Consider the following 55,203-nt stretch of genomic DNA (forward strand, 5'->3'; position numbering starts at 1 on the left):
GTCGTAGTGGCGCTGCACGTTGCGGCGCGAGCGCGCGGCGGTGTTGATCTGCTGCAGCCGGCGGAAGGCATGGCGCAGACCCTCGATCGCCTTCGACCAGGACACGTCAATGCCGCTCGAGCCCATGTTCTGGAACGCGATGCGCATCAGCCCGAGAACGCCGCCCTCCAGCACGTCCAATTCGCCGTCCATATAGGCCTCGGGCACCGCCAGCATCGGATCGAAGGTGATGGCACGCTCGGCATGCGACGTCTTGATGTGGATATGCACCGGCTCGCCGCTGCCGTCGCCGAATCTGTGCGTCGTGCCCTTCGGTCCGGTCACCTTGAGGTCGCCGGCGCGCACCAGGCGTTCGAGAACGTGCTTCAAAAGGATATTCATGACCAAATGTCCCCTCAGTCGGATCACCCGGTAATCGGACTGGAATGCCAGAACGAAAGTGCCACAGCGCGTCGTCCGCGTCCAATCGACGCGCCACGCTGTAATGTGCACAAGATATGGGGTGTCGAAAAGTTCCTTTTGGCACAAAAAAGCCCGGGTCGGAGACCCGGGCGTTGGTCCAGAAATCCCGGACGTCTGCGGGCCGAAGCGACGCTTCGGAAATGCAGTGATTAGGCGTTCTCTTCGCCGCCTTCGAATTCGGCGTTCGGGTCGAAGAAATTCTCCGGCCGGGCGTTGTCGTTGATGTCCTCGCCATAGATTGCCTCGGCGGTGGTCAGCGTCTCGCCCTTGGCCTGGCGCTCCGCCTCGTCGGCCGAACGCGCGATGTTGAGCGTCACGGTGACCTGGACCTCCGGATGCAGCGCGATCGCCACGTTGGAGAGGCCGATGGTCTTGATCGGCTGGTTGAGCTCGATCTGGTTGCGGCTGACGGTGAAGCCCTCGGCGGTGAGCAGCTCGGCGATGTCGCGGGTCGACACGGAGCCGTAGAGCTGGCCGGTCTCACCGGCCGAGCGCACGACGATGAAGCTCTTGCCGTCGAGCGTCTCGGCGATCTTGGAGGCTTCAGACTTGCGCTCCAGGTTGCGGGCTTCGAGCTGGGCGCGCTGGCCCTCGAACTTCTTCTTGTTGGCTTCGTTGGCGCGCAGCGCCTTGCCCTGCGGCAGCAGGAAATTGCGGGCGAACCCGTCCTTGACCTTCACGGTCTCGCCCATCTGGCCGAGGCGGGAAATGCGCTCGAGGAGAATGACTTCCATGGTTTCGTTCCTTCGTCTTGGGTCGATCGAGGATCGACGCTGAATGAATAGGAACAGGTCAGGAAGCTTGGCGCGGCGTCGCCGCTCTTGTCGCTGTCCTGCCTGTCTGGGCAGTTAGAGGCATAGGCCCCAACTCGGGATTTGGTATGAAACCGTCGCGGCGACGGGCGCGCTTGATCGCCTTGGCGAGCTCGCGCTGCTTCTTCTGGCTGACGGCGGTGATGCGCGACGGGACGATCTTGCCGCGCTCGGAAATGTAGCGCTGCAGGAGACGCACGTCCTTGTAGTCGATCTTGGGCGCATTGGCGCCGGAGAACGGGCAGGTCTTGCGGCGGCGATGGAACGGACGCCGGGTCGGGATCTGGTTGATGTCGACCATTATTCTGCACCCCCTTCAGAGCCTTCGCGCGGGCGGCGCGGACCACGGTCGCCGCCGTCACGGTCGCCGAACGAACGCGGACCACGGTCGCCGCGGTCGCGGTCGCCGAAGGAACGCGGGCCACGATCGCCACGGTCGCGGTCGCCGAAGCCGCCGCGCTCGGAGCGCTCTTCGCGCTTCTGCATCATCGCCGAAACGCCTTCCTCATGCGCCTCGACCTTGATGGTCAGGAAGCGCAGGACGTCTTCCGACAGGCCCATCTGGCGCTCCATTTCGTTGAGCGCGGCTGGCGGGCAGGTGATGTCCATCAGCGTGTAGTAAGCCTTCCGGTTCTTCTTGACCCGGTAGGTGAGGGACTTCAGTCCCCAGTTCTCGATCCGGCCGACCGAGCCGCCATTCGCGGTGATGACGCCCTTGTACTGTTCGACAAGCGCGTCAACCTGCTGCTGCGACAGGTCCTGCCGGGCAAGAAACACATGTTCGTAAAGAGCCATTATGTCTTTCTGCCTTTCTTCGTTTCTCTGTCCGGCCCTCGCGGCTAAGCCTCTGCAACTTGTCTGACCCGACGGAGCGGGGAAGAAAGGAGCATCGCGAGACGGTCGAGAGCGGAGACACGGGAGGCTGGAAGCCCTTCTGGCTTCGTGTCGTGGCCTTGAAAGACCACGGCCCTCCGTTCAGCCCCCAGCAAGGACCGGCAGATTGGAGGCGTCTATACAGCAATTTCCCGGGAAGGCAAGGGCGGCAGCCAGGATTGTCGTAAGCACATGAGTCGTCCGGATTAGGTAGCACATGAGTTGTCCGGTTTTATCGCCAGCGAATGGAGGCTGGGGATGGGACGGACAGCATGGCTACAGGACCGGAGAATGCATAGTTTCGGGACGTTTTGAGCCGCTGGAATGGCGGCGATCTTTCGCTGATGGAGGCAGGTGAGCCCGGCACGCTGCAGCGACTATTACGCCGTCGAGGACCCGGCCAAGCTGCCCAACGTCTTCCAGACCGTCGCCAACAAATTCTCCAGGCTGCAGTTCACCAACTGACGAGGGTTGGCAAGGGAACGTATGCGCGATGCGCCCCTGCCAGCCGGTTCACGGACGGACGCGGATGACCGTTTTTCCGGCGCGTCGCTCGGTCGAGTTGAAGGCGGAGACCGCCTCGTCGAGGCGTGCGACTTTGCCGATGTTCGTCCGCAGTCGTCCATCCCGCACCCGCTGCACGATCTCACTCAGTTGGGCGCGATCGGACTCGACCACGAAATCAATCACCAGGCCATCCACGGGCCGTGTCTCGGCCGGGCCGACGGCGGTCACCAGCGTGCCCCCGGCTCGAATCAGCGCTGCGGAGCGCTTCTGAATGTCGCCGCCGATGACATCGAACACCAGGTCGACTCGACCGACGTCTTCCAGGGTGTCGTTATCGAGATCGACAAACGCATTTGCGCCGAAGCCGATCGCCTTCTGACGGTCGGTGGCGCGTCCTGTGCCAATGACATAGGCGCCGGCCTCGCGTGCGAGTTGCGTCACCATCGACCCGACTGCGCCGGCCGCGCCGTGGGCGATGACGCTCTGGCCCGCCTGAAGGCGACCATGTTGAAACAGTCCCTGCCATGCGGTCAGGCCCGAGATCGGCAGGCTCGCGCCCACCGTGAAGTCGACATCGCCTGGCAGCGGCGCGAGGTTGCGTGCCTCCATGGCCACATATTCCGCCAGCGTCCCGTCGCGGTGCCAGTCGGCAAGGCCGAACACGCGTTGTCCCAACGAGAGCCCCGTCGTGCCGTAGCCGAGAGCGGTGACCACCCCCGCCAGTTCGTGCCCAGGGATCGATGGGGTCCGGTCACGATCGCGGCGGTCGGCCCAGGTCGATGGCCACTCGAGTTCGGTTGGGACGAATCCCGATGCATGAACCTGGACAACGACGTCGTTGATCGCTGCCTGCGGCTCGGGCCGGTCCACCAGGGTCATCCCGGCAGTCCCTGCGGCCCGGTCCTCCACGACAATTGCTTTCATGAAACTGTCTCCTCGATCCTTGGTTACGTGACGATGGCCGGTAGATGTGTCCGGCTCTGGTTATGAAACAGGACCAAGATTGGCGGGAATGATGGTACCATTGCCCAATGACCGTCCTGCCCATCGATGTCGACCGTGCCGCAAGGACGCCGCTGGCGACGCAGATCTACCGGGCGTTCCGGGACGCCATAGAGACGGAGCGGCTGGACCCGGGGGCAAAGCTTCCTTCTTGGCGTGACATGGCCGCACAACTCGGCGTCTCGCGCGGCACCGTACGCGTCGCGTATCAGCGCCTTATAGACGAGCAGTTCGCCGTTGGCGCCGGCGCGGCGGGCACTCGCGTCGCCAAGCGCCGCTCGCTTTCGCCGCCGCCCTTGTCGTCGCCCGACTTGGCGCCACTGCCGGAGTTGTTCCAAACCTACGGAACGCCACCCTTGCCGTTCCAGATGGGCGTGCCCTCACAGGACGCCTTTCCGTTCAAGCTGTGGTCGCGCGTCGTCGCGCGGGCGGCGCGGAGGGCGGCGGCCGCGCCGGTCAGCTATCCCGATCCCCGGGGTGACCCGCAACTGCGAAAGGAGATCGCGGCCTACCTCGGAATTGCCCGGGGTCTTCGGTGCAGTCCCGCCCAGGTGTTCGTCACGGGAGGTTATTCCGGGGCGCTTGGTCTGGCGGTGCGGGCGCTGCAAGTGGAGGGGTCTCGAGCTTTGATCGAGGATCCGAGCTTCCCGATCACACGCAAAGCGCTCGATCTGGCTGGAATCACCGCGACGACCGTTCCGGTCGACGCCGAAGGCCTGGATGTCGCTTGTGCCATCCGGAGCGCCCAGGACGCGGCACTGGCAATCATCACGCCAGGGCAACATGCCCCGCTCGGGATGACGATGTCGCTGAGCCGCAGACTTGCGTTGCTCGCCTGGGCCCGGCGGAGCGACGCCTGGATCATAGAGGACGATTATCTGAGCGAGCTGCAACTGACCGGCCGGGCGGCTCCGGCGTTCGCATCGCTCGATCATGACGGACGGGTTCTCCATGTTGGCAGCTTCAGCAAGACGATCACCCCGGCTCTGCGCCTCGGCTTCGTCGTTGCGCCTACTGGAATGACTGGCCGGTTCGGTGACGTGTGCGCCTGCCTGGCTCCGGCTCCAGCCCTGGCACTTCAAGGCGCGGTGGCCGAGTTCCTGCGCGAGGGGCACTATATTCGGCATCTGCGGCGCATGAAGCGCCTCTACGCCTCTCGCCGGCAGGCCGTGCTCGACGGTCTCGCACAGATCGGGTCGAAGTCGCTGAAAGTCGAAGCCACTGCTGGCCTCGCGGTCATTGTCTCGACAACCGCCTCAATGTCCGATGCGGAGATCGCCGGCCGCGCCCGCTCGTTCGGCTTGGCTCCGTCGCCTCTTTCTCAATGGTGTGTCCGATCACCCCTCTCTCAGGGACTCCTGCTCGGCGTGACCAATTTGGATACGCGTCGGCTCGCACAGTATTGCCGACAACTCGCGCAAGCGGCGCAATAGCGCCAGGCGCGTTCAGTGACCACGGTTGCGGCGATCCCGCCTCCAAATAGCCGACCGGCTCAACTCGTATGCGCGACGAGCTTTTCCACCGTCTCAGGGAAGAAGTCGGGCGCCGAGTGGCGCTTGCCGAACATCATGTCGTACTGGATGAGGCGGAAATCGTTGATCTTCGGGTCGATCTGCTTCTGCCTCGCCCAGTCCGGCGTCGCTTCGCCCGCGGCTGACAGGAGCAGGTTGCGGTCGACCACCCGGTAATGCTCGCGCAGCGCGCCGAGAAAGCCGGTATAGTACGGGTGGGTGATGCCGGCTGCGGTGAGAATGTGATAGGGCAGGAAGGCCGGGCTCACCGAGCCCAGGTTTTGCACCGGACCGGAGCGGTTCGACCAGATCACCAACGGCGTGTCGTGATGCTCGAGCGCTGCCTCCGGGCTCGGCTCCTTGCGCGGCGCGACATTGTCCTTGAGGAAGCCGGTTTCGACATAGACGGGCCCTAGCGGCGGCAGGTGGTCGCCGAAGAAGGCGATGATGGTCGGCCGCTCACGCTTCTTCGCCCAGTCGATCAGCCGCTGCAGGCCGTGGTCGGCGTCGGCCGAGCCCTCGGCATAGGAAAGCAGCGATTCCCGCGCCCAGGAACTGATCGGCGCTTCGACCGAATGTGTCGGATTATAGTAGCGGTAGGGCTCGTAGGGGCCGTGGTTCTGCAGGCTGACGGCGAACAGGAACACTGGGTCGTCATCATCGTTGTCGTCGGCCTCGCGGATGATCTCGTCGGTCATCGCCGCGTCGGAAGCCAGCGGCCCGCGCTTTTCCATAGGCGGCAGCGTCTCCTCGGAGCGGAAGTCGCTGAAGCCGAAATCGGCGTAGACGGCGCCGCGGTTCCAGAACCAGTTGGTGCCGGGATGGATGGCGCGCGCCCGGTAGCCCTCGCTCTTCAGGAAGGTGGCCAGCGAGGGCGTTGGGCTGCGCACATATTGCTGGTAGGGAATCGAGCCGGCCGGCAGGAAGGCGTTGGAAAAGCCGGTCAGCGCCTCGAATTCGATATTGGCGGTCATGCCGCCGAATTCGGGCGAGAACATCGAGCCGGAGCGCAAGGCGCGCACGGTCGGGATCGGGTCCGGCTTGATCCCGACGCCTGGCAGTTGCGTCGGATCCCAGAAGGATTCGCTCATCACCACCACGATATCCGGCTTCTCGTCCGGCACCGAAGCGGCGATGTCAGGCCGCTGGATCGCGTCCATCGCCTTTTCGGAATAGCCCGGTGGCGCCGAGACATGCGCCATCGGCACGTTCATCGCGAAGGCTAGCGCAAAACCGTTCGAGGCGTAGTTTTCCTTCTGGTCCCACATGATCGGGATGATCTGCAGCCGGTCGCGCGTCCAGGAGAAGGTGGCGTAGTCCATGATCGAGACGAAGAAGGCGAGCAGCGGCACGGCAAGCGCCAGCCGCGCCAGGCGGCCCTTGCGGCTGAGGATCGGCACCCGCCGGCGCCAGGTCCGCCAGCCATAGACCAGCAGCGCCAGCCCGCCGACGATTGCCGCGGCCAGCATGATGGCCGTCCATGGCCGTTCGCGCACCAGAAGCGGCATCAGCGCCATGATCTGGCGGGCATAGAGGAAATCCGTCGGATAGAGCGGATCGCCGAGATAATGCGATTTCTGGTGTCCGACGAAGGCGAGCGCCAGCGTCAGCGGCGCCACGATCATCAGGCTCTGGTGGCTGCGGCCAATCACGGCGTCCAGTCCGACCAGCATCAGCGCGAAGACGATGATGGTGGTCCAGCCTGGCTTGAAGGGCTGCAGGAAGAAATCGACCGTGCCGAAGAAGTCACCGCGCACGATCCACTCGATCGCGAAGACGAGCAGGGCGGAGACAAGAAGTGTCGCCAGGCCGTAGCGTACGGTCGGCCAGGGTCGCCCCGGCAGGTAGCCGGTGGACGGATCGTCTTCCAAAAATCGCGGCACGGGCTTGGCCGCGCCTTTCCTGATCCTTGCCACTGAACTCCCCCGGGCCCTTGCAACACACCTTCCACGCGCGTCACGGCTCTGTCATCAAAGTGTCACGCAAAGCTAGCGCCTGTGGCGGAAATAAGAAGAGCCAGCAAACCAAACGTGAGCGGTTTTCATCAGGTGTGATCGCCAAAAAGCCCTTTGGGAACAGGGAGTCAGCCGGATTTTCCGGCTGAAATACGGCTTAAAGGGACGCCCTCGGGCTTGACTTGGCCGTCCGCCTTGCGCCAGAGGCAGGGAAAAACCAGCCTCTGGAGAGAGCAAAAATGGCCGTCGCATTCACCTTTCCGGGACAGGGCAGCCAGGCCGTGGGCATGGGCAAGGACCTCGCGGATCAATTCCCGGAAGCGCGCCGCGTCTTCGAGGAAGTGGACGCCGCGCTCGGCGAAAGCCTGTCGAAACTGATCTGGGAAGGGCCCGAAGAGACGCTGACGCTGACCGCCAACGCCCAGCCGGCGCTGATGGCGGTGTCGCTGGCGGCGATGCGGGCGCTCGAAGCGCGCGGCTTCTCGCTGAAGGATAAGGTTGCTTATGTCGCCGGTCATTCGCTGGGCGAATATTCAGCACTTGCCGCCGCCGGCTTCGTTTCGGTCGGCGACGCGGCGAAGCTCCTGCGCACCCGCGGCAACGCCATGCAGGCTGCGGTGCCCGCTGGCGAGGGCGCCATGGCGGCCATCATCGGCCTCGAGCAGGCCGATGTCGAAGCGGCGTGCGCGGAAGCGGCCAAAGGCTCCGTCTGCCAGGTCGCCAACGACAATGGCGGCGGCCAGCTGGTGATTTCAGGCGCCAAGGCGGCGGTCGAGCTGGCGGCGAAGCTGTGCACCGAAAAGGGCGCCAAGCGGGCGCTGATGCTGCAGGTTTCCGCCCCGTTCCACTCGGCGCTGATGGCGCCGGCGGCCGAGATCATGCGCGAGGCGCTGGCCGGCGTGGCGAAGCGGGCGCCGGTGGTCCCGGTCGTCTCCAACGTCACCGTGACACCGACCAGCGACCCGGGCGAGATCGCCCGCCGGCTGGTCCAGCAGGTGACGGGTCGCGTGCGCTGGCGCGAGACGGTGGAATGGTTCGGCGCCAATGGTGTCACCACGCTTTACGAGGTCGGCGCCGGCAAGGTGCTGTCGGGCCTCGCGCGCCGCATCAACCGCGACATCGCCACGGGCGCCGTCGGCACGGCGCCGGACGTCGAGACCGCGCTGGCGGCGCTTGCCTGACAGGCTGGCGATTTGACGGCACCTGTGCCAAGGGTGCCTCTCTGAGATCAGGAGAGAAAAATGTTCGAACTGACCGGCCGCAAGGCGCTCGTCACCGGCGCATCGGGAGGCATCGGCGAGGCGATCGCCAGGGTGCTGCATAGCCAGGGCGCCATCGTCGGCCTGCATGGCACGCGCGTGGAGAAGCTGGAAGCGTTGGCGGGTGAGCTCGGCGACCGCGTTAAACTGTTTCCGGCCGATTTGACCGACCGCGACGCGGTGAAGGCGCTCGGACAGAAAGCGGAAGCGGATCTCGAAGGCGTCGATATCCTGGTCAACAATGCCGGCATCACCAAGGACGGCCTCTTCGTGCGCATGTCGGACGCCGACTGGGACAGCGTGATCGAGGTCAATCTCACCGCCGTGTTCCGGCTGACCCGCGAGTTGACCCATCCGATGATGCGCCGCCGCCATGGCCGCATCATCAACATCACCTCGGTGGTCGGCGTCACTGGCAATCCCGGCCAGACCAATTACTGCGCCTCCAAGGCCGGCATGATCGGCTTTTCCAAGTCCCTGGCGCAGGAGATCGCCACCCGCAACATCACCGTCAACTGCGTCGCCCCGGGCTTCATCGAATCGGCCATGACCGACAAGCTCAACGACAAGCAGAAGGAGACGATCATGGCGGCCATCCCGACAAGGCGCATGGGCACCAGCGCCGAGGTCGCGTCCGCCGTTGCCTACCTTGCTTCCAACGAGGCGGCTTACGTCACTGGCCAGACCATTCATGTGAATGGTGGTATGGCGATGATCTGACCGGCCAAGCCCCAGACGCCTGTGAAAACAGCCATTTCGGCTTGGACGCCCGTCATTTTTCGTGTAATGCGGCCCGCAACCCGGCGGTTCGGGCAAAAACCGGTCCTGTGGCGTTGCGTTGCCCGCAAGACCATCTTTCAGCTTGATTAGCGGCATTCCGCCCGCTAACGAAGATCGACAACATGAGACGAGGATTGCCCAAATGAGTGACACCGCAGAGCGCGTCAAGAAGATCGTCATCGAGCATCTCGGCGTCGATGCCGACAAGGTGACGGAGCAGGCGAGCTTCATCGACGACCTGGGCGCGGACAGCCTCGACACGGTCGAACTCGTGATGGCGTTCGAAGAAGAGTTCGGCGTCGAGATTCCGGACGATGCCGCCGAGACGATCCTCACTGTTGGCGACGCCGTGAAGTATATCGACAAGGCCTCGGCCTGAGTTCTTTCGCAGGCATAACCGGGGAGGACCTGCGATGAGGCGTGTCGTCGTCACGGGCCTTGGCCTGCTTTCGCCGTTTGGCATGGGCGTCGAGCATAGCTGGCGGGAATTGCTTTCCGGCCGCAGCGCCTGCCGCCGCGTCACCGAGTTCGAAGTGGACGATCTTGCCTGCAAGATCGCCCACATCATCCCGCGCGGCGACGGCTCGAACGGCACCTTCAATCCGGAGGCCGTGCTCGAGCCGAAGGAACTGCGCAAGATCGGCGACTTCATCCTTTACGGCATCGCGGCGGCCGACGAGGCGCTGGCCGATTCCGGCTGGAAGCCTCAGACGCATGAGGACCAGTGCGCCACCGGCGTGCTGATCGGCTCCGGCATCGGCGGCATCGACGGCATCGCCGAAAACGCGATGATCCTCAAGGATCGCGGCCCGCGCCGCATCAGCCCCTTCTTCATCCCCGGGCAGATCATCAACCTGGTCTCGGGCCAGGTCTCCATCCGCCACGGCTTGAAAGGCCCGAACCACGCGGTCGTCACCGCCTGCTCGACCGGCGCCCACGCCATCGGCGACGCGGCCCGGCTGATCATGTGGGGCGATGCCGACGTCATGGTGGCGGGCGGCACCGAGGCGCCGATCACCCGGCTGTCGATCGCGGGCTTCGCCGCCTGTCGCGCGCTCTCCACCGAGCGTAACGACGCGCCGGAGACCGCGTCGCGACCCTATGACCGAGACCGCGACGGCTTCGTCATGGGCGAGGGCGCCGGCGTCGTCGTGCTGGAGGAGCTCGAGCACGCCAAGGCGCGCGGCGCCAAGATCTACGCCGAAGTCACCGGCTACGGACTGACCGGCGACGCCTACCATATCACCGCCCCAGCCGAGGACGGCGACGGTGCCTTCCGCTGCATGACAGCGGCGCTGAACCGGGCGAAGCTTTCTCCGGCCGATGTCGATTACATCAATGCCCATGGCACCTCGACTATGGCCGACACGATCGAGCTTGGCGCGGTCGAGCGGCTTGTCGGCAACGCCGCCTCGAAGATCTCGATGTCGTCGACAAAGTCGTCGGTCGGCCATCTGCTGGGCGCCGCGGGCGCCGCGGAAGCGATCTTCTCGATCCTCGCCATCCGCGACAACGTCGCCCCCGCCACCATCAATCTCGACAATCCGGAACGCGAGACGGCGATCGATCTCGTGCCGAACAAGCCGCGCCAGCGCCAGATAGACGTCGCGCTGTCGAATTCCTTCGGTTTCGGCGGCACCAACGCCTCGCTCGTGTTCCAGCGCTACAATGGCTGAAAGGCCAACCGGGGCAATCCCGGGAAGAGGCCGCGGCGCTCTTCCCGGGATTGCTCGGAAAACCAGTCGGCAGTCCCGCCACCTGCCGTCATTTTTGCCAAATTCTCCCCCAGCTTGTAGTTGGGGGATTCGTTGCAAGATCAGACGGTAGGGCGCCCATGAGCACAAATCCGGGGAGCACAAATCCGGGCGGCGGAGATTTCGGACGGCAAGACACGAAGGGTCCGATCGTGCCCAAGACGGCGGCCGAGGCATTGCGCCCGGAAGCTGGCACGCCGCCGCCGTCGAAGCGCTCGCGCGCCTCGCGCAGCCAGGTCGTGGTGTTCCTGAATTTCTTCCTGTCCGTGGCGATCCTTATCGTTCTCGCCTCGGGGGCCGCGCTCTATTTCGGCATGCAGGCATTTGTCGAGCCCGGTCCGTCCGCCAATGGCGACACCTTCATGATCAAGCCCAACACGGGCGTGCAGGAGATCGCCGATCAACTGGAACGCCGCAGCCTGATCAGCGATGCCCGCATCTTCCGGCTCGGCGTGCGCGCCACCGGCAATGAATCGGCGCTGAAGGCCGGTGAATACGCCATCAAGCCGCGCGCCTCGATGCGCGACATCATGGAGCTCTTCAAGAGTGGCAAGTCGGTGATGTACTCGCTCACCATTCCCGAAGGGTTGACGGTCGAGCAGGCGTTGCAGCGCGTCGCCGATCAGGAGGCGCTCACCGGCGACATGCCGGCGACCTTGCCGCCGGAGGGCAGCATTGCCACCGACACGCTGCGCTTCACCCGCGGCGCCACCCGCCAGCAGATGATAGACAAGCTTGTCGCCGATCAGAAGAAGCTGGTCGAGGATGTCTGGTCGCATCGCGCACCCGATCTGCCGATCGCCAACATCGACGATTTCGTCACGCTGGCCTCGATCGTGGAGAAGGAAACGGGCCGGAGCGACGAACGCTCGCGCGTTGCCGCTGTCTTCCTCAACCGGCTGGCCAAGGGCATGCGGCTGCAATCCGACCCGACCATCATCTACGGTCTGTTCGGCGGCAAGGGCAAACCCGCCGACCGGCCGATCTATCAGTCCGACCTCGACAAGCAGACGCCCTACAACACCTATCTGATCAAGGGCCTGCCGCCGACGCCGATCGCCAATCCGGGCCGCGCGGCGCTCGAAGCGGTTGCCAATCCGTCGAAGACCGGCGATCTCTATTTCGTCGCCGACGGCAATGGTGGCCACGTCTTTGCCGCGACGCTGGAAGAGCACAACCAGAATGTCGCCCGCTATCGGACGCTGCAGAAGAAGCAGGCGGATGCCGCCGCGAAGGCTTCCGGCCAGACGACGGCCCCGGCCGCTCCCGATGGCAACGCCGGCGACAATGTCGACAGCGGCGAAAACGGCGATGCGGGCGGCGACACGGCTCAATAGGCGTGCCGCACGCGTCCTTTGACGCGACGCCATATTCATGTTTTGAGGGGGCGCCGGCCGATCGTCCGGCGATTTTCTGGGGCGTGTAGCGCCGGGCCGCGTGCGACGGCCTGCGACAGGGGATGACAGGCACAATGAACCTGCAAAGCATGACCGGTTTCGCGCGGTCCGCTGCCGAAAGCGAAGGCACCTCGATCGCCTGGGAGGTGAAATCGGTGAACGGCAAGAGCGCCGAGGTTCGGCTGAGGTTGCCGCAGGGTTTCGACCGGCTGGAGATCGCCGTTCGGCAGTCCGTTCAGAAGCGTTTCGCGCGCGGCAATTTCCAGGCGACATTGACCGTCGGCCGCGCCGCGGCCAGGCAAGCCCAGCCGGTGGTCAACGAGGCGTTCCTCAAGGATCTGGCGGGGCTGGCGAAGCGTTTGCAGGAGCAGTTCGGCACCGAGCCCGCTACCGCCGACGGCCTGCTCTCCCTGCGCGGCGTGCTCGACATTCCCGAGGCGATAGAGACCGAGGAGGAACGCGCCGCTCTTGATGCCGCGATCCTGTCGGCGCTCGAGGCAGCGCTCGCCGGGCTGCAGCAGGCGCGCCAGGGCGAGGGCGCAGCACTTGGCGCGCTGCTTTCCGGCCATATCGACGCCATCGAGGCGTTGACGCTGAAGGCCGAAGCCGATCCCTCGCGGGAGCCGGCGGCAATCCGCGAGCGCATGACGGAGCAGCTACGCCTGTTGATGGATGCCTCGGCCAATCTCGATGCCGTCCGGCTGCATCAGGAGGCGGCCTTCCTCGCCACCAAGGCCGACATCCGCGAGGAGATCGACCGGCTGAAGACGCATGTCGCTTCGGCGCGGACGCTGCTCAAAGGCGGCGGCGCCATTGGCCGCAAGCTCGATTTTCTGGCGCAGGAATTCAATCGCGAATCGAATACCTTGTGCTCCAAGTCGAACGCGGCCGCGGTCACCGCGATCGGGCTGGAGCTCAAGGCGGTGGTCGACCAGTTTCGCGAACAGGTCCAGAATCTGGAGTGACGGGAATGGTTGCCAAGGAACCAACGGCTGCCAGGGATCTCGGGTCCCGCATTCGCCGCCGCGGATTGATGCTGGTGCTGTCATCGCCGTCGGGCGCCGGCAAGTCGACGATCGCGCGCAATCTTCTGGAGAGCGATCCAAGCCTTGAGCTTTCGGTCTCCGTCACGACAAGGCCGCGCCGCGGTTCGGAGATCGAAGGCGTCCACTATCATTTCCGCTCCATGCGCGAGTTCGAGCGGCTGCGCGATTCCGACGCGCTGCTCGAATGGGCCGAGGTGCACGGCAATTGCTATGCGACACCGCGCGAGCCGGCGGAAATCGCGCTGGCCGAAGGCCGCGACATGCTGTTCGACATCGACTGGCAGGGCGCCCAGCAGCTCAAGGAGAAGATGCGCGCCGACATCGTCTCGATCTTCATCCTGCCGCCGTCGATGAAGGAATTGAAGGCGCGCCTGAAGCGTCGCGCCGAGGACCAGGAATCCGTCATCGAGACCCGGCTGAAGAACGCTCGCCTGGAGATCGAGCATTGGAAGGAATATGACTTCGTCATCGTCAACGACGATCTCGACCGCGCCTTCGCCGAGGTCCGCGCCATCGTCGCTGCCGAGCGTCTGCGCCGCGACAGGCGGCCGGGGCTGTTCGATTTCATCTCGGGGTTGCTGGACGAGAAGACGGGGTAGAGTGTCCCTCAGCGACCACCTATGATCTTATTTCTTGCGGGATGCCTGTTCCTTGATCAGCGGCCTGCGTTCATGGCCGCTCAGACCGCGTGCACGGCTTTCTCTCAGAATGGCGGCCATACGATGTGACAACCTCAGGCCCTCAATGGCACTGATTTTTTCGCCCCTGTCACTGGTCAGGATAATTGGCCATTTTGGACCGAGCGGGCAGAGTTCTTTTTCATGCAATCACATCATCATGCCCGATGATTGGCGGGGAATCGTGAGTGCATCACGAGCCAATCCCCTCGACCAGAATGAGGTTGCGGCTCAACGCTGCATCGCGAACCTCGAGTGCGGCCGCGTATTCGTCGGAGCGGTACCAGCGCCGCGCGGTCTCGATGTCAGGAAATTCAACGACGATCAGCGGTCCGGGCTGCCAATCGCCTTCCAGCGTCTCCACGTCGCCGCCCCGGACCAGATAGCGGCCGCCATGCGCGGCGATCGAGGCTGCGGCGCGGGTTCGATAGGCCTCGAACGCTTCTCGGTCGCGGATCGCAACGTCGGAAATGATATAGGCAGGCATTGCAGGCTCCAGGCGGTGTTGCCCCGCCTATCTATGGCGCCGTTTTGTGGGTTCCAGTGATGCGGCGGCGATCAGACGGCGTTCGTCAGCCGGACAAACTCTTCCACGCTGAGCGTCTCGGCACGCCGCGTCGGGTCTATGCCGGCGCGGGTGAGGAGCGCCTCGCCGCCTAGGCTCTTCACGCTTTGCCTGAGCATCTTGCGGCGCTGGCCGAAGGCGGCCTCGGTGACACGGCCGAGCTTCTTGCCGTCGACCGGCAGGGGAGACGAGCGCGGCACCAGATGCACGACGGACGAGGTGACCTTGGGCGGCGGGGTGAAAGCCTGCGGCGGCACGTCGAAGGCGATTTTTGCTTCCGTGCGCCAGCCGGCCAGGACGCCGAGCCGGCCATAGGCGTCGCTGCCGGGACCCGCGGTGATGCGCTCCGCCACCTCGCGCTGGAACATCAGCGTCATCGACTGGTAGAAGGGCGGCCAGTCGGCCACTGTCAGCCAGCGGATCAGAAGCTCGGTGCCGATATTGTAGGGCAGGTTGGCGGCGATCTTCACCGGCCCGCCATTCGCCGAGTTCGCAAGCGCGGCAAAATCCGTCTTCAGCGCATCGCCGGGAATGACCTCCAGGCGACCGGGATAGTGGCTGGAGATCTCGGCCAGCGCTTCGAGGCAGCGCTCGTCGCGCTCGATGGCGATCACGCGTCGCGCGCCGTTGAACAGCAGCGCCCGCGTCAGCCCGCCTGGGCCGGGCCCAACCTCGATCACGGTCGCTCCGCCGAGATCGCCGGCCGCGCGCGCGATCTTGCTTGTCAGGTTGAGGTCGAGCAGGAAATTCTGCCCGAGCGCCTTCTTGGCCTGCAGGCCGTGGCGCTCGATCACCGCGCGCAACGGCGGCAACCCGTCGATCGTGGCGCGCTCGTTCAACGGGTCCTCACGCGGCCCCGGCCTGCCGGCCGCTGTCGGCCAGCCGGCGCGCCAGCCTGAGCGCCGCGATCAGGCTGTCGGCGCGCGCAATGCCCTTTCCGGCGATACCGAAGGCGGTGCCGTGGTCGGGCGAGGTGCGGATGAAGGGCAGGCCCAGCGTCACGTTGACCGCCTCGTCGAAGGCCAAGGTCTTGGCCGGGATCAGCGCCTGGTCGTGATACATGCACAGCGCCGCGTCATAGGAGGCGCGCGCGCGAGGATGAAACATCGTGTCGGCCGGCAGCGGTCCGACCGCGTCGATGCCTTCCGCTTTCAGCGTCTCGACGGCCGGGGCCACGATTGCAGCATCCTCCTGGCCCATGGCGCCGCCTTCGCCGGCATGCGGGTTGAGCCCGGCGATCGCAAGCCTAGGCCACGCGATGCCGAAGCGGCTCTTGAGATCGGCAGCGGTGATGCGCGCGGTCGTGACGATCAGTTCCGTGGTGAGCACTTTCGGGACTTCGGCCAGCGGGATGTGGATCGTCACCGGAACGGTGCGCAGATCAGGTCCGGCCAGCAGCATCACCGGCGTCACCTCCCGGCCGGTATGGCGCGAAGCCAGATGCGCCAGATATTCGGTGTGGCCGGGAAAGCCGAATCCCGCATCGTAAAGCGGCTTCTTGGCGATCGGACAGGTGACCACCGCGGCGGCGCTGCCGGCGAGACAGTCGGCGACGGCGCGATCGATTGCCTCGATGGTGCCGGCGGCATTGGCCGGATCCGGCTCTCCCGGGCTGTCGACATGGCGCGCATGGAGCGGCACGACGGGGAGCACGCGGGCAAAATGATGCGCGGCCTGTCCGGGCAAGATCTCGGCTATTGTCACATTTGCGCCGACAAGGCTGGCGCGGGCATAGATCAGGGCCGGGTCCGCCAGTAGATAGAAGGGCGGCACCCCCGCGCTGTCGCCCGCCTGCCAGGCGGCGATGGCGATCTCGGGTCCAATGCCCGAAGGGTCGCCGACACTGAGCGCCAGCGGCGCAGCGGTCTTGCGCGCGCTCATTGGGTGGGCTGACTGCGGTATCGCATGCTTGTCGCTCAGAGCATGACGCCGAAAAATATGCTGCGGTTTTCGGACGACATGATGCTCCATTTCTCGGACTTGGGAGACGGATTCAGGCCGATTCGATCTGATGTCTCCGGGTCTAAAAGTATTCCAGGAAAAGTGTGAGCGGTTTCCGCCTCGGAATTGCGTTAAAACAATCTAGCGTTCGACGATCTTGGCCTTCTGGCGCAGCTCGGCGACGTATTTCTTGCTGAGCTCCTCGGCGTCCTTGTCATTGCCGCCTTCGGCCTGGAACACCATCTGCGCGGCCTTGTCGTCGGAAACCTCGCGCGAGGAGCAGATACCGATGAATTCGATGCCGCGTTCAGTCTCGCGCGTCGGCGTCGCGCCGCCGACCTTGGTGGCCTTGATCTGCTCGGCCCAGTCGGTCGGCAATTGCGGCGCCAGCACCCGGCCGAGATCGCGCACGGTGACGTCCAGCAGACCCTTGGCGAATTCGCGCGTGGTGTTGCAGCCGCTGAAGCGGGCACGCATGGCGTCGGCCTCGCGCTTGCGCTTGGCGAGCGTGGCGGCGCGCTCCTTTGCCGGCACCACGAAGATCACCTGCTGCAGCATGTACTCCGTCGCCGTCGGCTTGGCGCCGCCCTTGTCGAGCATGCGCCGCACGGCGTCCTGCTCGGTCACCGAGCCGCCTTCGCCGGAGCGGTAGCGTGCGCTGAGCGCCTGGTTCCAGGCCATCTGGGCGCGGATGAACTCCTTGAAGTGTTCCTTGGTGACGCCCGACTGGTTCATGATCGCGTCGAGCTTGGCCAGCGGCATCTTGTTGCCCGAGGCGAAGCGCTGGTAGGCGGCGTCGACCTGCTGATCGGTGATGCGGATGCCGAGCCGCTTGGCTTCGGCCAGCCGCAGCGTCTGGTCGATCATCTCCTGCGCGGCATCGCCTTTCTTGTGCTGGAGCTTGAAGAAGGCGGCGCGGTGCGCGATGTCGCCGGTGGTGATCGGTATGTTGTTGACGACATATTTGATCTCCGCGGCGAAAGCCGGCTGCACAACTGCCGTGACCGAAACCGAGGTCGCCGCCACCAGAAACGCCAATCCTGCCGAAAACAGGTATTTCCTCATCTTACCTTCCAATTTCCCGCCCCAATTTGCCGGCATGACAGCGCCTCGCGTCCTCCGAACGCCTGCGCGATGCAGCCGACCCATGCCTGTCCTATGCGGCGAAACGATGTCGCCGGCGCATGGTCCCCTAACCAAAGCATCTTCGGCGGTTCACGCTCCAAATCAAGACCAAAGCAATATCGGCGCGCGGATCGCAGACCACGCGCCAGCCTTCCACTATCGGATAGTATCGACCGCGCTCGTCGACGACCCGAAATCGCCCAGCGTGCGGAACGAAAGGTTGAAGCCGATATTCTGCGACACTTCCTTGGTTATGGTATCGCGTGTCTGCGAATAGGTCATGATGTAGGTGAAACAGGAGTCGTTATAGGCGAAACCGACGCCATCCTTGACCAGCACGTTGCTCCGGATGTCGTAGGTGCCGGTGCCGAACAGTCGCCAGTTCTCCGCCAGATGCGTGGAGGCGCCGAGCGTGACTTCATGGCGGTCGGTGGTGAAGCCATAGAGCGGCTGCGCCTCGATGAAGGCATATTTGGCGCTAAGCGATATCGGCAGGCTGGAATAGGCGGCCTTCACTTCGGCGCGCCGGACCTCGAATGTCTGCTCGTCGAAACGCCCGCTCAGCGAACCGGAGAAACCGCTCGGGCTGTTGAAGCCGACGAGGCCGACATAATCCGAGGTCCGCTTGTCCAGGCCGGACTCGGCTCCGACATTGACGAGATCGGGCGCGGCGAAGGAGTTCAGGCCCGCGAGCTGATAGGATTGGCCGAAGATGGCGTTCGTGGCCCAGCCATTGTCGTAGGCGCCAGAATAGCGGAAGCCGACATTGGCGCGCGTGCCGCCTTCTATGCGGTCATAGCCCGAGAATTTATCGCGCTCGAACAGCGTGGTGGCGTCGAAGACGAAGCTCTGCGCGTCTTCGTTGGGAACGGCCAGCCCCCCGACATATTGTTCGTTCGGACGCACGAACACTTGCGCGGTCGGCTCCAATATATGGCTGGAGCTCGGCATCGAGAACAGCAGCGGCCAGCGCGCCTCGAGGCCGAGAGTGGCCATGTAGCGGGCAAGCGACGAGCGCATATCGACGTCCTGGCCGAGATTTGTGCCCATCTGGTTGACGGCATCGAGCGAAGCCTGATTGGCGTTGACATAGCCTGCGTCGCCGCGGAAGGCGAGCAACGGGGTCAACTGCAGACCGCCATCGGTGGTGAAGGTGCGCTTCCATTCGGCCTCGGCGGTGAGCCGGCTCGATTCGCCTTCGATGCCGCGCACGTTGTTGATGGAAGTGCTGACGAGCGGATCAGCCAGCACGGCGTCCAGCCGGTTGCGGCTGATCACACGCGCGTTGACGTTGAACGACAGCTGGCCGCCGGCCACTGACGTGTCGGGAATATACGCATAGTCGAAGGACGGCAGCACCCAGGGCTGCTTGGCCGCGCGCGCCGTCGGATCGCTGGAGAGCGTGTCTTCCTGCACCTCGAAGCGCATGGCGCGAACGTCGAAGTAATTGCGGTCGCTCAAGCCGGTCACATAGATCGACGACTGGTGAGCAAGATCACTGAAGCCGTCGATGTTGTAGGTGCGCGAGAAATTCTTGTCGGTCTGCAGCAGAACGTCCCAGCCGAAGTTCCAGCGCTCGTTGATGGCGAACTGGCCCGTGGTCCCCATCATGCCGCGGAACTTGTTCGGATCGCCGGGCTCGCCCGAATCGACGACGTAACGATTGCCCGTGCCGATGAACGCGTTCGGATCCTGCTGGTTGATGCCGGCGATCTTCAGCGTGTACTGGCCGTTGTTGAAGCGCTGGCGCCACTCGGCCTCGCCGAGGAAGCCCTGCTTGGTATAGCCGCTGCCGGTTACGGTCAGGTCATAGGTCGGGGACAGCGCGAAATAATAGGGGACTTTGACGCCGACGCCGAGATGGTTGTTGTAGACGATGCCGGGGATCAGGAAGCCGCTCTTGTGCTTCACGGTCGGATCGGCGATCTCGAAAGCCGGCAGATAGGCGAGCGGGAAGCCGAAGAATTCGAAGTTCGAATTTTCGAAGCGTACCGTCTTCTTCTCACCGTTCCAGATGATCTTTCGCGCCTTGATGCGCCAGGTCGGCGCTTTGTCCGGCTTGTCTTCGCAAGGTTCGCAGGCGGTGTAGACGCCATTGTGGAAGGTGGTCAGCACGCCGCCCATGCGCTCTGCGCTCTCGGCGGCGAAATAGGCCTTGTCGATCGTCTCCACGCGCAGCGCGTTGGTGAACCCGTCGGCGAAGTCGTCGGTAATATCGATATGCTCGGCATTTACCTTGGTGCCGTCGCTGTTGATGAGCTCGACGGCGCCGCTCGCGACGAGGCGCTTGGTGTCGCGGTTGTACACCACGCGCTGGGCGACCAGCTTGTTGCCGCCATAGTCGATCTGCACGCCGCCGACGGCCGTCACCGTGTGCTTGTCGTTGTCATAGACAAGCGTATCGGCGGCCAGCAGCATCTGCGTTCCGGAAGGGACGGACTTGGCAGCAATGGTCTGCGCCTGTGCGGGTGCCGTCGGGACCGCATAAGCGAACAGACATGCCAAGGCGGTCGCCCCATAGAGGCGTGCCAAACCGGCCTGCCTATGGCTGCGCAAAACCGCCTCCCTCACTAGCCGTCTTCCTTGTATAGCAGAAACGTCACCCCGAAGAACATAGCCACGACGACCGGAACCCATGCAGCCACCACCGTAGGAACGAATCCGGCCACACCGAATGCCTTGACCAGTACCGAAACGACATAAAGCAGAAAGCCGGCCACGACGCCACCCAGAATCATCGTTGCCGACTGCCCCATTCGCGCAAATCGCATTGAAACCGTTGCAGCAATTAGCGTCATGGCGACGAGAAGGAACGGCAACGCCACCAGCGAATCAAACTGCATGGCGAAGGCATTTGCCTTGAGCCCGAAGGACCGGGCAACCTCGATCTTGCGCGGCAGCTCGTAGAAAGGGATGGTTTCCGGACGCGCCAGTCGCTCCTGAACAAATTCCGGCTTGAGGTTGGTCGGCACCTTGTCGGTCGCCAGCGCCTGGATGTTGCCCCCCTTGAAAACCTTGACGTCCTGCAATTCCCAGTAACCATCGCGCAGGAAGGCCTTGGCCGCGTCCTTGCGCTCGGCGATGTTGCCCTGCGGGTCGAGGATGAAGAACACCGCGTCCGCCATCTCAAGGCCCTGGTTGAGGACGGCGCGGGCGCCGATGATGGTGTCGCCGGATTCGGTTTTCTGCCTGAGCCACGGCGTGACGTTGGTGGTGACGGCATTCGATTTGCCGGCCCTGAGGTCGTTCTCCATCTGCTCGGACCAGGAAAAGCCATGCGCCGCGATGGGGTTCATCACGGCCACCGAAAGCACGCCGAACATCAGCGCGCCGACGCAGCACGGAAACAGGAACTGCCAGGCCGAAACGCCGGCCGAGCGCGCGATCACCAGCTCGTAGCGGCGGTTGAGCGACACAAGCGTCGCCATTGCCGAGAACAGCCCGACGAACGGCACCGTCTGCAGCATGATCATCGGCATCCTGAGCGCCGAAATGGCGAAGGCCGTGCCATAGGTGAAGCCCGGCAGCCCGGTCGTTCGGCCGGAAAGCTCGGTGAAATCGATCAGGAACACCAGCGCCAGCAGGCCCAGGAAGAACCAAAAGGTGATCGAGACGTAGCGGAAGAAGAAATAGCGGCCCAGCGTCCAGCCCATGGTCAGGCTCCCTGACCGGAAGTGCGCCGGACGAGCCACAGCTTGAATGCCGTCCAGTTGTCGCTGGTGCGCTTGGCGAGGTTGGTCAGCCAGTCCGCCCAGCTGACCGGCAATTCCATGGTGCGCGACGAGACGATGAACCAGATCGAAACCGCGGACGCAATCAGTGGTATGCCGTAGAGCAGGTAGATATAGTACGAGATCCTGTCGGCCTTGCCGGCGGCGAAGAAGCCGAGCCATCGCACGAAAAGCGCTATCGCGATAGCCGTGATCAGCGGGTTGATGCGTGCTTCGCGATGCGAACGCGCATCGCCCGCGACGGCCAGCGCGATCAGCGCGAAAACCAGCGAATAGGACCACTCGGCAAAGCGCTGGTTGAGTTCCGCCCGGTAGCTGCCCGGTTCGCGCTGGAACATCTTGTCATTGGGATCCGGGTTGAGCAGATACGCCGTCGTGCGGTCCTTGGGCAAAAGCGTGATGTCGTTCGCCGCGGACATGAAGGCGGACATGTCGAAGGCATAAGAGGTGAAGCGGATGACCGAGAGGTCGCCGGTTACCGATTTGCGGTTGATGACGCCGTCATTCATCATCAGCACCTTCTCGTCGCCTTTTTCGACGATGCTGCCGGTCTTGGCATAATAGGTGAGGCTGGCGCCTTCCTCGCGGGAATCGGCGACGAAGATGCCGCCGAGCCGGTTGCCGGGGAGCCGCTCGCCGACCTGCAGGTAAAGGCCCTCGTCGATCTTGCGGAACGTGCCTTCCTGGATGATCAGCGATACGAGGTCGGCGCGCGAAGCCGCCACCAGTTGGCGGTTCTTCTGCCTGGCATAGGGATCGATGGCGTTGTCGACGATGAAGGAAAAGGCGCAAGCCGCGATTGCGAGCAGCAGGATCGGCCGCGCGATGGTCCAGCGCGAGGCGCCCGCGGCGCTAAGCACGGCGAGCTCCGAATCGGCATTCATGGCGCTCAGCGTCTGCGCCACCGCCACCACCAGGGCGAACGGCACCACGATCGGGATGATCGAGGGAATGATCAGCGCTGCGACCTCGAAGAAGGTCAGCGCCGACTGGCCGTTGTCGGTAACGAGGTCGATCTTGGCCAGCACCTGCGTCGTCCACACGATCGCCAGCGTCCAGACCAGCGCGGCGAGGAACATCGTCAGCGCGCGGCGCATGATGTAGCGTTCAACGACCTTCATGAAGGCTTTTCTCGATTTTGCCGAACGGCATCATGCCCGCCGACAAGGTAGTCATCCGGCGTCGCCCGCACAACTGGGTCATAGGCGGCTCGCTCCGGTTTGTCGCCCCACGCCGCGTGCCCCGGCGCGGCGGAGTCTCCGCGCCAATGGATAAGAAATGCAAAACATCGATGGTTAACAGTAGGTTACGGCAGCAAGCTAAGGTCGTGCCGAGACGAATCCTTTGTCTATAGTGGCGCTGATATAGGCAGCGATTTCGGCCAAAGTCTTGCCAAATGGCTGAAAACGACCAAATGTCGCGCACGCTAGCCAAACCCCTTGCCGGTGAAGATTTACCTTTGCCGGCACCTTACGGCCATCCCCGAAAGCAGGACCTGATGACGTCGAGACCTACCATTTCTTTCGCCAGATTCGCCGCGCCCAAGAAGGGCAGCGTCTTCGTGCTCGCGGCCGACGGCGGCGGGCTCGGCGAGGCGGCGAAGGCCTGCGATCCGGTCGGCGCGCTGGCGCGTGCCTTTCCAGTCGCCGATTTCGCCGGCAAGTTCGCGAGCTCGGCCGAGGTGTTGGCACCGGAAGGAACGTCCGTCGACCGGCTGGTGGCGATCGGCGCCGGCAAGGTGTCGGCCCTCGACGACAACGCCTGGCTGAAGCTTGGCGGCGCTGTTGCCGCTTCGCTGCGCAAGGCGACCGAGGTGGCCGTCATCCTCGATCTGCCGGAACTGCAGGCTGATGGCCGCCAGGCGGCGAGCCTCGCCGCCGGGATCCTGCTGCGCAGCTATGCCTTCGACAAATACAAGACCAGGAAGGACAAGGAAGACGGCCAGTCCGGCGCGAAGGCGGCGAAGCCCGCCAAGGTCACGATCCACTGCGTCGATCCAGCTGCCGCGAAGAAGGCTTTCACCGGCGAGGAAGCGGTGGCGGACGGCGTGCTGCTGGCGCGCGACCTCGTCAACGAGCCGGCCAATGTGCTGGGGCCTGTCGACTTCGCCGAGCGCGTCAAGGCGCAGGAGGCGCTCGGCGTCGAGGTCGAGATCCTCACCGAAAAGGAGATGAAGAAGCTCGGCATGGGCTCGCTGCTCGGCGTGGCGCAAGGCTCGCCGCGGGGCGCCCGCCTGGTGGTGATGCGCTGGAACGGCGGCAAGGCCAAGGACGCCCCGCTTGCCTTTATCGGCAAGGGCGTCACCTTCGACACCGGCGGCAATTCGATGAAACCGGCCTCCGGGATGGAGGACATGAAGGGTGACATGGGCGGTGCGGCCGCCGTCACCGGGCTGATCCATGCGCTGGCGGCGCGCAAGGCCAAGGCCAATGTGGTCGGCGTCATCGGCCTTGTCGAGAACGCCGTCGACGGCCACGCGCAGCGTCCGGGAGACATCGTCACCTCGATGTCGGGCCAGACGATCGAGGTGCTCAACACCGACGCCGAAGGCCGCCTCGTGCTGGCCGACGCGCTCTGGTACACCAACGACCGCTTCAAGCCGAAATTCATGGTGAACCTGGCGACGCTGACGGGCGCCATCATGGTCGCGCTCGGCCAGCACTATGCCGGCTTGTTCTCCAACAATGACGAGTTGGCAGGCAGGCTCTTCGGCGCCGGCCAGACCAGCCAGGAGCGGCTGTGGCGCATGCCGCTCGGACCCGAATACGACAAGCTGATCGATTCCAAGAATGCCGACATGAAGAACATCGGCGGCCGCTATGGCGGCGCCATCATCGCTGCGCAGTTCCTGCAGCGTTTCGTCAAGGACACGCCCTGGGCGCATCTCGACATCGCCGGCACCGCGATGGGCGCGCCGTCCAGCGAGATCAACCAGTCCTGGGGCTCGGGCTTCGGCGTGCGCCTGCTCGACCGGCTGGTGCGCGATCATTATGAAGGGTAGGGGATGGCTGAAATCCTCTTTTACCATCTGACCGAATCGACGCTCGAGGAGGCGCTGCCGGGCTTGCTCGAGCGCAGCGTCGAGCGCGGCTGGCGCGCGGTGGTGCAGACGGGCACGGAAGAGCGCCGCGACGCGCTCGACCAGCATCTGTGGATTTTCCGCGACGATTCCTTCCTGGCGCATGCCACCGACCGCGAGGCCCATCCGGCCGAGCAGCCGATCCTGCTCACCACGGGCGGGGGCAACCAGAACGCCGCGCAGATCCGCTTCCTCGTCGATGGCGCAAACCCGCCCGAGCTATCGGGCTACGAGCGGGCCGTCTTCCTGTTCGACGGCCATGACGCGGCACAGCTCGAAGCCGCGCGCGGCCATTGGAAGACAATGAAGGAAGCCGGCCACGCCGTGACCTATTGGCAGCAGACGCCGGACCGCCGCTGGGAACGGAAGGCTTAGCCCGGAAGCTTGGGACTGTCCTCGAGGTGTCGCCACAGCGCCTCGGCCACGGGCCCGTGCGGCCTATCGCGCCGCCGAACCGCGGCCATGGTCTCGGTGCGGCCGGGAATATGCCTGCCGGCGATCGAGATCAGCTGTCCGCCACGCAGTTCATCCTCAATCAGCCATTCCGGCAAATGACCCCAGGCTAGCCCGTGCAGGATCAGCTCCTTCTTCATCATATGGTCGGGAACCGAGCATGAATGCGCGCCGTCGATGACGAAGAAGTTTTCAGATGAGGGACGCCGCGCCGTGTCGCGGATCACGCATTGGGTGAAGGGTCGCATCGCTTCGGGCGTGACGTCGGGCCCGACTCCGAAGGGGAGGAAGCCCGGCGCCACCACTGGCACGAAGGCGACTTCGCGCAGGTCGATGCGCTCGAGATGCGGGTCGGAGGGGTTGGCGCGGTGGAAGATGAGGTCCGTCTCGCCATCCATCAGCCGCTCGACCGGCCCGCTGATCGCCTCATAGTCGAGATGGAGGCGCGTGCGCGGCCGTTCGGCGAAGAACCGGCTGAGCAGGTCGAGTATTCCGGGTCTCGGGCAGACGTCGCCCAAGACGATGCGCAGCACGGTCTCCTCGCCGCTCGAGAGCTGCTCGGCGTAGGTGCGAAGATGCTCCAGCTCGCGGATCGCCAGCTGTGCCCGCGCATGGAACAGGCGACCCTCATCGGTCAAGCTCACCCGGTAACCGCTGCGGTCGAGCAGCGTCAGGCCAAGTTGCTCTTCAAGCCGGGCGACGGCGGCGAACACGGAAGGATGCGTTCGGTGCATGGCCTGGGCGGCGGCCTGGAAGCTGCCTCGACTGGCGACCGCGTCGAAACATCTGAGATCGTGCAGCTTCAAGCCATCCACAGTCGGGTAATCCTACAAAGATTGTCAAATCATAGTAATTTTCTTCGATAGTTGCCATGCCTAGCTTTGGCTCATCGGAAATCGCGCTGAACGCGCCGAAAGGATGGAGCCAATGGCCGACACACTTCACTTCAAAACGGGCGATGGCGCCCGCATCGCCTACAGGTTGGATGGCCCGGAAGACCGGCCGGTTCTGATGCTGTCCAACTCCATCGCCACGACGTTCCATATGTGGGATGGCCAGGTTCCCGAACTCGCCAAATCCTTCCGCGTGCTGCGCTATGATTTTCGCGGCCATGGCGGCTCCGATGCCCCGGCCGGCGCCTATTCGCTCGACCGTCTCGGTCGCGATGTGCTGGAACTGCTCGATTTCCTCGGGCTTGCCCGAATTCACTTCCTTGGCCTGTCGCTTGGAGGTTTTGTCGGCCAATGGCTGGGCATCCATGCGCCGGAGCGCATCGATCGCCTGATCCTCTCCAACACCTCGCAGCATCTGGGGCCGGCATCCTATTTCGACGAGCAGATACGCAACGTGCTTGCGGCGAGCGATCTCTCGGCCACCGCGGACATGTTCATGCGCAACTGGTTCCCGGCCTCGATGCTCGATGGCCAGAGCACGACGGTCGAGCCATTCCGCGCCGCGATCCTGGCCATGTCGCCGCAAGGACTCGCGGGATGCTTCGCCGCCGTCCGCGACGCCGATCTGCGCCGCCCGATTTCCCTGATCACCGCGCCGACGCTGGTTATCGGCGGTGAGGACGACAAGGTGACTCTGGCGAACCACAGCGAGGCGATCGCGGCGACGATCCCCAGCGCCAAGCTTCTGCTTCTGCGCGGCGTCCACCTGCTCAATGTCGAGCGGCCAGAGGAATTCATGGAAGCGGTGCTGGGCTTCCTGGGCGCAGCCCGCGATAGCAAGGCAGTTGTGCCCAATCACTTTGCTGGCGCCCTGCAAGCGATCGGCTGAAGCCGTTCGGGCGATGGCGCCGGGACGACAGGTGACGATTAGCGATCGCCGATCGTCACCTTGTTGATCCGCCGCGATGGTCGCCTCGAGCCGCTTTTTGCGCTAGCGCGGCGGCGGCAGCCGGTGATAGCGCGCGCAGGCCTGGCTCGCCGCCGCGATCGGCCGCGCCGGCGTGTCGGCCAGCATCACCTTGCGCCCCGCGCCATGGAGGAGGCGCGCCGAATGCAGCGCCACGGGCGCGCGGGCGCCGGTTATCAGGATGGTTCCGTCAGCATTGGGCATCGGTCATTCGCGGTCGTCGCCGTCGTGAAAAACCGTTGCGCGAAATCGCGGTGCCAATCAATTGTGCTGTTCACGCCAAGCCGGCCTGGCGCTTGCCTGCACGCAGTGACTAAAGCTTCGCCTTGAAGCGTTTCACGTTCTTGCTTGCGTAGTCGCCATTGCGCAGGTCCGATTTGCCGTGGCGATCCTTGAACTCGTACCAGTCTCCGCTCGGAGATTTGCGCTGGTAGATCACCTTGCCGGCCTGGCGATGCTCGAAGCAGCTCAAGGAGGTCTTGGCGCCCCATGAGCCATGCCAGGTTGCCCGGAAACACAGTTTGCCGCTGCCCGGCATGAACCAGATGCCCTCGCCATAGCTCTTTCCACCTTCGGTGGACCAGGCAGTAAACTGCCGCTTCGGCACCGCAAAAAACGCGGCTCCATGGTTGCCCCAGCGCCAGGAACGGTTCTTGTAGAGCTGATAGATGCCTTCGTCAGAGACGGTGGTGGCCTTCGCCGTCTTGTCGCCGATCCTGTGCGCGACCTTGGCCATTGCGGCGTCCTGCAGGCCGATAACAAAAACGGAGCAGGCGAGCGCCGCTCCGACAAACTTCCCCACTGCGCTCTTCACGATTTTACTCCAACTGATTTACGCATACGCTTCACCCGCGGCCGAGCCAGCTCGGCCGCAACCCCACTTTAACACCATTAGCCGGAAACCCGTCCCGGTTTGGCCGGGACGGGCATGATCACGCCTTTATGGCAAGACGTGCTGGGTCACCCGCCAGTCGGGCAGCCCATAGCCGCCCAGCCACGGCCACACTTCTTTCTGGTTGAAGTAGACGACCGAGGTAAGGGCCGGAAACTCCGCATAGGACTTGCGGGAATCATCCGCCCATTTCGAGACATAGTCCTGCTTGCCGACATAGCCGAGCTCAGCCACGACGACCGGCTTGTTGAATTTCGCGACACGGTCATAGCCTGGCTTCAGCGCCTCTTCGAAGGTCCGGTCGCGGCCGACCTCGTCATTGTCCTTCTTCTGCAGGCCGAACACCGACAGGCCGATCACGTCGACATAGTTGTCGCCGGGATAGTACTTTTCCAGGCCTTCGACGCCCTTGGGCGACCACATGTATTTCGCGGCGGGCGCCACCTTGCGGCAGACATCGACCTCGCGCTTGTAGGCGGCGATCCAGTCCTTTGGCGCCCAGTTGGCCCAGGTGAAGCGGCCATTCGTGTCTTCCATTTCCTGCGCCCAGCGGATGGTGACCGGGCTCTTCATCTGCCCGACGAGGTTGCAGATCGCCTGCATGTTGGCGTCGTATTTGCCGCTCAATATGCCGTTCTTCAGCTCGGGCGGCGTGATGCGCCAGTCCTTCGACCATGTCCAAGGCTCGATGGTGATCAGCAGCGAGCGGCCGCGTTGCAGCGCATAGGCGTCCGCCAGCGGCAGTGTCGACAGGTCGACGTCTTCCCAAGGTAGGAACAGTTCCTCGATGCTGGCCGACTTGTCGTTGCTGAAATCGCCATAAGGATCGTAGGAGCCGAACGCCGACGCGGCCGAACTCGTCTTGATCGGATCCGTTCCCGTCTGCGATCCCGCCGACGCTGGCAAGGCCACGCCGATCATAAGCGCCGACACAAGCGCTGTTGCTGTGGAGAATTTCATACCCGCCTCCATAGGCTTCAGTATCCTGCCGGACCTTTGAAGCTTGCCACAACGCGCCGACTGAAGCCGGCACGCAAACCCAAATATCGGTTTGCCGACGTGAAATGCGGGTTTTCTGAGCGACTGGAACCGGCACGTTGAACGCTGTGCCGTCCGTTATTGTGGTCTCTCCAGCCTCTATGGCTGGACCTTGAGACGAGGTCGCCGCGATACTCACAAATTCGCGTCAACATTACGATATTAACCCTCTCTTATATAAGAGCCTATGCTCGGTGAGAGTCAAGCGCAATTAACCGTTACTTAACCTTATTGCCACCGACATGGTTAACCGGGACGGATGGGGGCGCTTGCCCCGAGCAGCCGGCATTGCGTCGCGCCCCGACCGGTGAAGGTCGCGGAGCCGTAGCTGGTTAACCAGTTCCCAACAACTATGGTTAACGAAGGCCTAATTTTGTTGACTCTGCATTAGCCAAAACTGATTCTGTAGCGGGATGAATGCGTTCGACCGGCTTAGCCGGGCGGGCAGGGCGGGTAGTATGGGCGTATCTGGGGATGCCGACGTCGTCGGCGGCAAAACGACGTCAATGGGCAAGGCTGACGCGGTTTGGACCGGCCATGGCCCGAAGGGTCCTTATCTCGTGCCGGTGCTCACGGCGCGCCAGCAATTGATCTTGCGGCTTGGCCTCGCTTCTTGGTTCCTCACCCTGGCTGTCTTCTGGTCGTGGTGGCTGCGGCCCGAGCATATCGATCATGTCGGGCCCTTTGCCTTCGCTACAATCGTGCTGGCCTGGCTGACCTTGATGCCGATGTATTTCCTGCTCAACGTTCATGCCTCGAGGAAGTCGTCGAAGCTGCACACGATCCCGAAGCGCTCGCGCGTCGCCATGGTGGTCACCAAGGCGCCGTCGGAGCCTTTCTCCGTGGTGCAGCGCACATTGGAGGCGATGCTGGCGCAGGACTATCCGCACGACACCTGGCTTGCCGACGAGGATCCGACCGAGGCGACGATTCGCTGGTGCGACGCCCATGGCGTGCTGATTTCGACCAGGCGCGGCCGCGAGGACTACCACCGCAAGACCTGGCCGCGCCGCACGCGCTGCAAGGAAGGCAATCTGGCCTTCTTTTACGACCACTATGGCTACGAGCGCTACGACTTCGTCGCTCAGATGGACGCCGATCATGTGCCGTCACCGACCTATCTGAGGGAAATCCTCTATCCGTTCGCCGATCCCGGCGTAGGCTATGTCTCGGCGCCTAGCATCTGCGACAACAATGCCGACGAAAGCTGGGCGGCCCGTGGCCGCCTGTTCCCGGAAGGCATGTTCCACGGTCCCTTGCAGTCCGGCCACACAGGCGGCGGCGCGCCGCTCTGCATAGGTTCGCACTACGCCGTCAGGACGCGGGCGTTGCGCGAGGCGGGCGGCCTTGGCCCGGAGCTGGCCGAGGATCATTCTACCTCGATGCTAATCAACGCGGCCGGGTGGCGCGGCGTGCACGCCATAGATGCCATCGCCAATGGCGATGGCCCGCAGACCTTCGCCGATCTCGTCACCCAGGAGTTCCAGTGGTCGCGCAGCCTGGTGACGATCCTGCTCGAATACACGCCGAGATATTTCGGCAAGCTGACACCGCGGCTGAAGTTCCAGTTCCTGTTCTGCCAGCTCTGGTACCCGCTGTTCGCGGTCTTTGCGCTGATGATGTATGTGATGCCGATCTATGCGCTGGCCACCGGGCGCAATTTCGCCAACGTCATGTTCGCCGAATTCGTCCTCTACTATGCGCCGAATTCGGTGGCGCTGGTCGGGCTGGTGGTCATGCTCAAGGCCTTCGGCCTGTCGCGGCCGATGACGGCGAAGACGCTGAGCTGGGAAGGCACGCTGTTCCTTTTCTTCGCGCGCTGGCCCTGGGTTTTGTGGGGAACGCTGTCGGCCGTGCGCGATTACGTTACAAAATCATTCGTCGACTTCCGGGTCACGCCGAAGGGCAGCGGCCCGAAGCATCTCCTGCCCGCACGCGCCTTCGCGCCTTATGTCGCGCTGGCGATTGGCGCGGCTCTGCCGGTGCTGCTGGTCAAGCATCCGTTCGACGCCACGGGCTTCTACTGGTTCGCCGCCTTCAACGCTTTCCTTTATGGCCTTCTTGTCGTGGTGATCATTGCCAGGCACGTTCGCGAGAACAGGATTTCACTGCGCGCCAACGCCGCGAAATTCGCCCTGCATGCTTCCCTTGCGCTGATCGCGCTCGGTGTCCCGCTCGCTGGTTTCTACGATCGCGGGCTCGAGGGTCTCTACGGGCTGCAGCAGGGGGCCGGCGGCCTTCGCGTCGTCCGGATCGCCTATGTGATTTCCGGCGCCGGCATGGGCGACATCGGCTCGCGCAAGTTCTACTTCGACCCGGGCTGGGACAATAATCCTAGGTAGATCGCTGTACGAAGTCCCAATGAAAATGCGCATCCCCTCCCCAAATAACATGCACTTCGCCCGCGCAGGGTCGATCGTGGTCTTCACCGGACTGTTTGCGTGGCTGCTTCTCAGTGCTTTCCGGAGCAGCGTCGTCGACCCGCAGACAACACTTCAAGGGTTCCTGAAGGCGGTGCCTCTCGGGATAGCCTCAAGCTACTACGATCAGGTTTTCTCGCGAGCCTGGCCGCAGTCACGCTGTTGTTCCTTTTTGCCTTGAAGGTTAGCCGGTGGGCAACTGGCGCTGTCCTTACACTGTTCTACATCACGTTGGTTGTGTCGATCTGCTGGGGGTTCGCAAACATCAATCTGGTCAAGATACTAGGCGAACCGTTCACCTTTCTGTGGCTGGTCTATGGCGATTTCCTCCAAAACGAGGACGCCAAGAATGCAATGGGCGATGCATTCAACCTGTTCGATCTCTTGATCATCTCCGCCTCAGCGTTCTTGGTGCTTGCGCTAGGGCAGGCGGCCGCCAGGCTCTCGCTGAGCCTTGGGCCCATGACCCACCGCGTCGTTCTGGCGGCGGTCGTGGTATGTTTCGGTATCGTGCTCTATGGCACACGATCCTACGTAAGGGCGGAAGCCCTGCCGACGGCCAAGATCGAGAACCCGATCATCCATTTCGCCGAATCGGCCATGTTCAATGAGACGCCGGTCGTCCTCACGATGAAGACGAATGCCGACGAAACCGATGTCGCCACGGTCGGCGAACGTTCTCCCGAAACGTCGCGGTTCAAGGCACCTTCGCCGAATCCGATCAAGAATGTTCTGATATTCATGATGGAGTCGGTGCCTGCGCGGTATGTCGAGACCTTCGGCGGCAAATACCCAGTTACGCCGACCATCAAGAGCTACGCGGGCAGTTCAATCCGTTTCGACAACATCTATGCGAATGCGCCTTCGACGAACTACACGTTGTTCTCACTCTTCAGTTCTATGTACAACGACATCTCATATTACGGGATGACCTACAGTCACCCGTATCTACGGCTCGATTCAATATCCAATATATTGTCGGAGCGCGGATTTCGCACGGCCTTCTTCTGGAGTGCGGATTCGCGCTTCCAACGCGTGGATGAATTCCTGCTCAACAAGGGTCTGGATGTGGTCCAGGATTTCAGGGGCCAGAAGTGTGCCGAACCCACGTTCAAGCTCAGCACCAAGGAATGGAAGAATTTCGATTACATCAGCGATTTCTGCTCCGCGCAGTCGATTTCTGACTGGATGAACGCCGATCCAGAAAAGCCTTTCTTCGGTATCATGTTTACGGCGATGACCCATTATCCGTACATCGTCAACAATCCAATGTTCTCGGCTCATGCCTCGTCGTCGGCAACCGGCAACGAGACGCACTACTCGGGTGACGAGAAGTTTAACGCTTATCTCAACGCCTTGAGTATCGGTGACGCAGCGCTGGGAAAGGTCCTCGATTCACTCAAGCGGTCAGGTAGGCTGGATTCGACGCTCGTCGTTGTTTTGGGCGATCACGGCGAAGCTTTTGGCGAGCACGGCACGTATGTTCACGCCAGCGCTCTTTATGATGAAAACGTCCATATTCCGCTTATTCTGATCAACAGGCATCTGTTCCACGACGACGTCGACCATTCGATAGGCGGAATCGTCGACGTAGCGCCCACCATCCTCGACGTCCTTGGCCAACCGCTTCCGAAGTCTTGGCAGGGCCGCAGCCTGTTCAGCGAACAGCGACCAGATAGGACGTTCTTTTTCGCACCATGGAATGGATACCAGTTCGGTTACCGGCAGGGTGACCGGAAGGTCCTCTTCAATTCGACCACCGGAAAGCTGGAGCAATATGACCTTAAGGCGGATCCCGCGGAGAAGTCCAACCTCGTTGGCGGCGATCCGGAAGCCCACGATGCCCTTATCCAGCCAATCGCGCAATGGGTCCAGTCGCAGAGGCGACGCATCGCTGAAATGGTAGCGTTGCAAAAGAAGAATCCGCCAGGTTGCACCGCCACCAACCTTGAGTTCGACGCTGCCGGCACCAGCTATCAAGGACTGCCGACAATCGAGGTCCTGGTCAACGGCAAATCGGTTGGCCGCTACGACATTCCCGGTAGGGAGAGCGTCGCTTCGACCCCCAAGGGTATCATTGCCGAACTGCAGTCAGTGACGGCACAGACCACGCGGTTCAAGGTCGATATCGGCAGTGTGCCGGATCCGCAGAGGATCGAGCTCCGCTTCGTGAACGACCTTTGGGCGGGTGACGGAAAAGGTGGCGACCGAAACGTATTTATCAAAGATATCAAAGTAAACGGACAACTTCAGTCCAGCGTCAAGTTCCGTGTTGAAGAGAAAGAGGCGGGCTCCATCGACGACACGGGAGTGAGCCTCTACGGCAACGGCTCGTTGTGGTTCAACGGTCCGATTATCGAGGGGTGCGGCTAAAACGCGGCTCTGGACGCAGAGGCATCGGACGTTTCCTGAAGCCAGGTGCCGAACCGTATATCGTCGTGCGTTGTTCCGCCGAACTGGCGTCATCGCAATAGTTCAAGTTTTAATCACATGCGACGCGGTGTTGAAAGACCGCGCTCATCATCTCGTTTGCACGAATTTTAATAAGTTCAATCTAATATTAGCCACGATGTGGATGGCGGTCAGCCGTTAGCGGGGCGCGGAAGCCAAGGAAAGAGAAAATATATCCGCGCCAAAAACAACGCGTATTTCGTGGCAGGGGACAACGATGAACGATTTCATGAATGAAGCAGCGGCCATCGGCAAGAGATACGCCGTCGCGCTTGCGGCTGTCGCACTGGTCTCGATGGTGTCGGGCTGCCAGAGCATGGATACGATGAAAACCGGCTCGCTGAGCGTCAAGCCGGCGACGGAGCAACTCGGCAAGAAGATGCACCACGTCAGGAACAGGCAGCTGCATGTGGTCAATCGCAAGCCGATGACGCGCATGACCAGAGTGACGCGCGTCAGGGAAGAAGCCTACGCGGCTTTCGTGCGCCCGGAGCGCCTGCACATGTCGGCGCCGCTCAAGGTTTCCTACAGCCTGGGCAGTGTCGGTCCGCTGCTTGGCCATTCGCCGTGGATCTGCGGCCCGAGTGGCTTCGGCCAGCGCTCGGCTTGCCGGGCGCGCTGACCTGCCCAATCCGTCGCCGGGGGGCGTGATCGCGGGGCAAGAGGGCATTTGCGCGCTGAAGGCGCGCTGCCTCTTGCCCTTCGATCGCCCGCCCGTCGCGGTTCCGACCGACGGACGCCAGCGGGATTACTTCCGGCGCGCCTTCGGCTTTTCGACAACAGCCGGCTTGCTCGGCCATTGCCAGCCGTCGCCTTCGCCAGGGGCGGGCTGCGGCCGCGCCACATAGGCAAGCGTGCCATTGGCTTCGAGATAGATGCGGGACAGCATTTCGGCCAGCACCCCCGACGTAACTGCCTGCAGCCCGGCAATCACCAGGAAGAAGCCGGTGATGAGCATCGGCCGCGTGCCGATAGCCTGCCCCCAGAACACCTTGATCGCAAAAAGGTAGGCGAGGATCAGCGAACCGATGATGCCGAGCACGATACCGATGCCGCCGAAGAAATGGCCGGGCCTGGTTCGGTAGCGCATGAAGAAGAACATGAAGACGAGGTCGAGCACGACGCGGAAGGTACGCGAGATGCCATATTTCGACTGGCCGTGGATGCGGGCGTGATGCGTCACCACCTCCTCGGAGATGCGGCGCGGCGTCGTCACTGTCGCGAGCCACGCCGGGATGAAGCGATGCATCTCGCCATAGAGGCGCACGCTGCGGATGACGCTGCCACGGAACACCTTCAGGCTGCAGCCGTAATCGTTCAGCCGCACGCCGGTGACGCGCGCGATCAGCCTGTTGGCGATGCGCGAGGGCAGGCGGCGCATCCAGAACCCCTCCTGGCGGTTCTTGCGCCAGCCGGCGACGAGGTCGAGATCCTCAGCCAGCAGGCGGTAGACCATGCGCGGGATGTCGAAGGGGTCGTTCTGCAGGTCGCCGTCGAGCGTCGCGATGACGTCGCCGCGCGCGGCGTCGAGGCCGGCCTGCATGGCGGCAGTCTGCTTGTAGTTGCGCACCAGTTCAACGCCATGCACATGCGGCCCGTATTGCGCCGCCAGCCGGCGGATCTCGGCGGGGGTGGCGTCGGTGCTGCCATCGTCGACCAGCACCACTTCCCACGGCTGGCTGTAGTTTTCCATCGCCTGGTGGATGCGGACGAGCAGCGGCTCGACATTGTCGGCCTCGTTGTACATCGGGATGACGATGGAGAGCTTGTGCTCGGGCATGACGGCGCCCTCGGGCAGTCCCGATGCGGGGATGGGAAGCACGTTCATGGCGGTCATTTCCTTACCGGTCCCGCCGCCGGGGTTTCCGGCAGCGTCGGTTTCGAGGGGAACAGCCAGGCGATCGCACCGGTTGCGACCGCCGAGCACAGGATGAAGAGATGCAGCGCAAGCGCCGCCTGCAGGCCGTCCTTCATGGCGATGCCGGAATAAAGCAGCGCCGCGGCGGCGCCCGCCTCATAGGTGCCGAAGCCGGCGACGCCTTGCACCGGCAGGATGGCGGCGGCTTCCGCGCCAACGGCGCCGGGAAAGGCGGTCTGGAACGAGGTGTTGAGCAGCATGGCGAGCAGCCAGCCCTGAACGCCCAGCTTCAGCGCCCAGTTGGCGATCGTCCACCACCAGCCAAAGCGCGAGCGCCCCGTCGCCTCGGTGAAGATGTCGCGCAATTTGCCGAATTTCGAGACGATCCCGCCGCCGGCCGTCCAGTTGTGCGGCGCGCGTGCCCAGCGCGGCAGGTACCATGCGGCGGCGATAAGCGCCGCGATGCCGGTGACCCTCAGCGCCGGATGCAGGCCCGGCCAGACAAGGCAGGCCAGCACGCCGACGACGAAGGCGTCCTGTAGCCTGAACCAGAGAAGAGAGGCGCCGGCGCGCACGATGGAAACGCCGAACACCTGGCGCAACAGGATCGGAAAGGCCGTCTCGCCGCCGCGGAACGGTACAATGTTGATCATCGCATTGTGGATCAGGATGATGCGCAGCGTTGCGCCGAAGCGGCCGTTCACATCGTCGCGGAACTCATCGCAGACGCGCAGCGCCCTCAGCACATAGGTGACGAACAGCGCCGCCGCGACCGCCACGAAAGCGCCGGGCGTGATGGAGGCGAACGCATCGCCGACCATCTTCCAGCGCTGGTCGCTGGCAAGCCATGCCAGCAGCGCCAGAGTAACGATTATCGATATCGCTCGCTTCAACCAATTCTCCGATGGCGCCACCGCCACGTTGGAGCGGCTTATCCGGTGGTTCGACAATTCAGGCCTTTACCCGCGGATCGCTTCGCCGGCGCGGCTCGACCGGGCGCGCCGTCACGGGCGGGTGATCCTATAGACCAGCATCGTACCCGAATCCACAAGCATGGTCGCGGTCTTGTCGAGGTGGTCGATCACCCCGTCATGATATTCGACGAACTGCCGGTCAATGCAGGCGGACAGCACGCGAAGCCAGGCTCTGCCCGGCGGACGCCATATCCTGCTCGTCACCTTTCTTCTAGCGTCGGCCCTCCCGTCGAAGTTGTTTTGGGGCAGCGCATCGCCAAACAGTATCGCAACATCACAAGATTGTATTCGTGGCCGGCTAATGGCTTGGGGTGTTCACTTAGACTTGGAATGAGTTGACATCGCGCCGCTCGCGGCTGTTAATAGGCTCAAGGGCGCTGATCGCCCCGCCATCGGGGCCGGCAGGGCTCGGGCATCGTGAGGGCTCGCGGAAAGCCCGAAGAAACATCTTCCAGATCATGGATCCTCGGCCTCACCACATCGGGGTCGAGAGGGGGGCATCAATATGCGTACGGGCATTGGAACGACAGCTGAAACCACATCGCCATGCGAACCGGGTCGACTTGAGTTCAGCCCGCCCCATCGGCTTGCGAGAGGCGGCTGGCTGGTTCCGCTGCTGGTCGCCTGCGGCCAGCTTGCCTTTAGCGGCGCCGCCGGCGCGGCTCCGGCGAAGGACAGTGCGACGGCCGAGGCCGCCGCCAAGCCCGACACTGCTCCGACGGCTTTCGAGCTGCAGCTTCTCTACGCCGACCGGACCTGGAACTGGAAGAACGGCGCCGCCTATTTCGGGATGGACAGGCGCCTGCATGCCTGGACGAAAGGGGAGGATTCGCCCGCCGTCGGCGAGGGCCGCTGGCTGGTGACGGAAAAGGGCAAGATGTGCATGGAACTCGCCTGGCGGTCCAAGACCTACTCCACCAAGCCGAAGCGTACTTGCTACAGCCATCGTGTCGAAAAGGGCAACATCGAGCAGCGCAAGGATCCCGACGGTACCTGGTATGATTTCAAGCACGCCAAGGACGATCCCGCCGACGAGCACCAGAAGTTCGAGGCGGGCAACACCAAGGGCGCGCAGTTCGATGAGACCCGCAAGCTGGTCGACAGCAAGAGCTGAAGCAATTCCAGGAAAAGTGTGAGCGGGTTCGGCGGGTTCGCCGTGGCCGTCGTCCTGACCGCGCTGAGGCAAACGGCTGCAAGAATAGGAGGCTCGCTGAGCCGGCCTTAGCCGAACTCAGCGAGCCCACGCCCCGACACATTACTCACAGGGCCGACCGCCGGCCTTGCGGGCCGGCGTTTCTGATTGACGTTCGCGCCACGGCGGCCGAAACGCCGGGATTGACCAAGGCCGGGCCGAGCCCGAAGAAGGGGGCGGCCGTCCTAACGATGGTGTCGATGTCCGAAAGTTGCGCCACGAAGCCCAGCTGTTCGCGGGCAAGGCTTGGGTCGGCGAAAAGCCCTGCCGGATCACCGGGGCGGCGCGCCTTGTACATGACAGGAACCGGCCGCGATGTGATCCGCTCGACCGCGTCCATGATCTGCCTGATCGAGACCCCGCGGCCGCTGCCAAGGTTGACCGCAAGGCTTTTGCCGCCGGCCTCGAGATGCTGCAGGGCCTTGACATGCGCCCGGGCGAGATCGCTGACATGGACGTAGTCGCGCACGCAGGTGCCGTCCGCGGTTTCGTAGTCGGTGCCGAAAACCTCGATCGCCTCGATCATGCCGGACGCCGCCATCAACACCCTGGGGATGAGATGGGTTTCCGGCGTGTGCCATTCGCCAAGCTCGCCGTCTGGGTCGGCGCCGCAGGCGTTGAAGTAACGCAGGATCGCGTATTTCGTGCCGTAGGCCGCGGCATGGTCCCTGATGATCTGTTCGCCCATCAGCTTGCTGCGGCCATAAGGGCTGATTGGATTCTGAGGCGAAGTCTCGCTCACGGGCAACGCCTCGGGCATGCCATAGGTGGCGCAGCTGGAGGAGAAGATGATGTTGCCGATGCCGTTCGCCCGCGCGGCCTCGAGCACGGCGATCGTGCCGGCGACATTGACCGAATAATAATCCGCGGGGTCGCTGACCGACTCCCCGACATAGGCAAGCGCGGCGAAATGGACGATCGCCTGCGGCCTGTGGCTGGCGATGGCCCGCTCGAGCGCGCCGCGGTCGCGGATATCGCCGGCCACCAGCGGACCCCAGGCCACCGCCTTCTCGTTGCCACGGCTGAGATTGTCGTAGACCACCGGCAGGTAGCCAGCCGCCGCCAGCTGCTTGCAGGCGTGACTGCCGATGAAGCCGGCGCCGCCCGTCACCAGGATGGGGCGGGCACTCATAGCGCCAAAGCCCCGCCGGAGGACAGATGGTCGCCGCGCGAGGTGCCGGACTGCCGGCGGCCCAGCAGGGCTTCGAAATAGCCGGCGGTGTAGGCCAGCCCCTCGCTCAGCGCGACCTTTGGCTTCCAGCCGAGCTGCTGCTCGGCGAAGCTGATGTCGGGCCGGCGTTGCCGGGGATCGTCGACCGGCAGCGGCCTGTGCACGATCCGCGAGCGGGAATTTGTGTAATCGAGGACGAGCTCAGCCAGTTCCATGACGGTGAACTCGCCGGGGTTTCCGAGGTTGACCGGATGGTTCGGCGCCGCGGGCAACCGCATCAGCCGCACAAACCCCTCGATGAGGTCGTCGACATAGCAGAAGGAGCGCGTCTGCGTGCCGGTGCCATAGACGGTGATATCGTCCCCGCGTAGCGCCTGGACGATGAAATTGGACACCACGCGACCGTCATCGGGCTGCATGCGCGGCCCATAGGTGTTGAAAATACGCGCCACCCGGATATCGAGGCCGTAGGTTCTCGCATAATCGAAGAACAGCGTTTCGGCCGAGCGCTTGCCCTCGTCGTAGCAGGCGCGCGGGCCGTGCGTGTTGACGTTGCCGAAATAGCCTTCAGGCTGCGGATGCACCAGCGGATCGCCGTAGACCTCGGAGGTCGATGCCTGGAATATCTTGGCGTTGTGGCGCCGGGCGAGTTCCAGAAGGTTGATCGCCCCGAGCACGCTGGTCTTGAACGTGTGGATCGGATCGGCCTGATAGTGAGGCGGGGACGCCGGGCAGGCAAGGTTGTAGATCTCGTCGACGGCGAGATCCGTCGGCAAGGCATCGACAACGTCGTGGCTTATGCAGGTGAAGGCGGCGTCGCCCGCGATGCCGGCTAGATTGTACCTTTTGCCGGTGTGGAAATTGTCCAGGGCGATGACTTCATAGCCGTCCGCAAGCAGTCGCTCACACAAATGAGAACCCAGGAATCCTGCTCCGCCGGTGACCAGGGCCCGGCCGCGATCGATACCCTTTCGGCCCGACCGAACCGGTTTAAGAACTTTGATGAGCCTATTCATGGCAACCTCGTACGCACACACGCTACCGTTCCGGGACGGGCACTGCCCGACCAGGTCACAAAGGCGATTCTTCCGCATATGCAGAACCGCCTGCACTGATGTGCGTAGTAATTTTCTGAGTTCGCGAGGCTGTTTGCTCGACGGCTTGTCTTCGCCGTCTAAGCGTCCCTTACGCCCCTAGATCGCGATCCACGAGTCGGTTGCCACCACCGCAGACTGCTCGCCCAAATTGCACACCCAACACGTATAAAGATATACCGGTCGGCCGGGTAGTCAACTAAATTAGCGTTTCGTTAACCTCACGCCTTTGCGATTGGTTAACCGCGTGGGGTTGCTTGCTGGCTCGCGAGCGGTGAGGCGCTGCCTTGGACCGTTTTTTGGCCGGTGCCGCATTCGTCGAATTGCGGAAGCATGTCGGAAGAAGCTTTGGGCGTCATCCCTCAAGCCTCGAAGCAACGCCGTCATGACGCCGGGTCGAGAATGCCTCACCGATTCTAGATGTTCTCGGCGGCCGCCCCGGAACTTCTGGCGAAGCAATGCGACTGCTGTCCGAAGCCGCTTGGGCCGCAAACAAAAGCAGCGTGCCCAAGGTAAGGATTGGCGCTTACAACAGGAGCCGGGCGAGCCAGGTTACCTGTCTGGGCGGGCCGGCTCGGCTTCAGGTCGATCAACGCAGCGCTGCCGCTTTGCGATACGTTGAATGAGGTCGACTGACCGAAGTTGAAGTATTGGCAACCGGAAGTTGCCAGCAACGCGCCCAAAACAAAAAGACGGGGCAGGGCCTTGATCGGCATCAGAAAATTGTTGTTGGGGCAGGGCCGGCTTAGGCCTCGATAAGCCATCAGCATGAAGCAAATCCCCTCAAGCGCGTGGCGCTTATGTTCGAATCATGATCAGCCGCCCGCCCAAGCTCATTATGGCAAACCTGGTTATTTTAGCGATAGCTGTTTTGGAGCTTCCGCGGATTTTTCTGTCGCCGCAAGAGGGCGAGACGGCTTACAGCCGGACATCCCGCTGGCCCGCGTGACGATGGATAAGTGGGGCGGCAGAGCGTGGCCAACAAAATGGCCCGCGTCGTTGCGGGCCATTTTGTGACCTTCGGGCACCTTGTGCCTGAACCTTACTCTCCGCCCATCTCCTTCTTGAACTGGTCGAAGTCGACCTGCATACCGTTGAAGATCGTGCTCCAGTGGCGCGTCAGCGCTGCCATTGCGACGGCTTCCTGGATCTCCTCATTGGTGGCGCCGGCGCGCTTGGCGTTCTCGGTGTCCGACCAGATGCAGTAGCTGCAGGGGATCTGCGCCGCGACCGCCAACGAGATCAGCGACTTCTCCTTGGGCGTCAGAACCGTCTTGTCGCTGAGCTCGATGGCCTTGACCTCGGCCCACGCGCCGGGCAGACCGGCTTTCGGGAACTGTTTGACGAAGCTCGGCACGCCGCCCATCGTCGACTGGATGTCCTTCAGCGCGGCGTCGTAGTCATCGGCCCGGGCAGGCGCGGAAGCGAACGCCACGGCAGACACGCCGGCGACGGCGATGAGCGAGGCGGAACGAAGGCAGGAATGCACGGCTGAGACGATGCGAATGACTGACATGATGTTCTCCTCTGGTTTTTGTTAGCCTTACGATGTAAGGTATGCCAACGATGAACCTTACAGTGTAAGTTGTCAAGCGCCGCCATGGATGCACCGAGCAAAAAAAAGCGACCCCGCGGAAAGCTTTCCCGCGAGATGATCGAGGACGCCGCCTTCGAGGTGATCGAGCGGGAAGGGCTGTCCGGCTTTTCGATGCGCAAGCTCGCCGCCAGGCTCGGCTGCGAGGCAATGAGCATCTATCACCACTTCCCCTCGCAGGCGCATCTCTACGAGGCGCTGGTCGACCGCCAGATGAGCAGGCTCGTCATTCCCGACGACAGCCTGCCCTGGCGCGAACGAGCGCGCATCGGCATGCAGGAGTTCCGCCGTGTCGCGACCGAGCACCCGGCCTTCGCGCCCTTCATCGTCGTCTACCGCATGAACTCGCCGCCCTGCCTTGCCAAGCTCAACGCCATTATCGGCCTGTTCGAAGATGGCGGCTTCGGGCCCGAGCTCAGCGCCCGCCTGTTCCGCGCCGCCGGCTATTATCTGATGGGCGCGATCCTCGACGAGACGGCCGGCTACGCCAAGGGACCTTCGGCCGTCACCACGGTCAGCGACGAGGAACTGGCGCGCGACTATCCGAGCGTTGTGAAGGCCGGGGCCTATTTTGGCAGCGCCGGCTTCGACAAGACATTCGAGCTTGGCCTGGAAATGTTTCTGGACGAGATGGAGCGGGTCCGCGAAGCTGCCCGCGACGAAAACCGCTTGTAAGAAGGGCGGCAGCCGCCGACCGAAGAAAACAACCAAGGGTTTGAATGCGCTTCCTCTCCGTCCTTCTTCTCATCGCCGGCGCCGCCATCGGCATCTTCTATCCCTGGGCGATGAGCAACTTTTCCGGCCATGCGATCGGCACTTATCGCGCCTATGAGGGCGGCCGTTTCCGGCCGGTAACCGTGCAGCTCGAGGCAAGCGATGCGCCGGTTCGGGTGCTGGTCGACCTGACTGCGCGGGCCGAGCGGGTCGCCGGCCAGCAGCGCACGGTGCTGACGCTGACCGCGGCGAGCGGCGGACGTACGGCGCTGGCCTCGGCGCTCTCCTTCAACCACACTGACAATCCGCGCCAAGCCAGCCCGCAACTGCCCGACAAGATATTTCGCGATGAGGCCGGCGTTATCGACAGGGTCACGCCCGGTCCTTACCTCTTCACCGTCGGCCCCGGCGATGCCGACGGCATCGACATGCGCGCGGTCGATCTCGTCCTGCGCGCCGGCACCGGCTCGATCGACGAACGCGCGCAGCCGGCCGGCTATGCGCTGATGGGTATTGGCGTTGCCGGATTCGTGCTGTCGCTGGTCTTCAGCCGCCGCGGCGGAGGCCATCCGCAAAATCCCAATTCGCAGCCGCCACCGCCGCGCTGGGGCCGCGGCGGTGCGTCGAGGTGAAGTCCTCATGAATTATCGCCACGCCTACCACGCCGGCAATTTCGCCGATGTCGTCAAGCATGCGGTGCTTGCGCGTCTCGTCGAGTACCTCAAGCAGAAGGACAAGGCCTTCCGAGTCATCGACACCCATGCCGGCATTGGCCGCTATGACCTTGCCTCGGTCGAGGCCGGCAAGACCGGCGAGTGGCAGGGTGGCATCGGCCGGCTCACCGAGGCTACGCTCGAACCGCAGGCGGCGGCGCTGCTCCAGCCCTATCTGGAAGCGGTGCGCGCGCAAAATCCCGAGGGCGGCCTCAAGCATTATCCCGGCTCGCCGCTGATCGTTCGCCATCTCCTGCGCAACCAGGACCGGCTGACGGCGATCGAGCTGCACCCTGAGGATGCCGCGCGGCTCAAGTCGGTTTTCGAGGGCGATTTCCAGGCAAGGGTGATCGAGCTCGACGGCTGGCTGGCGCTGGGCGCGCAACTGCCGCCGAAGGAAAAGCGCGGCTTGGTGCTCATCGATCCGCCCTTCGAGGAGGAAGGCGAGTTCTCCCGGCTCATCGAGGGGCTTCGCAAGGCGCACCGGCGCTGGCCGGGCGGCATTTACGCGCTCTGGTATCCGATCAAGGATCGCAGGGCGGTGACAGCCTTCCGCGCGGCGCTAAAGGAGGCAGGCATTCCAAAGCTGCTCGACATTGCCCTCGAGATACGGCCCGGCTCGGACGAGCCCAGCCTGGACGGCAGCGGACTGGTAGTGGTCAATCCGCCCTATACGCTGGAGGACGAATTGAAGGTCCTGTTGCCCGCCCTGCACAAGGTGCTCGCCGTCCGGCAGCCGTCGCGCTGGACCTCTGATTGGCTTGCGGGCGAATAGGCGCCTGCGTTTCCTTACGCCAGCGCCGAGGGTGTCACGCCGGTCAGCCGCCTGCTTTCGCGGATCAGATGCGCCTGGTCAGCATAGCCGGCCTCGATGGCGAGCAGCGCGGTCGAAGATTCGCCCTGCTGCCGCTGCATGCGCCGGAACCGGTGGAAGCGCAGGATGCGGTCGAGCGTCTTAGGGCCATAGCCGAAAGCGTCCTCGAAGCGCCGGCGCAGCGTCCGCTCGCTCATATGCAACTGGCGTTGCAGGAACGGAACCAGCGGCGTTTCCGGCGGCAAACCTTCGTCGATGACATCGAAGGCCCGGCTCATCTGCGGGTCAAGCACTTCGCGGCCTTCCGTGCGCGCGCCGATCGTCTTCTCCAGGCGCCGAACCAGATCGGTGAGGTTGGGCGTCGCTCTGATGCTGTCTGAAAGCTCGCGGCTGCGCGTGCCCCACAATTCCCCGAGGTCAAGTCGTCCGCCCACGATTTCGCTGGCCGGCACGCCGAGCCAGCCCGCGGCCGCGCCCGGCCGGAAGCGGAAGCCGACGATCACCGCGCCGGCGGCAGGTGTCTCGATCTGCGGCTCCTTGTCCGGCCCGGCAATGCGGAAACGGCCGTCGATCCATTGGAGGTCGATCGTCGCGTCCGGCGTGATGACGATGGGTGGAACGCCGCGTTCGTCCATGCGATGGAACCAGACAGCGGAGAAGGTCTCGGCCAACCCGCCGGCAACAGGCCGCTCGCGAAAGAAGCCGGTGGTCTGCGCCAGGACCGGTCTCATCTCTTCTCCGATCTGCTCCGGCGGGGTTGCCGGATCGATGCGACGGTCGTTTTGGCCGAAATGTTCAAGGCCGGCCACGTCATCCATGGCAAAACGGATGGAACTTCACGGCGCTCACACGCCCGCATCCGTTGCGACTGTGGTCACGAATATAGAAAGGAGTGAGAGAAATGAAAGCTCGCATCACCGTATTGACGCTCGGCGTCGACGATCTGGAAGCCTCGCTCAAATTCTATCGCGACGGTCTCGGCCTGCCGACCGAGGGCATCATCGGCCGCGAATTCGAGCATGGTGCCGTCGCCTTCTTCAATGTCGCCGGCGGCTTGAAGTTCGCTATCTACGAGCGTGCCAGCATCGCCTGGGATGCCACCGTGCCGCAAAGCGGCCGCAGCCCGACCGAATTGACCATCGGCCACAATGTCGGCAGCGAGGCCGAGGTCGACGCGGTGATGGCAGAGGCCGTCAAGGCCGGCGCGCGTGTGGTCAAGCCGGCGCAAAAGACCTTCTGGGGCGGCTATGCCGGCTACTTCCAGGATCCCGACGATCACCTGTGGGAGGTCGTCTACAACCCGGCCTTCATCCCCGAGGACTGAGCGAGGCGAAGTAGATCTTCGAGGTGAGGTCGCCATGCCTGTTCAAACCATTCAAGCGCTTGGCGCTCTCCTCATCGGCGGCGTGTTCGTCTTCGCCGGCATCGAGCATGTCCTCAAATTCGGGGCGATGCGCGACTATCTGGCCGCGCAGAAATTTCCGGCTCCGGCCTTGATGCTGGCCGCTGGTTCGGGGGTCGAGATCGTTGCCGGTTTCCTGCTTGCTGTTGGCATGGCCCGGCCCTTCGCCGCCGCCGCGCTGGTCATCTTCACTATGGCGGCGAATCCCACGCTGCTGCGTTTCTAGGCGAGCGCGGAGCCGGAGCGCCAGGTGCTGCGCAATGCGTTCCTGCTCAACATTGTCGTCATAGGCGGGCTGCTGCTTGCCGGCACTCACTGATCAAACGGCAGATCCGGAACGAAGCTTTACGGAAACCATTGTTTTCGCGACCGCTTGACCGCCGCCAAGCGAATCCGCACAGTGCGTGCAACCGATCTTGAGAGGCTGTCATGACTCGCTTCACCCATTCCGCCCTTGCCGCGCTGGTTGCGCTGTCCACTCCCTTTGCCGCTCCGCTTGGCTTCACCCAGGCGGCGCAGGCCGCCGACCTTTCCGTCTACAGCGGCGACGATGGCAGCGTCTGCGGTGAGGCATGGGTGCTGAGCAGGATTACCGACCGCTTCTCCTATCAGGTGCATCACGTGCCGCATCTGCCGGATGTGGCGATCACCGATTTCCGCAACATCCGCCAGCATCGCTATGAGCCGGCGAGCGACGAATGGCCGATCGGCCGCCACTATTGCCGCGCCACCGTCAACCTGTCCGACGGTCGCGACCGCTCGATCTTCTATCTGATCGAGGAAGGCCAAGGCTTCGCCTCGATCGGCGACAATATCGAGTTCTGCGTCTCGGGGTTCGACCGCTGGCTGGTCTATAATGGCCGCTGCCGCGTGCTGCGGTAGGCTGTGTCGATATTCAGGTGGTGCCGGCCTGCGAATGGCGGCGTCCTGCGCTTCCGGTGCTCACGTACGTTGAGTACGCTCCGCTCCGGTTCTCGGGCACCGTCATTCTCGACTCGGCCTGACCTGAATCTCGACACACCCGGCACTTCCCTTCCTAGGTCAAGTTCAAGCTAGCCCGCGCAAGCAACAGCGCGCGTTCCCGCTCATTTCCGGTCAGCTCGGCGGCGCGGCGGAATTCGGCGCGGGCTTCGTCCATCCGTCCGAGCTTCGCCAGAAGATCGCCGCGCACCGTGGGCAACAGATGCGTGTCCTTCAGACGCGGTTCGTCCCTTAGCATATCGGCGATGGCCAGCCCTTGCTCCGGCCCGAAGGCCATGCCGACCGCGACCGCTCTGTTGACCTCGACGATGGGCGAGGGCGCGGCCAGCGCGAGCGCCTGGTAGTAGGCGGCGATGGCGATCCAGTCGGTGTCGGCCGCGCTTACCGCGCGGGCGTGGCAGGCGGCGATCATCGCCTGCAACTGATAGGGACCGGGTGTCGGCGTCAGCGCCATTGCGCGTGCCAGCCCGTCAAGGCCGCGCCGGATCAGCGACCAGTCCCAGCGGCCGCGGTCCTGGTCGAGCAAAAGGATCGGATTGCCGGCGCCGTCGATGCGGGCGCCGAAGCGCGAGGCGCTGAGCTCCATCAGGGATAGCAGTGCGATCGCCTCGGGCTGCTCAGGCATCAGCCCCGCGAGCACGCGGCCGAGGCGCATCGCCTCGTTGCCGAGATCAACGCGCAGCCAGTCCGGACCGGAGGAAGCGACATAGCCTTCGTTGAAGACCAGGTAGATCACTTCCAGCACGGCGCCCAGGCGCTCGTTCCGCTCTTGCCCGCGCGGCGTCTCGAAGGCGATGCGGGCGTCGCGCAGCGTTCGCTTGGCGCGCACGATGCGCTGGGCAACGGTTGCTTCGGGCACCAGGAAGGCGCGCGCGATCTCGGTCGTGGTCAGCCCGCCCAGCATCCGCAGGACAAGTGCGGCGCGCTGTTCGGCCGGCAGCGCGGGATGACAGGCGGTGAAGATCAGCCGCAGCAGGTCGTCGGCGATATCCTCGTCGAGCGCAGCCTCGATGTCGGGCCTCTCGCGCTCCATCTCGGCAAGATCGATCGCCAGCTCGCGGTGCTTGCCGTCGAGCATAACCGTGCGACGCAGGCGGTCGAGCGCCCGGTTGGTGGCGACCCGGGTCAGCCAGGCGGCCGGGTTGTCTGGAATGCCGTCGAGCGGCCAGCGTTCCAGCGCCGCCACGAAAGCATCCTGGACCACCTCTTCGGCCAGCCCGACATCGCGCAGGGTGCGGATGAGCCTGGCGGCGAGCTTCGGCTGCTCGATCCGCCAGACCGCTTCGACGATCGCGGCTGCGGTCAACTCTTCAGCCCGCTGAAACCTTCGGCCGCCTTCTGGACATCTTCGGGAAAATCGCTCATCTCCTGAACGCGGCGGACCTCGATGACGTCATTCTCCCCGGCGGGGCAGCGGCGGGCCCATTCGATAGCCTCCTCGCGCGAACGCACGTCGATCATCCAATAGCCGCCGAGTACTTCATTGACCTCCGCGAAGGGGCCGTTGGTGACGGCCGGCTTGCCACCCTTGAAAGACACACGTGCTCCAACGGACGGCGGATGCAGCCCATCGAGCGCAAGCAAAACTCCGGCCCGCTTCAACTCCTCATTGTATTTCATCATCGCCTGCACCGCCTCTGCGCTCGGCATCACATCGGGAGCCGCGGTCGCATAGCCGCCGGGGATCATCAGCATCATGAAGCGCATCAGTATGGTCCTTTCGATTGCGTTGCTTCGATCCTACGACGAACGAGGATCGACGGAATCGACATCGGTGCAAGAATTGGTTCGATCTATCCTTGGCGCCTTGTCGACCGCGGGACACCGCCGCCGTCACGCCCGCACGCCTTGGCCAGATAAATAGGCCGAAATCAACTCGACGAGCTGCTTCTGCAGTTCCGGCGCTTCCAGCATGTTGCGGCGCGCCGCGTTATGGATCACACCCTCGATCGCCGAGGAGAGCACGCGCGCCATCGTCTCGGTATCCTTGCGGCGCTTGCGGTACTGCGCGACGGCCGCCGTGTAATGTTCGAGATAGCGCGCCTGGAATGAGGCGTGCGCGGCGCGCGAGCCGCGGTCGCCGGGGGCCTCGTCGAGCAGCACCTGGTGCAGCGTCGGATGGATCGAGTGCGCGCCAATCATGCCGCGCACCAGCTCGCGCGCGAATTGCCTGAGCGGCTTCTCCTCGGCCGACGCTTCGCGAATCACCGACAGCACATGGTCGAAGTGACGGCGCCGGATTGCTTCGACCAAAGCGAGCTTGTCGGGAAAATATTGATAGAGCGAGCCGATGCTGACGCCCGCGGCCTCGGCTACCTTGTTGGTGGAGAAGCCGGCCCAGCCGAGCTCGCTCAGAACGTGAGCACCGGCTTCGATGATCGCCTCGACGGTGGCGATCGACCGCGCCTGGCGCGGCTGCTTGCGCATGCGCGCGGCCGGCTTTGCAATGCGAGTAGACATGCTGGCCCGTCTCCCGAGAATATGAACAGGATACTCACATTCATTTCACCAACGCAAATGGGGCCGCGAAGATGAGTGCCAGGACCTTACTGAAGAGCCTGCTTGCATACCAAGGCCCCGGCGAATGATGAGCTCATGGAGAGGGGGCACGCCCCTCCCTCAGATGCGCGGCAAAGATCCACGGGATGACATGGATATGCGCAAGCCGGCAGAGATCGCCGTCGGCGGAGCTGGAATATGAGCTCTAGGCTCACTTTCGAACACGCAAGCTTTGACCGTCTTGCACGTCAGGTTCATCTGTAGATGTTTTCGCTGGACAAGATGAGACCGGTGTTCGGCAGTGGGTTCTCTATTGTGAGCACTCTGCTCACATTGCGATGCAAAGTTATGCCGCGGATGGATGGATCATCGGGTGATAGAAGCCGCGCGAAAATCTGTGCGCCGGGCCGTCACTTGGAAAGTGACAGATTCGCTCACAATTTTTCGATGAGATGCATCTTCGTGTAACCAAAATTCAATAACTTAAAATCATTGTGTTGCTTCGCTGGCTAGACAGTCGCGAGTCAGATATGCATGAGCATGCCGGGTCACTCACGACCTTAGGCAAAACGCAAGGGGCATCGCATGGCAAAGACCACAACCAAGGCGCCGGCGGCGAAAGCGCCGGCAAAGAAGCCGGCAGCTAAGGCTGCCGCGAAACCTGCAGCAGTGAAGAAGGCAGCGGCACCGAAGGCAGCCGCCAAGGCTCCGGCCAAGGCAGCAGCGAAGCCGGCCGCAAAGGCTGCGGCAAAGCCCGCCGCCAAGGCAGCGGCGAAGCCCGCCGCCAAGGCTCCGGCCAAGGCAGCAGCGAAGCCGGCCGCGAAGGCAGCGGCCAAGCCGGCCGCAAAGCCCGCCGCAAAGGCAGCGGCCAAACCCGCCGCCAAGGCTCCGCTGAAGGCCGCCGCCGCCAAGGCTCCGGCAGCCGTCAAGAAGGCAGCTCCGGCGAAGAAGCCGGCCGCCAAGAAGTAATCGCGTAGCTTCGCTTGGCGAACCGCGGCAGGTGAGGGCGGGTGCCACCGGGCACCCCTCTCGCCAATTCGCTGTGACAGCGAGCGGAGTCGGAGCGCACGCTCCTCCTAAAGCCCTCGGAAATTTGCTGCCAGGCAAAACTTTCCGGGGGCTTTTTTGTTGCCGCGTCCCGCGCCGGCGGGACGTGTCTAATCCGGATAAGCGTTGCTTGGCCGTTGCCCTGGAGGTTCCATTCGGTCAACAGTGCGGCAAACAACTGGGAAATCGATCATGCCGAAACTGCTCTATGCTTCCACGTCGCCCTACAGCTCGAAGGTCCGCATGGCGGCCGTCTCCGCCGGCATTGCCATCGAGCTTGTGCCGGTCAAGACGGAGGATAAGCCCGCCGAGCTGATCTCGGCCAATCCGCTCGGCAAGATTCCGGTGCTGGTGCTGGAGGATGGCCGCTCGATCTATGACAGCCGCGCCATCACCCAATATCTCAACCGGGTGTCGAAGAACGCGCTGTTTCCGCGCAATCCGGACAAGCGGCTCGATGCGGAAGTTCTCGAGGCGCTGGCCGACGGCATTTGCGACTGCGCGCTATCGATGGTTTATGAGCGGCGCACGCGGCCCGAGGCGATGGTCTATCAGCCCTGGCTCGACCGCCAGTGGGGCAAGATCACCACCGCGCTCGACCTCATCAACGCCAACCCGCCGAAGCTGCCGAAGAAGATCACCGCCGGCCACATGGCGCTGCGCGCCACCCTCGGCTATCTGTCGCTGCGCTTTTCGGGCCAATGGGAGAAGGGCCGCAGTCGGCTGGTCCGCTGGGCCGCGCGCTTCGACGAGAAGTTTCCCGAACTGAAGAGCAGCGTGCCGGGGTGAGAGGCCGCGCTTGAACGCTCACCCGTTTCCGTGCTGCCTGAGGCCTCGCCAATTAATGAGGTGGTGAGCATGGCAAAGTCCTCAACCGGCCTCGCGCCCGACCCGATGGTCGAGCGCTTGCGCGCCGCCCTTGGCCGGCGCGACTTCACCGAGCAGAAGATGTTCGGCGGCACCTGCTTCATGATCGATGGCAACATGCTGGTCGGCACCTCGAAGCGCGGCCTCCTGGTGCGCGTGGGCAAGGACGCGCATGCGGCAGCGGCCGCTCGTCCCCATGCGCGCCCGATGGAAATGGGCGGGCGCTCGATGGAAGGCTATCTCCACGTCGGGCCGGAAGGCACGGCGAGCGAGGCCGAACTCGGCTTCTGGCTCGATCTTGCTTTGACCTTTGTCCAGACACTGCCGCCGAAGGACAAATCCGCCAAGGTCGCAAAGAAGCGCGCGTAAGCCGCTGACTCGCCACTTTCCGGACGGCGATGTGTCAGTATCGGCTGCGCCGGTGCCGACGAACGCATCGGGCAAGGGGGAAGCGATGGCGCTCAGCGGGCATTGCATGTGCGGAGCGGTCACCTGGAAATATTCCGGCGATATCATCCGCAATCTGGTCTGTCACTGCGCCGATTGCCAGCGTGCCACCTCGTCGCCCTTCACCGCCTTCCTGGGGCTGGCGCCCGATGAGCTGAACTGGGCCGGCGACATCAGGCACTATGAAAGCAGCACGGACACGTTTCGCGGCTTCTGTCCGTCCTGTGGCACCAGGCTCTATTTCCGCTCGGCAAGATGGCCGACAGAGATTCACGTTCACGCCGCCACCATGAACGATCCGGGCGACTACCGGCCGGACGCTCAGGTCTTCATGCTATCGCGTTTGAAATGGCTGGACCGGCTGCCGTCGATACCCACCCACGATGGCTTCCAGCAGCAGCCGGCGCGTCGGTCGGGCGCCTGACGCCTTTCGACCGGGTCTACAAAAAAAGCCGGGCACAAGGCCCGGCTTTTCCGTGTCGTGGCTTCGAACGACTTAGAACTTCATACCAACGCCGAAGGTGACGCGGTTGTCGGAAGACTTGACCTTGCCGACATTGTCGAAGTTCTTGCTGCCGTAGTCGGTATAGCGATACTCGACGCGGCCGAACACATTGTCCGTGATCTTGATGTCGGTGCCGGCGCCGGCCGTCCAGCCGACCATGGCCTTGCTGTCGCTGGTGTTCAGAATGTCGTCGGTGACCTTCTGGTTCTTGGCGGCCAGACCGCCCGTGCCGTAGAGCAGAATCTCGGGGGTGACGGCATAGCCGAGGCGGGCGCGTAATGAGCCTTCGAGGCCCGACTTGGCGCTGAAGCCATTCGAAGAGCCCTTGGTGCCATTATAGCCGAGGTCGGCTTCAGCACCGTAGACGAAGTTCTCCTGCTGCCACTGGTAGCCGCCGAAGACGCCGCCGACAAAGCCCTTGGTGCCGATATTGGTGCCCTGATCCTTCAGCTTGGCGTGACCGCCGAAGCCATAACCGGCGCTCAGGCCGACATATGGGCCGGCCCAGGACGCAACCGGAAGCTCGGCAACCGGAGCGGGAGCCGGCGGCTCCTCGGAAACGACGTCGGCCGCAAAGGCGGTACCAGCAAAGGCGAACAGCCCGAGCGCGGCGGCAAGCGGCGCGAATTTGAGATTGGTCTTCATTGTATACTCCTTAAGCCACAAGACACTTAGGCTTGGTTGTTCATGAAACGCCCCGGCCCGTCCGGGGGGATAAACGAGCCTGGCGTTTAACGGTTCCAAATGTCGTGCTGAAATGCGGCTGAAGCGAACCTGAACTTGGGTCATTCCCGGGCGCGAATGAGGCCGAAAGGTGACGTTGCATCTTCGCAACAGCGAATGTCAGCAGGCTAATCATGTTGCGCTGCACATCGCTTGGTTCAAGGGGTGCAGCGACATATATTGCCGGGAACGGCGCCTCGAATCCGCGGGGCGGAAGCGCATCCGGGCGGCTTCGCCACATTCCTGCCGCAGGTGGAAATGGCATTTAACACTTGGCCCGTCATATTGTGCCGGCCTCCCGGAATCGTGAAGCCGATTGAGGATTGACACCATGAAACAACCCACGGCCGTCGCGCTGGTGACGGGTGGAGCAAGACGGATCGGCAAGGCGATCGTCGAGGATCTGGCCGCCAATGGCTTCGCCGTCGCCATCCATGCCAACCGGTCGAGCGGTGAGGCCGAGGCGCAGGCGGGGAAGATCACGGGCGAGGGCGGGCGCGCCGCCGTCGTCGCCGCCGACCTCACCGACATGGATGCCGTCGGCGATCTTGTCGGCAGATCGGAGGCAGCGCTCGGCCCCGTCACGCTGCTGGTCAACAATGCTTCCCTGTTCGTCGACGACCGGGTCGAGGATTTCGACTGGCAGGCCTGGGACCGCCATTTCGCCATCCATGTGAAGGCGCCAGCGCTTCTGGCGCAGAATTTCGCCCGTGCGCTGCCGCAGGGCGAGGAGGGGCTGATCGTCAACATGATCGACCAGCGCGTCTGGCGGCCGACGCCGCGCTATTTCTCCTATGCGCTGTCGAAATCGGCGCTCTGGACGCAAACTCAGATGCTGGCGCAGGCGCTCGGGCCGCGCATTCGCGTCAACGCCATAGGTCCCGGGCCGACACTGAAGAACAAGCGCCAGGACGACGATGATTTCGGCAAACAGGTCGAGGGGCTGATCCTGAAGCGCGGCCCGCAATTGTCTGAATTCGGGGCCACGATCCGCTATCTCTGGCAGGCGCGCTCGGTGACCGGACAGATGATAGCGCTCGACGGCGGCCAGCATCTTGCGTGGCAGACGCCCGATGTGACAGGCATGGTGGAATGAGTCCCACAGCCCAAAAACACAGACGCAACGGCGCCGCCGACGACCAGCCCCCCGATGTCGATCTCGACGTCGAGGACGAGGCGGCGGAGGAGATCGTCGAGCCCGAGGCTTTGCCGACCGGCCCCGATGTCGCCTTCACCGCCATCGACTGGACGCCGCATGCCGGCGATGCCGACGGTATGGTCGGCGCCGAGGTGATCCAGACCTTCGTCAAGCGGCTCCCCAACCAGCCCGGCGTCTATCGCATGATGAATGCCGCCGGCGACGTGCTCTATGTCGGCAAGGCGCGCAGCCTGAAGAAGCGCGTCACTAACTACGCGCAAGGGCGGTTCCACACTGCCCGCATCGGCCGCATGGTGCGCGAGACGGCCACGATGGAATTCGTCGTCACCCGCACCGAGATCGAGGCGCTGCTGCTCGAGGCGAACCTCATCAAGCGGCTGAGGCCCCGCTTCAACGTGCTGATGCGCGACGACAAGTCGTTCCCTTATATCCTGCTCACCGGCGATCATGTCTCGCCCGGCATCTACAAGCATCGCGGCGCGCGTTCGCGCAAGGGCGACTATTTCGGTCCCTTCGCCTCGGCCGGCGCGGTCGGCCGCACCATCAATTCGCTGCAGCGGGCCTTCCTGCTCAGAAGCTGCACCAACTCCTTCTATGAGAACCGCACAAGGCCCTGCCTGCTCTACCAGATCAAGCGCTGCGCCGGCCCCTGCACCGGCGAGATCTCGCATGAGGGCTATGCCGAGCTCGTCGCGGAGGCCAAGGATTTCCTATCCGGCCGCAGCCAGAAGGTGAAGACGGAGATCTCGGCCGCCATGCAGCAGGCTTCCGAGGAACTCGATTTCGAGCGCGCTGCGATCTACCGCGACCGTCTTGCCGCGCTGTCCCATGTGCAGGCGCATCAGGGCATCAACCCGCAGACGGTCGAGGAGGCCGACGTCTTCGCCATCCACCAGGAAGGCGGCCAGACCTGCATCCAGGTGTTCTTCTTCCGCACCGGCCAGAACTGGGGCAATCGCGCCTATTTCCCCAAGGCGGATCCGGCGCTGGAGCCGGCCGAGGTGCTGGGCTCGTTCCTGGCGCAATTCTATGACGACAAGTTGCCGGCGCGTACGCTGCTGCTGTCGCAGGTCGCGCAGGAACAGGAACTGCTCGCCGAAGCGCTTTCCACCCATGCGGGCCGCAAGATTACGATCTCGGTGCCGCAGCGCGGCGAGAAGAAGGATCTGACCGATCACGCGCTGCAGAATGCGCGCGAGGCGCTTGGCCGCAGGCTGGCCGAAACCTCGACGCAGGCGCGGCTGCTGCAGGGATTCGCCGAGACCTTCGGCTTGGCAAGACCCCCGGTGCGCATCGAGGTCTATGACAACTCGCACATCATGGGCACCAATGCGGTTGGCGCCATGGTCGTCGCCGGGCCGGAAGGTTTCGTGAAGAACCAGTACCGGAAATTCAACATCCGCTCGACCGAGATCACGCCGGGCGACGATTTCGGCATGATGCGCGAGGTAATGCAGCGGCGTTTCTCGCGGCTGCTCAAGGAACATGGCGACGAGCAGTCAGGACCGGCCGCCGCAGACGATGCGGGCGAGGAGGATGTGGTCGCCGGCAATGGCGGTTTTCCGGCGTGGCCCGACGTTATCCTGATCGACGGCGGCCAGGGCCAGATGACGGCAGTGCGCCAGATCCTTGCCGACCTCGGCGTGGAAGATCGGGTTGTCGCCATCGGCATCGCCAAGGGCCCGGACCGCGATGCCGGTCGCGAGCGCTTCTTCGTCAAGGGCAAGGACTCCTTCATGCTGCCGGTGCGCGACCCGGTGCTCTATTTCGTCCAGCGCCTGCGCGACGAGGTGCACCGCTTTGCCATCGGGTCGCACAGGGCCCGCCGAAAAAAGGAAATGATCAAGAGCCCGCTCGAC

The 55,203-nt window shown here is 63.6% G+C and carries 55 protein-coding genes and 1 pseudogene (2 of these 56 only partly in view); 27 read left to right on the plus strand and 29 right to left on the minus strand.

What is annotated here, in order from left to right; genetic code table 11:
- The 5 genes and pseudogenes from P9272_RS21785 to P9272_RS21805 all read right to left on the minus strand — a co-directional run.
- Positions 1 to 381, minus strand: partial view of a cyclopropane-fatty-acyl-phospholipid synthase family protein gene (locus tag P9272_RS21785; protein ID WP_278162129.1) — the 5' end (the start) only. The gene continues 912 nt to the left of window position 1, outside the view; the window shows 381 of its 1,293 coding nt (coding positions 1-381); the start codon lies at positions 379 to 381; the stop codon falls past the left edge of the window.
- Positions 382 to 611: 230 nt separating this feature from the next.
- The gene (gene rplI / locus P9272_RS21790; RefSeq protein ID WP_095816078.1) at positions 612 to 1,196 is read right to left on the minus strand and encodes a 50S ribosomal protein L9; all 585 of its coding nucleotides are present in this window, start codon (positions 1,194 to 1,196) and stop codon (positions 612 to 614) included.
- A gap of 163 nt (positions 1,197 to 1,359) precedes the next feature.
- Positions 1,360 to 1,575, minus strand: a pseudogene (gene rpsR / locus P9272_RS21795) (30S ribosomal protein S18); the annotation flags it as partial.
- Positions 1,575 to 2,069 carry a 30S ribosomal protein S6 gene (rpsF, locus tag P9272_RS21800; RefSeq protein ID WP_128257675.1) on the minus strand — a complete coding sequence of 165 codons (495 nt, stop codon included), beginning with the start codon at positions 2,067 to 2,069 and terminating at the stop codon, positions 1,575 to 1,577. The pseudogene rpsR and the gene rpsF, both read right to left, overlap by 1 nt.
- Before the next feature lie 591 nt (positions 2,070 to 2,660).
- The gene (locus tag P9272_RS21805) at positions 2,661 to 3,578 is read right to left on the minus strand and encodes an NADP-dependent oxidoreductase (RefSeq protein WP_278162130.1); all 918 of its coding nucleotides are present in this window, start codon (positions 3,576 to 3,578) and stop codon (positions 2,661 to 2,663) included.
- A gap of 107 nt (positions 3,579 to 3,685) precedes the next feature.
- Between P9272_RS21805 and P9272_RS21810 the strand changes: the two genes are divergently transcribed.
- Positions 3,686 to 5,089 (plus strand): PLP-dependent aminotransferase family protein, encoded by a 1,404-nt coding sequence (locus P9272_RS21810; RefSeq protein ID WP_278162131.1) that lies wholly within the window; start codon positions 3,686 to 3,688, stop codon positions 5,087 to 5,089.
- A gap of 59 nt (positions 5,090 to 5,148) precedes the next feature.
- On the opposite strand, the gene P9272_RS21815 is transcribed toward P9272_RS21810, so the two are convergent.
- Complete coding sequence (locus P9272_RS21815; RefSeq protein ID WP_128257678.1) at positions 5,149 to 7,083, minus strand: LTA synthase family protein; 1,935 nt, start codon at positions 7,081 to 7,083, stop codon at positions 5,149 to 5,151.
- Between the two features lie 278 nt (positions 7,084 to 7,361).
- Here P9272_RS21815 and fabD point away from each other — a divergent pair, with 278 nt between their 5' ends.
- From fabD to gmk, 7 genes are all read left to right on the plus strand, one after another.
- The gene (gene fabD, locus P9272_RS21820) at positions 7,362 to 8,303 is read left to right on the plus strand and encodes an ACP S-malonyltransferase (protein ID WP_278162132.1); all 942 of its coding nucleotides are present in this window, start codon (positions 7,362 to 7,364) and stop codon (positions 8,301 to 8,303) included.
- A gap of 60 nt (positions 8,304 to 8,363) precedes the next feature.
- A complete protein-coding gene (gene fabG, locus P9272_RS21825; RefSeq protein ID WP_042637932.1) occupies positions 8,364 to 9,101 on the plus strand; it encodes a 3-oxoacyl-[acyl-carrier-protein] reductase in 738 nt (245 codons plus the stop codon).
- A 202-nt stretch (positions 9,102 to 9,303) separates the two neighbouring features.
- Positions 9,304 to 9,540 (plus strand): acyl carrier protein, encoded by a 237-nt coding sequence (locus P9272_RS21830; protein ID WP_006203723.1) that lies wholly within the window; start codon positions 9,304 to 9,306, stop codon positions 9,538 to 9,540.
- Positions 9,541 to 9,574: 34 nt separating this feature from the next.
- On the plus strand, positions 9,575 to 10,837 hold the full coding sequence (fabF, locus tag P9272_RS21835; protein WP_278162133.1) for a beta-ketoacyl-ACP synthase II: 1,263 nt from the start codon (positions 9,575 to 9,577) through the stop codon (positions 10,835 to 10,837).
- 158 nt (positions 10,838 to 10,995) lie between these two features.
- The gene (gene mltG, locus P9272_RS21840; RefSeq protein WP_278162134.1) at positions 10,996 to 12,252 is read left to right on the plus strand and encodes an endolytic transglycosylase MltG; all 1,257 of its coding nucleotides are present in this window, start codon (positions 10,996 to 10,998) and stop codon (positions 12,250 to 12,252) included.
- Between the two features lie 134 nt (positions 12,253 to 12,386).
- Positions 12,387 to 13,277 (plus strand): YicC/YloC family endoribonuclease, encoded by an 891-nt coding sequence (locus P9272_RS21845; RefSeq protein WP_278162135.1) that lies wholly within the window; start codon positions 12,387 to 12,389, stop codon positions 13,275 to 13,277.
- Between the two features lie 5 nt (positions 13,278 to 13,282).
- A complete protein-coding gene (gene gmk / locus P9272_RS21850) occupies positions 13,283 to 13,957 on the plus strand; it encodes a guanylate kinase (RefSeq protein ID WP_095816070.1) in 675 nt (224 codons plus the stop codon).
- Between the two features lie 271 nt (positions 13,958 to 14,228).
- On the opposite strand, the gene P9272_RS21855 is transcribed toward gmk, so the two are convergent.
- The 7 genes from P9272_RS21855 to lptF form a co-directional block, all read right to left on the minus strand.
- Positions 14,229 to 14,522, minus strand: coding sequence for a DUF1330 domain-containing protein (locus P9272_RS21855; protein WP_278162137.1), 294 nt, complete (start codon positions 14,520 to 14,522; stop codon positions 14,229 to 14,231).
- Positions 14,523 to 14,593: 71 nt separating this feature from the next.
- The gene (gene rsmA / locus P9272_RS21860; RefSeq protein ID WP_278162138.1) at positions 14,594 to 15,439 is read right to left on the minus strand and encodes a 16S rRNA (adenine(1518)-N(6)/adenine(1519)-N(6))-dimethyltransferase RsmA; all 846 of its coding nucleotides are present in this window, start codon (positions 15,437 to 15,439) and stop codon (positions 14,594 to 14,596) included.
- A gap of 7 nt (positions 15,440 to 15,446) precedes the next feature.
- Positions 15,447 to 16,481, minus strand: a complete 1,035-nt coding sequence (pdxA, locus tag P9272_RS21865) for a 4-hydroxythreonine-4-phosphate dehydrogenase PdxA (protein ID WP_278162140.1) — start codon at positions 16,479 to 16,481, stop codon at positions 15,447 to 15,449.
- Between the two features lie 201 nt (positions 16,482 to 16,682).
- On the minus strand, positions 16,683 to 17,606 hold the full coding sequence (locus tag P9272_RS21870; RefSeq protein ID WP_128257687.1) for a peptidylprolyl isomerase: 924 nt from the start codon (positions 17,604 to 17,606) through the stop codon (positions 16,683 to 16,685).
- Between the two features lie 216 nt (positions 17,607 to 17,822).
- Positions 17,823 to 20,237, minus strand: a complete 2,415-nt coding sequence (locus P9272_RS21875; RefSeq protein ID WP_278162141.1) for an LPS-assembly protein LptD — start codon at positions 20,235 to 20,237, stop codon at positions 17,823 to 17,825.
- Positions 20,237 to 21,319, minus strand: coding sequence for an LPS export ABC transporter permease LptG (gene lptG, locus P9272_RS21880; protein ID WP_278162142.1), 1,083 nt, complete (start codon positions 21,317 to 21,319; stop codon positions 20,237 to 20,239). The genes P9272_RS21875 and lptG overlap by 1 nt, the downstream gene beginning before the upstream one ends.
- A 2-nt stretch (positions 21,320 to 21,321) precedes the next feature.
- Positions 21,322 to 22,518 carry an LPS export ABC transporter permease LptF gene (lptF, locus tag P9272_RS21885; protein ID WP_128257690.1) on the minus strand — a complete coding sequence of 399 codons (1,197 nt, stop codon included), beginning with the start codon at positions 22,516 to 22,518 and terminating at the stop codon, positions 21,322 to 21,324.
- A 377-nt stretch (positions 22,519 to 22,895) separates the two neighbouring features.
- On the opposite strand from lptF, the gene P9272_RS21890 reads away from it, so the two are divergent.
- Together P9272_RS21890 and P9272_RS21895 are read left to right on the plus strand one after the other, a co-directional pair.
- A complete protein-coding gene (locus P9272_RS21890; RefSeq protein WP_278162143.1) occupies positions 22,896 to 24,398 on the plus strand; it encodes a leucyl aminopeptidase in 1,503 nt (500 codons plus the stop codon).
- A gap of 3 nt (positions 24,399 to 24,401) precedes the next feature.
- Positions 24,402 to 24,851, plus strand: coding sequence for a DNA polymerase III subunit chi (locus P9272_RS21895; protein ID WP_278162144.1), 450 nt, complete (start codon positions 24,402 to 24,404; stop codon positions 24,849 to 24,851).
- Here the strand turns inward: P9272_RS21895 and P9272_RS21900 are convergent.
- Entirely contained in the window at positions 24,848 to 25,744 is an 897-nt protein-coding gene (locus P9272_RS21900) for a LysR family transcriptional regulator (RefSeq protein ID WP_278162145.1), read from the minus strand. The two genes, P9272_RS21895 and P9272_RS21900, sit on opposite strands and share 4 nt — an antisense overlap.
- 112 nt (positions 25,745 to 25,856) lie before the next feature.
- Between P9272_RS21900 and P9272_RS21905 the strand changes: the two genes are divergently transcribed.
- Positions 25,857 to 26,711, plus strand: a complete 855-nt coding sequence (locus tag P9272_RS21905) for an alpha/beta fold hydrolase (protein ID WP_278162146.1) — start codon at positions 25,857 to 25,859, stop codon at positions 26,709 to 26,711.
- Positions 26,712 to 26,813: 102 nt separating this feature from the next.
- Here P9272_RS21905 and P9272_RS21910 read toward each other — a convergent pair whose 3' ends face one another.
- The 3 genes from P9272_RS21910 to P9272_RS21920 form a co-directional block, all read right to left on the minus strand.
- On the minus strand, positions 26,814 to 26,993 hold the full coding sequence (locus P9272_RS21910; protein ID WP_278162147.1) for a hypothetical protein: 180 nt from the start codon (positions 26,991 to 26,993) through the stop codon (positions 26,814 to 26,816).
- Between the two features lie 109 nt (positions 26,994 to 27,102).
- Positions 27,103 to 27,603: a DUF995 domain-containing protein gene (locus P9272_RS21915; protein ID WP_278162148.1), complete on the minus strand. Its 501-nt coding sequence runs from the start codon at positions 27,601 to 27,603 to the stop codon at positions 27,103 to 27,105.
- Positions 27,604 to 27,729: 126 nt separating this feature from the next.
- Positions 27,730 to 28,602, minus strand: a complete 873-nt coding sequence (locus P9272_RS21920; RefSeq protein ID WP_278162207.1) for a glycoside hydrolase family 26 protein — start codon at positions 28,600 to 28,602, stop codon at positions 27,730 to 27,732.
- Positions 28,603 to 29,225: 623 nt separating this feature from the next.
- Between P9272_RS21920 and P9272_RS21925 the strand changes: the two genes are divergently transcribed.
- The 3 genes from P9272_RS21925 to P9272_RS21935 all read left to right on the plus strand — a co-directional run bounded on the left by P9272_RS21925 (position 29,226) and on the right by P9272_RS21935 (position 34,212).
- A complete protein-coding gene (locus P9272_RS21925) occupies positions 29,226 to 31,061 on the plus strand; it encodes a glycosyltransferase family 2 protein (RefSeq protein ID WP_278162208.1) in 1,836 nt (611 codons plus the stop codon).
- A 99-nt stretch (positions 31,062 to 31,160) separates the two neighbouring features.
- Positions 31,161 to 33,512, plus strand: coding sequence for a sulfatase-like hydrolase/transferase (locus P9272_RS21930; RefSeq protein ID WP_278162149.1), 2,352 nt, complete (start codon positions 31,161 to 31,163; stop codon positions 33,510 to 33,512).
- A 295-nt stretch (positions 33,513 to 33,807) separates the two neighbouring features.
- Complete coding sequence (locus P9272_RS21935; protein WP_278162150.1) at positions 33,808 to 34,212, plus strand: hypothetical protein; 405 nt, start codon at positions 33,808 to 33,810, stop codon at positions 34,210 to 34,212.
- A gap of 126 nt (positions 34,213 to 34,338) precedes the next feature.
- Here the strand turns inward: P9272_RS21935 and P9272_RS21940 are convergent, their stop codons facing one another.
- From P9272_RS21940 to P9272_RS21950, 3 genes are all read right to left on the minus strand, one after another.
- On the minus strand, positions 34,339 to 35,418 hold the full coding sequence (locus tag P9272_RS21940) for a glycosyltransferase family 2 protein (RefSeq protein WP_278162151.1): 1,080 nt from the start codon (positions 35,416 to 35,418) through the stop codon (positions 34,339 to 34,341).
- A 5-nt stretch (positions 35,419 to 35,423) separates the two neighbouring features.
- Positions 35,424 to 36,341, minus strand: coding sequence for a lysylphosphatidylglycerol synthase domain-containing protein (locus P9272_RS21945; RefSeq protein ID WP_278162152.1), 918 nt, complete (start codon positions 36,339 to 36,341; stop codon positions 35,424 to 35,426).
- 111 nt (positions 36,342 to 36,452) lie between these two features.
- Positions 36,453 to 36,626 carry a hypothetical protein gene (locus P9272_RS21950; protein ID WP_278162213.1) on the minus strand — a complete coding sequence of 58 codons (174 nt, stop codon included), beginning with the start codon at positions 36,624 to 36,626 and terminating at the stop codon, positions 36,453 to 36,455.
- 301 nt (positions 36,627 to 36,927) lie between these two features.
- On the opposite strand from P9272_RS21950, the gene P9272_RS21955 reads away from it, so the two are divergent.
- Positions 36,928 to 37,536, plus strand: a complete 609-nt coding sequence (locus tag P9272_RS21955; protein WP_128257702.1) for a DUF995 domain-containing protein — start codon at positions 36,928 to 36,930, stop codon at positions 37,534 to 37,536.
- A gap of 145 nt (positions 37,537 to 37,681) precedes the next feature.
- On the opposite strand, the gene galE is transcribed toward P9272_RS21955, so the two are convergent.
- The 4 genes from galE to P9272_RS21975 form a co-directional block, all read right to left on the minus strand.
- Positions 37,682 to 38,746 carry a UDP-glucose 4-epimerase GalE gene (gene galE / locus P9272_RS21960; protein ID WP_278162154.1) on the minus strand — a complete coding sequence of 355 codons (1,065 nt, stop codon included), beginning with the start codon at positions 38,744 to 38,746 and terminating at the stop codon, positions 37,682 to 37,684.
- Positions 38,743 to 39,801 (minus strand): UDP-glucuronic acid decarboxylase family protein, encoded by a 1,059-nt coding sequence (locus tag P9272_RS21965; RefSeq protein ID WP_278162155.1) that lies wholly within the window; start codon positions 39,799 to 39,801, stop codon positions 38,743 to 38,745. The genes galE and P9272_RS21965 overlap by 4 nt, the downstream gene beginning before the upstream one ends.
- Before the next feature lie 494 nt (positions 39,802 to 40,295).
- Entirely contained in the window at positions 40,296 to 40,649 is a 354-nt protein-coding gene (locus tag P9272_RS21970; protein ID WP_278162156.1) for a hypothetical protein, read from the minus strand.
- Between the two features lie 272 nt (positions 40,650 to 40,921).
- Positions 40,922 to 41,395, minus strand: coding sequence for a carboxymuconolactone decarboxylase family protein (locus tag P9272_RS21975; RefSeq protein WP_278162157.1), 474 nt, complete (start codon positions 41,393 to 41,395; stop codon positions 40,922 to 40,924).
- Positions 41,396 to 41,530: 135 nt separating this feature from the next.
- Between P9272_RS21975 and P9272_RS21980 the strand changes: the two genes are divergently transcribed.
- From P9272_RS21980 to P9272_RS21990, 3 genes are read left to right on the plus strand one after another with little or no spacing between them, the layout of a single operon-like run.
- Positions 41,531 to 42,148 (plus strand): TetR/AcrR family transcriptional regulator, encoded by a 618-nt coding sequence (locus tag P9272_RS21980; protein ID WP_278162158.1) that lies wholly within the window; start codon positions 41,531 to 41,533, stop codon positions 42,146 to 42,148.
- A gap of 44 nt (positions 42,149 to 42,192) precedes the next feature.
- Entirely contained in the window at positions 42,193 to 42,819 is a 627-nt protein-coding gene (locus P9272_RS21985) for a hypothetical protein (protein ID WP_278162159.1), read from the plus strand.
- 7 nt (positions 42,820 to 42,826) lie between these two features.
- Complete coding sequence (locus P9272_RS21990) at positions 42,827 to 43,675, plus strand: 23S rRNA (adenine(2030)-N(6))-methyltransferase RlmJ (protein ID WP_278162160.1); 849 nt, start codon at positions 42,827 to 42,829, stop codon at positions 43,673 to 43,675.
- 14 nt (positions 43,676 to 43,689) lie between these two features.
- Here the strand turns inward: P9272_RS21990 and P9272_RS21995 are convergent, their stop codons facing one another.
- Positions 43,690 to 44,445 (minus strand): helix-turn-helix domain-containing protein, encoded by a 756-nt coding sequence (locus P9272_RS21995; RefSeq protein WP_278162161.1) that lies wholly within the window; start codon positions 44,443 to 44,445, stop codon positions 43,690 to 43,692.
- A 170-nt stretch (positions 44,446 to 44,615) separates the two neighbouring features.
- On the opposite strand from P9272_RS21995, the gene P9272_RS22000 reads away from it, so the two are divergent.
- From P9272_RS22000 to P9272_RS22010, 3 genes are all read left to right on the plus strand, one after another.
- Positions 44,616 to 45,038, plus strand: a complete 423-nt coding sequence (locus tag P9272_RS22000; RefSeq protein ID WP_128257710.1) for a VOC family protein — start codon at positions 44,616 to 44,618, stop codon at positions 45,036 to 45,038.
- 34 nt (positions 45,039 to 45,072) lie between these two features.
- Positions 45,073 to 45,342, plus strand: a complete 270-nt coding sequence (locus P9272_RS22005) for a DoxX family protein (protein WP_278162162.1) — start codon at positions 45,073 to 45,075, stop codon at positions 45,340 to 45,342.
- Between the two features lie 203 nt (positions 45,343 to 45,545).
- Positions 45,546 to 45,998: a hypothetical protein gene (locus P9272_RS22010; RefSeq protein WP_278162163.1), complete on the plus strand. Its 453-nt coding sequence runs from the start codon at positions 45,546 to 45,548 to the stop codon at positions 45,996 to 45,998.
- A 154-nt stretch (positions 45,999 to 46,152) separates the two neighbouring features.
- Here P9272_RS22010 and P9272_RS22015 read toward each other — a convergent pair whose 3' ends face one another.
- The 3 genes from P9272_RS22015 to P9272_RS22025 all read right to left on the minus strand — a co-directional run bounded on the left by P9272_RS22015 (position 46,153) and on the right by P9272_RS22025 (position 48,524).
- Complete coding sequence (locus P9272_RS22015; protein WP_278162164.1) at positions 46,153 to 47,403, minus strand: RNA polymerase sigma factor; 1,251 nt, start codon at positions 47,401 to 47,403, stop codon at positions 46,153 to 46,155.
- Positions 47,400 to 47,804: a YciI family protein gene (locus P9272_RS22020; protein WP_278162165.1), complete on the minus strand. Its 405-nt coding sequence runs from the start codon at positions 47,802 to 47,804 to the stop codon at positions 47,400 to 47,402. Before P9272_RS22020 ends, P9272_RS22015 begins: the two co-directional genes overlap by 4 nt.
- Positions 47,805 to 47,930: 126 nt before the next feature.
- The gene (locus tag P9272_RS22025) at positions 47,931 to 48,524 is read right to left on the minus strand and encodes a TetR/AcrR family transcriptional regulator (protein ID WP_128257783.1); all 594 of its coding nucleotides are present in this window, start codon (positions 48,522 to 48,524) and stop codon (positions 47,931 to 47,933) included.
- 657 nt (positions 48,525 to 49,181) lie between these two features.
- Between P9272_RS22025 and P9272_RS22030 the strand changes: the two genes are divergently transcribed.
- The 4 genes from P9272_RS22030 (at position 49,182) to P9272_RS22045 (ending at position 51,381) form a co-directional block, all read left to right on the plus strand.
- The gene (locus P9272_RS22030; protein ID WP_278162166.1) at positions 49,182 to 49,565 is read left to right on the plus strand and encodes a hypothetical protein; all 384 of its coding nucleotides are present in this window, start codon (positions 49,182 to 49,184) and stop codon (positions 49,563 to 49,565) included.
- Between the two features lie 270 nt (positions 49,566 to 49,835).
- Positions 49,836 to 50,432, plus strand: a complete 597-nt coding sequence (locus tag P9272_RS22035; protein WP_128257714.1) for a glutathione S-transferase — start codon at positions 49,836 to 49,838, stop codon at positions 50,430 to 50,432.
- A gap of 69 nt (positions 50,433 to 50,501) precedes the next feature.
- The gene (locus tag P9272_RS22040; protein ID WP_128257715.1) at positions 50,502 to 50,879 is read left to right on the plus strand and encodes a TfoX/Sxy family protein; all 378 of its coding nucleotides are present in this window, start codon (positions 50,502 to 50,504) and stop codon (positions 50,877 to 50,879) included.
- Positions 50,880 to 50,910: 31 nt separating this feature from the next.
- Complete coding sequence (locus tag P9272_RS22045; RefSeq protein WP_278162167.1) at positions 50,911 to 51,381, plus strand: GFA family protein; 471 nt, start codon at positions 50,911 to 50,913, stop codon at positions 51,379 to 51,381.
- Positions 51,382 to 51,453: 72 nt separating this feature from the next.
- Here P9272_RS22045 and P9272_RS22050 read toward each other — a convergent pair whose 3' ends face one another.
- The gene (locus P9272_RS22050) at positions 51,454 to 52,107 is read right to left on the minus strand and encodes an outer membrane protein (protein ID WP_128257716.1); all 654 of its coding nucleotides are present in this window, start codon (positions 52,105 to 52,107) and stop codon (positions 51,454 to 51,456) included.
- A 409-nt stretch (positions 52,108 to 52,516) separates the two neighbouring features.
- Here P9272_RS22050 and P9272_RS22055 point away from each other — a divergent pair, with 409 nt between their 5' ends.
- Entirely contained in the window at positions 52,517 to 53,281 is a 765-nt protein-coding gene (locus P9272_RS22055) for an SDR family oxidoreductase (RefSeq protein WP_278162168.1), read from the plus strand.
- Positions 53,278 to 55,203 carry the 5' portion of an excinuclease ABC subunit UvrC gene (uvrC, locus tag P9272_RS22060; protein ID WP_278162169.1) on the plus strand. It continues 159 nt past the right edge of the window, so 1,926 of the gene's 2,085 nt are visible here — the first part of the coding sequence; it begins with the start codon at positions 53,278 to 53,280; its stop codon lies beyond the right edge, outside the window. Before P9272_RS22055 ends, uvrC begins: the two co-directional genes overlap by 4 nt.

This window comes from Mesorhizobium sp. WSM4976, assembly GCF_029625685.1.
Lineage (GTDB): Bacteria > Pseudomonadota > Alphaproteobacteria > Rhizobiales > Rhizobiaceae > Mesorhizobium.

What these genes read in the sequence shown, in the direction of transcription:
- P9272_RS21940 (WP_278162151.1), bottom strand. Translation starts at nt 35,418, where the DNA reads ATGAACGTGCTTCCCATCCCCGCATCGGGACTGCCCGAGGGCGCCGTC.
- fabF (WP_278162133.1), top strand. Translation starts at nt 9,575, where the DNA reads ATGAGGCGTGTCGTCGTCACGGGCCTTGGCCTGCTTTCGCCGTTTGGC.
- P9272_RS21935 (WP_278162150.1), top strand. Translation starts at nt 33,808, where the DNA reads ATGAACGATTTCATGAATGAAGCAGCGGCCATCGGCAAGAGATACGCC.
- P9272_RS22035 (WP_128257714.1), top strand. Translation starts at nt 49,836, where the DNA reads ATGCCGAAACTGCTCTATGCTTCCACGTCGCCCTACAGCTCGAAGGTC.
- P9272_RS21925 (WP_278162208.1), top strand. Translation starts at nt 29,226, where the DNA reads ATGGGCAAGGCTGACGCGGTTTGGACCGGCCATGGCCCGAAGGGTCCT.
- P9272_RS21990 (WP_278162160.1), top strand. Translation starts at nt 42,827, where the DNA reads ATGAATTATCGCCACGCCTACCACGCCGGCAATTTCGCCGATGTCGTC.
- P9272_RS21980 (WP_278162158.1), top strand. Translation starts at nt 41,531, where the DNA reads ATGATCGAGGACGCCGCCTTCGAGGTGATCGAGCGGGAAGGGCTGTCC.
- P9272_RS21955 (WP_128257702.1), top strand. Translation starts at nt 36,928, where the DNA reads ATGCGTACGGGCATTGGAACGACAGCTGAAACCACATCGCCATGCGAA.
- P9272_RS22020 (WP_278162165.1), bottom strand. Translation starts at nt 47,804, where the DNA reads ATGCGCTTCATGATGCTGATGATCCCCGGCGGCTATGCGACCGCGGCT.
- galE (WP_278162154.1), bottom strand. Translation starts at nt 38,746, where the DNA reads ATGAGTGCCCGCCCCATCCTGGTGACGGGCGGCGCCGGCTTCATCGGC.
- P9272_RS21965 (WP_278162155.1), bottom strand. Translation starts at nt 39,801, where the DNA reads ATGAATAGGCTCATCAAAGTTCTTAAACCGGTTCGGTCGGGCCGAAAG.
- P9272_RS21985 (WP_278162159.1), top strand. Translation starts at nt 42,193, where the DNA reads ATGCGCTTCCTCTCCGTCCTTCTTCTCATCGCCGGCGCCGCCATCGGC.
- P9272_RS21920 (WP_278162207.1), bottom strand. Translation starts at nt 28,602, where the DNA reads ATGATCGGCGTGGCCTTGCCAGCGTCGGCGGGATCGCAGACGGGAACG.
- P9272_RS21805 (WP_278162130.1), bottom strand. Translation starts at nt 3,578, where the DNA reads ATGAAAGCAATTGTCGTGGAGGACCGGGCCGCAGGGACTGCCGGGATG.
- mltG (WP_278162134.1), top strand. Translation starts at nt 10,996, where the DNA reads ATGAGCACAAATCCGGGGAGCACAAATCCGGGCGGCGGAGATTTCGGA.
- P9272_RS22055 (WP_278162168.1), top strand. Translation starts at nt 52,517, where the DNA reads ATGAAACAACCCACGGCCGTCGCGCTGGTGACGGGTGGAGCAAGACGG.
- P9272_RS21995 (WP_278162161.1), bottom strand. Translation starts at nt 44,445, where the DNA reads ATGAGACCGGTCCTGGCGCAGACCACCGGCTTCTTTCGCGAGCGGCCT.
- P9272_RS22010 (WP_278162163.1), top strand. Translation starts at nt 45,546, where the DNA reads ATGACTCGCTTCACCCATTCCGCCCTTGCCGCGCTGGTTGCGCTGTCC.
- P9272_RS21870 (WP_128257687.1), bottom strand. Translation starts at nt 17,606, where the DNA reads ATGAGGAAATACCTGTTTTCGGCAGGATTGGCGTTTCTGGTGGCGGCG.
- P9272_RS21975 (WP_278162157.1), bottom strand. Translation starts at nt 41,395, where the DNA reads ATGTCAGTCATTCGCATCGTCTCAGCCGTGCATTCCTGCCTTCGTTCC.
- P9272_RS22005 (WP_278162162.1), top strand. Translation starts at nt 45,073, where the DNA reads ATGCCTGTTCAAACCATTCAAGCGCTTGGCGCTCTCCTCATCGGCGGC.
- P9272_RS22025 (WP_128257783.1), bottom strand. Translation starts at nt 48,524, where the DNA reads ATGCGCAAGCAGCCGCGCCAGGCGCGGTCGATCGCCACCGTCGAGGCG.
- rplI (WP_095816078.1), bottom strand. Translation starts at nt 1,196, where the DNA reads ATGGAAGTCATTCTCCTCGAGCGCATTTCCCGCCTCGGCCAGATGGGC.
- P9272_RS21895 (WP_278162144.1), top strand. Translation starts at nt 24,402, where the DNA reads ATGGCTGAAATCCTCTTTTACCATCTGACCGAATCGACGCTCGAGGAG.
- lptF (WP_128257690.1), bottom strand. Translation starts at nt 22,518, where the DNA reads ATGAAGGTCGTTGAACGCTACATCATGCGCCGCGCGCTGACGATGTTC.
- P9272_RS22000 (WP_128257710.1), top strand. Translation starts at nt 44,616, where the DNA reads ATGAAAGCTCGCATCACCGTATTGACGCTCGGCGTCGACGATCTGGAA.
- P9272_RS21810 (WP_278162131.1), top strand. Translation starts at nt 3,686, where the DNA reads ATGACCGTCCTGCCCATCGATGTCGACCGTGCCGCAAGGACGCCGCTG.
- rpsF (WP_128257675.1), bottom strand. Translation starts at nt 2,069, where the DNA reads ATGGCTCTTTACGAACATGTGTTTCTTGCCCGGCAGGACCTGTCGCAG.
- gmk (WP_095816070.1), top strand. Translation starts at nt 13,283, where the DNA reads ATGGTTGCCAAGGAACCAACGGCTGCCAGGGATCTCGGGTCCCGCATT.
- P9272_RS21910 (WP_278162147.1), bottom strand. Translation starts at nt 26,993, where the DNA reads ATGCCCAATGCTGACGGAACCATCCTGATAACCGGCGCCCGCGCGCCC.
- P9272_RS21855 (WP_278162137.1), bottom strand. Translation starts at nt 14,522, where the DNA reads ATGCCTGCCTATATCATTTCCGACGTTGCGATCCGCGACCGAGAAGCG.
- P9272_RS22030 (WP_278162166.1), top strand. Translation starts at nt 49,182, where the DNA reads ATGGCAAAGACCACAACCAAGGCGCCGGCGGCGAAAGCGCCGGCAAAG.
- P9272_RS22050 (WP_128257716.1), bottom strand. Translation starts at nt 52,107, where the DNA reads ATGAAGACCAATCTCAAATTCGCGCCGCTTGCCGCCGCGCTCGGGCTG.
- P9272_RS21890 (WP_278162143.1), top strand. Translation starts at nt 22,896, where the DNA reads ATGACGTCGAGACCTACCATTTCTTTCGCCAGATTCGCCGCGCCCAAG.
- P9272_RS21970 (WP_278162156.1), bottom strand. Translation starts at nt 40,649, where the DNA reads ATGCTGATGGCTTATCGAGGCCTAAGCCGGCCCTGCCCCAACAACAAT.
- P9272_RS21845 (WP_278162135.1), top strand. Translation starts at nt 12,387, where the DNA reads ATGAACCTGCAAAGCATGACCGGTTTCGCGCGGTCCGCTGCCGAAAGC.
- pdxA (WP_278162140.1), bottom strand. Translation starts at nt 16,481, where the DNA reads ATGAGCGCGCGCAAGACCGCTGCGCCGCTGGCGCTCAGTGTCGGCGAC.
- fabG (WP_042637932.1), top strand. Translation starts at nt 8,364, where the DNA reads ATGTTCGAACTGACCGGCCGCAAGGCGCTCGTCACCGGCGCATCGGGA.
- P9272_RS21905 (WP_278162146.1), top strand. Translation starts at nt 25,857, where the DNA reads ATGGCCGACACACTTCACTTCAAAACGGGCGATGGCGCCCGCATCGCC.
- P9272_RS22040 (WP_128257715.1), top strand. Translation starts at nt 50,502, where the DNA reads ATGGCAAAGTCCTCAACCGGCCTCGCGCCCGACCCGATGGTCGAGCGC.
- P9272_RS21830 (WP_006203723.1), top strand. Translation starts at nt 9,304, where the DNA reads ATGAGTGACACCGCAGAGCGCGTCAAGAAGATCGTCATCGAGCATCTC.
- lptG (WP_278162142.1), bottom strand. Translation starts at nt 21,319, where the DNA reads ATGGGCTGGACGCTGGGCCGCTATTTCTTCTTCCGCTACGTCTCGATC.
- fabD (WP_278162132.1), top strand. Translation starts at nt 7,362, where the DNA reads ATGGCCGTCGCATTCACCTTTCCGGGACAGGGCAGCCAGGCCGTGGGC.